The 57671-nt window shown below is 73.7% G+C and carries 42 protein-coding genes and 3 pseudogenes (1 of these 45 running past the window's edge); 22 read left to right on the top strand and 23 right to left on the bottom strand.

The genetic code is table 11. The features are described 5' to 3' along the window. Window positions 1-1779, bottom strand: partial view of an N-acetylmuramoyl-L-alanine amidase gene (locus ACZ4QV_RS33600; RefSeq protein ID WP_467763810.1) — the 5' portion only. It extends 222 nt beyond the left edge of the window; the window shows 1779 of its 2001 coding nt (coding positions 1-1779); it begins with the start codon at window positions 1777-1779; the stop codon falls past the left edge of the window. Between the two features lie 244 nt (window positions 1780-2023). Beyond that, window positions 2024-3157, bottom strand: a complete 1134-nt coding sequence (locus tag ACZ4QV_RS33595) for an aminoglycoside phosphotransferase family protein (protein ID WP_361585942.1) — start codon at window positions 3155-3157, stop codon at window positions 2024-2026. A gap of 260 nt (window positions 3158-3417) precedes the next feature. Here ACZ4QV_RS33595 and ACZ4QV_RS33590 point away from each other — a divergent pair, with 260 nt between their 5' ends. Next, window positions 3418-4926: a DNA-binding protein NsdB gene (locus ACZ4QV_RS33590; protein WP_361155182.1), complete on the top strand. Its 1509-nt coding sequence runs from the start codon at window positions 3418-3420 to the stop codon at window positions 4924-4926. A gap of 116 nt (window positions 4927-5042) precedes the next feature. On the opposite strand, the gene ACZ4QV_RS33585 is transcribed toward ACZ4QV_RS33590, so the two are convergent. Then, window positions 5043-6533, bottom strand: a complete 1491-nt coding sequence (locus tag ACZ4QV_RS33585) for a PP2C family protein-serine/threonine phosphatase (RefSeq protein ID WP_361585945.1) — start codon at window positions 6531-6533, stop codon at window positions 5043-5045. Window positions 6534-6856: 323 nt separating this feature from the next. On the opposite strand from ACZ4QV_RS33585, the gene ACZ4QV_RS33580 reads away from it, so the two are divergent. The 3 genes from ACZ4QV_RS33580 to ACZ4QV_RS33570 all read left to right on the top strand — a co-directional run bounded on the left by ACZ4QV_RS33580 (window position 6857) and on the right by ACZ4QV_RS33570 (window position 10744). Further along, window positions 6857-8281, top strand: coding sequence for a HEAT repeat domain-containing protein (locus ACZ4QV_RS33580; protein ID WP_361585948.1), 1425 nt, complete (start codon window positions 6857-6859; stop codon window positions 8279-8281). 148 nt (window positions 8282-8429) lie between these two features. After that, window positions 8430-9557: a glycosyltransferase family 4 protein gene (locus tag ACZ4QV_RS33575; protein WP_361155186.1), complete on the top strand. Its 1128-nt coding sequence runs from the start codon at window positions 8430-8432 to the stop codon at window positions 9555-9557. Then, complete coding sequence (locus ACZ4QV_RS33570; protein ID WP_361585951.1) at window positions 9554-10744, top strand: glycosyltransferase; 1191 nt, start codon at window positions 9554-9556, stop codon at window positions 10742-10744. The genes ACZ4QV_RS33575 and ACZ4QV_RS33570 overlap by 4 nt, the downstream gene beginning before the upstream one ends. Before the next feature lie 28 nt (window positions 10745-10772). Here the strand turns inward: ACZ4QV_RS33570 and ACZ4QV_RS33565 are convergent, their stop codons facing one another. The 3 genes from ACZ4QV_RS33565 to ACZ4QV_RS33555 are packed head-to-tail and all read right to left on the bottom strand — an operon-like array spanning window position 10773 to window position 13149. Beyond that, a complete protein-coding gene (locus ACZ4QV_RS33565; protein WP_361155189.1) occupies window positions 10773-11828 on the bottom strand; it encodes a bile acid:sodium symporter family protein in 1056 nt (351 codons plus the stop codon). Then, window positions 11821-12270: a hypothetical protein gene (locus ACZ4QV_RS33560; protein ID WP_361155191.1), complete on the bottom strand. Its 450-nt coding sequence runs from the start codon at window positions 12268-12270 to the stop codon at window positions 11821-11823. Before ACZ4QV_RS33560 ends, ACZ4QV_RS33565 begins: the two co-directional genes overlap by 8 nt. A 15-nt stretch (window positions 12271-12285) precedes the next feature. Further along, window positions 12286-13149: an isocitrate lyase/PEP mutase family protein gene (locus ACZ4QV_RS33555; protein ID WP_361155192.1), complete on the bottom strand. Its 864-nt coding sequence runs from the start codon at window positions 13147-13149 to the stop codon at window positions 12286-12288. Window positions 13150-13482: 333 nt separating this feature from the next. On the opposite strand from ACZ4QV_RS33555, the gene ACZ4QV_RS33550 reads away from it, so the two are divergent. Next, window positions 13483-17127, top strand: coding sequence for a hydantoinase B/oxoprolinase family protein (locus ACZ4QV_RS33550; RefSeq protein WP_361585957.1), 3645 nt, complete (start codon window positions 13483-13485; stop codon window positions 17125-17127). Here the strand turns inward: ACZ4QV_RS33550 and ACZ4QV_RS33545 are convergent. Genes ACZ4QV_RS33545 through ACZ4QV_RS33535 form a run of 3 tightly spaced genes read right to left on the bottom strand, consistent with a single transcriptional unit; the run spans window position 17110 to window position 19450 of the window. After that, window positions 17110-17991 carry a 5-oxoprolinase subunit C family protein gene (locus ACZ4QV_RS33545; protein ID WP_361586026.1) on the bottom strand — a complete coding sequence of 294 codons (882 nt, stop codon included), beginning with the start codon at window positions 17989-17991 and terminating at the stop codon, window positions 17110-17112. The genes ACZ4QV_RS33550 and ACZ4QV_RS33545 overlap by 18 nt on opposite strands. Beyond that, window positions 17991-18629, bottom strand: coding sequence for a 5-oxoprolinase subunit PxpB (gene pxpB, locus ACZ4QV_RS33540; protein WP_361155274.1), 639 nt, complete (start codon window positions 18627-18629; stop codon window positions 17991-17993). Before pxpB ends, ACZ4QV_RS33545 begins: the two co-directional genes overlap by 1 nt. A 44-nt stretch (window positions 18630-18673) precedes the next feature. After that, the gene (locus ACZ4QV_RS33535) at window positions 18674-19450 is read right to left on the bottom strand and encodes a LamB/YcsF family protein (RefSeq protein ID WP_361155195.1); all 777 of its coding nucleotides are present in this window, start codon (window positions 19448-19450) and stop codon (window positions 18674-18676) included. 251 nt (window positions 19451-19701) lie between these two features. Between ACZ4QV_RS33535 and ACZ4QV_RS33530 the strand changes: the two genes are divergently transcribed. The 7 genes from ACZ4QV_RS33530 to ACZ4QV_RS33500 all read left to right on the top strand — a co-directional run bounded on the left by ACZ4QV_RS33530 (window position 19702) and on the right by ACZ4QV_RS33500 (window position 30510). Next, window positions 19702-20436, top strand: a complete 735-nt coding sequence (locus ACZ4QV_RS33530; RefSeq protein ID WP_361585960.1) for a GntR family transcriptional regulator — start codon at window positions 19702-19704, stop codon at window positions 20434-20436. A 113-nt stretch (window positions 20437-20549) separates the two neighbouring features. Beyond that, window positions 20550-21257, top strand: coding sequence for a DUF969 domain-containing protein (locus tag ACZ4QV_RS33525; RefSeq protein WP_361155198.1), 708 nt, complete (start codon window positions 20550-20552; stop codon window positions 21255-21257). Continuing rightward, complete coding sequence (locus ACZ4QV_RS33520) at window positions 21254-22222, top strand: DUF979 domain-containing protein (RefSeq protein ID WP_361585963.1); 969 nt, start codon at window positions 21254-21256, stop codon at window positions 22220-22222. The genes ACZ4QV_RS33525 and ACZ4QV_RS33520 overlap by 4 nt, the downstream gene beginning before the upstream one ends. A gap of 142 nt (window positions 22223-22364) precedes the next feature. Beyond that, the gene (gene pcp / locus ACZ4QV_RS33515) at window positions 22365-23018 is read left to right on the top strand and encodes a pyroglutamyl-peptidase I (RefSeq protein ID WP_361585966.1); all 654 of its coding nucleotides are present in this window, start codon (window positions 22365-22367) and stop codon (window positions 23016-23018) included. 55 nt (window positions 23019-23073) lie between these two features. Continuing rightward, entirely contained in the window at window positions 23074-24615 is a 1542-nt protein-coding gene (locus tag ACZ4QV_RS33510; protein ID WP_361155203.1) for a hypothetical protein, read from the top strand. A 133-nt stretch (window positions 24616-24748) separates the two neighbouring features. Beyond that, window positions 24749-25645, top strand: coding sequence for a hypothetical protein (locus tag ACZ4QV_RS33505; protein ID WP_361155276.1), 897 nt, complete (start codon window positions 24749-24751; stop codon window positions 25643-25645). 89 nt (window positions 25646-25734) lie between these two features. After that, complete coding sequence (locus tag ACZ4QV_RS33500; RefSeq protein WP_467763809.1) at window positions 25735-30510, top strand: coiled-coil domain-containing protein; 4776 nt, start codon at window positions 25735-25737, stop codon at window positions 30508-30510. Here ACZ4QV_RS33500 and ACZ4QV_RS33495 read toward each other — a convergent pair. From ACZ4QV_RS33495 to ACZ4QV_RS33475, 5 genes and pseudogenes are all read right to left on the bottom strand, one after another. Further along, window positions 30488-31627, bottom strand: a pseudogene (locus tag ACZ4QV_RS33495) (aromatic ring-hydroxylating oxygenase subunit alpha); the annotation flags it as partial. The gene ACZ4QV_RS33500 and the pseudogene ACZ4QV_RS33495 overlap by 23 nt on opposite strands. Continuing rightward, window positions 31624-32826 carry an N-methyl-L-tryptophan oxidase gene (solA, locus tag ACZ4QV_RS33490; protein WP_361155207.1) on the bottom strand — a complete coding sequence of 401 codons (1203 nt, stop codon included), beginning with the start codon at window positions 32824-32826 and terminating at the stop codon, window positions 31624-31626. The pseudogene ACZ4QV_RS33495 and the gene solA, both read right to left, overlap by 4 nt. 79 nt (window positions 32827-32905) lie before the next feature. Further along, window positions 32906-35380, bottom strand: a complete 2475-nt coding sequence (locus ACZ4QV_RS33485) for a GcvT family protein (RefSeq protein ID WP_467763808.1) — start codon at window positions 35378-35380, stop codon at window positions 32906-32908. After that, entirely contained in the window at window positions 35377-36462 is a 1086-nt protein-coding gene (locus tag ACZ4QV_RS33480) for an S-(hydroxymethyl)mycothiol dehydrogenase (RefSeq protein WP_361585975.1), read from the bottom strand. The genes ACZ4QV_RS33485 and ACZ4QV_RS33480 overlap by 4 nt, the downstream gene beginning before the upstream one ends. Before the next feature lie 267 nt (window positions 36463-36729). After that, complete coding sequence (locus tag ACZ4QV_RS33475; protein ID WP_361155211.1) at window positions 36730-37536, bottom strand: IclR family transcriptional regulator; 807 nt, start codon at window positions 37534-37536, stop codon at window positions 36730-36732. A 173-nt stretch (window positions 37537-37709) separates the two neighbouring features. On the opposite strand from ACZ4QV_RS33475, the gene ACZ4QV_RS33470 reads away from it, so the two are divergent. From ACZ4QV_RS33470 to ACZ4QV_RS33455, 4 genes and pseudogenes are all read left to right on the top strand, one after another. After that, window positions 37710-38054 carry a bifunctional 3-phenylpropionate/cinnamic acid dioxygenase ferredoxin subunit gene (locus ACZ4QV_RS33470; protein ID WP_361155212.1) on the top strand — a complete coding sequence of 115 codons (345 nt, stop codon included), beginning with the start codon at window positions 37710-37712 and terminating at the stop codon, window positions 38052-38054. After that, window positions 38051-38455: an FAD-dependent oxidoreductase gene (locus ACZ4QV_RS33465; protein WP_467763807.1), complete on the top strand. Its 405-nt coding sequence runs from the start codon at window positions 38051-38053 to the stop codon at window positions 38453-38455. Before ACZ4QV_RS33470 ends, ACZ4QV_RS33465 begins: the two co-directional genes overlap by 4 nt. 14 nt (window positions 38456-38469) lie before the next feature. After that, the gene (locus tag ACZ4QV_RS33460) at window positions 38470-38883 is read left to right on the top strand and encodes an FAD-dependent oxidoreductase (RefSeq protein ID WP_467763806.1); all 414 of its coding nucleotides are present in this window, start codon (window positions 38470-38472) and stop codon (window positions 38881-38883) included. A gap of 94 nt (window positions 38884-38977) precedes the next feature. After that, a pseudogene (locus ACZ4QV_RS33455) lies at window positions 38978-39232 on the top strand (hypothetical protein); the annotation flags it as partial. A gap of 22 nt (window positions 39233-39254) precedes the next feature. Here ACZ4QV_RS33455 and ACZ4QV_RS33450 read toward each other — a convergent pair. Next, window positions 39255-39743: a hypothetical protein gene (locus ACZ4QV_RS33450; RefSeq protein WP_467763805.1), complete on the bottom strand. Its 489-nt coding sequence runs from the start codon at window positions 39741-39743 to the stop codon at window positions 39255-39257. Between the two features lie 299 nt (window positions 39744-40042). Between ACZ4QV_RS33450 and ACZ4QV_RS33445 the strand changes: the two genes are divergently transcribed. From ACZ4QV_RS33445 to ACZ4QV_RS33430, 4 genes are all read left to right on the top strand, one after another. Further along, on the top strand, window positions 40043-42787 hold the full coding sequence (locus ACZ4QV_RS33445; protein WP_361585978.1) for a sensor histidine kinase: 2745 nt from the start codon (window positions 40043-40045) through the stop codon (window positions 42785-42787). Further along, window positions 42784-43233 carry a roadblock/LC7 domain-containing protein gene (locus ACZ4QV_RS33440; protein ID WP_073767290.1) on the top strand — a complete coding sequence of 150 codons (450 nt, stop codon included), beginning with the start codon at window positions 42784-42786 and terminating at the stop codon, window positions 43231-43233. Before ACZ4QV_RS33445 ends, ACZ4QV_RS33440 begins: the two co-directional genes overlap by 4 nt. 26 nt (window positions 43234-43259) lie before the next feature. After that, window positions 43260-43670: a DUF742 domain-containing protein gene (locus tag ACZ4QV_RS33435; protein WP_361155216.1), complete on the top strand. Its 411-nt coding sequence runs from the start codon at window positions 43260-43262 to the stop codon at window positions 43668-43670. Between the two features lie 129 nt (window positions 43671-43799). Further along, window positions 43800-44411: a GTP-binding protein gene (locus tag ACZ4QV_RS33430; protein WP_361155218.1), complete on the top strand. Its 612-nt coding sequence runs from the start codon at window positions 43800-43802 to the stop codon at window positions 44409-44411. 147 nt (window positions 44412-44558) lie between these two features. Here ACZ4QV_RS33430 and ACZ4QV_RS33425 read toward each other — a convergent pair whose 3' ends face one another. From ACZ4QV_RS33425 to ACZ4QV_RS33400, 6 genes and pseudogenes are all read right to left on the bottom strand, one after another. Then, the gene (locus tag ACZ4QV_RS33425) at window positions 44559-45044 is read right to left on the bottom strand and encodes a hypothetical protein (protein ID WP_361585983.1); all 486 of its coding nucleotides are present in this window, start codon (window positions 45042-45044) and stop codon (window positions 44559-44561) included. Between the two features lie 149 nt (window positions 45045-45193). Next, complete coding sequence (glpK, locus tag ACZ4QV_RS33420) at window positions 45194-46723, bottom strand: glycerol kinase GlpK (protein WP_361155222.1); 1530 nt, start codon at window positions 46721-46723, stop codon at window positions 45194-45196. Window positions 46724-46776: 53 nt separating this feature from the next. Continuing rightward, the gene (locus ACZ4QV_RS33415) at window positions 46777-47544 is read right to left on the bottom strand and encodes an MIP/aquaporin family protein (protein ID WP_361155224.1); all 768 of its coding nucleotides are present in this window, start codon (window positions 47542-47544) and stop codon (window positions 46777-46779) included. A 249-nt stretch (window positions 47545-47793) separates the two neighbouring features. After that, window positions 47794-49503, bottom strand: a complete 1710-nt coding sequence (locus ACZ4QV_RS33410) for a GGDEF domain-containing protein (RefSeq protein WP_361155226.1) — start codon at window positions 49501-49503, stop codon at window positions 47794-47796. Window positions 49504-49720: 217 nt separating this feature from the next. Beyond that, window positions 49721-50926, bottom strand: coding sequence for a lipid-transfer protein (locus ACZ4QV_RS33405; protein WP_361585988.1), 1206 nt, complete (start codon window positions 50924-50926; stop codon window positions 49721-49723). A 112-nt stretch (window positions 50927-51038) separates the two neighbouring features. After that, a pseudogene (locus tag ACZ4QV_RS33400) lies at window positions 51039-51476 on the bottom strand (Zn-ribbon domain-containing OB-fold protein); the annotation flags it as partial. A gap of 621 nt (window positions 51477-52097) precedes the next feature. On the opposite strand from ACZ4QV_RS33400, the gene ACZ4QV_RS33395 reads away from it, so the two are divergent. Together ACZ4QV_RS33395 and ACZ4QV_RS33390 are read left to right on the top strand one after the other, a co-directional pair. After that, window positions 52098-53612, top strand: a complete 1515-nt coding sequence (locus tag ACZ4QV_RS33395) for an FG-GAP-like repeat-containing protein (RefSeq protein ID WP_361876169.1) — start codon at window positions 52098-52100, stop codon at window positions 53610-53612. Window positions 53613-53713: 101 nt separating this feature from the next. Further along, a complete protein-coding gene (locus tag ACZ4QV_RS33390) occupies window positions 53714-55798 on the top strand; it encodes an FG-GAP-like repeat-containing protein (protein WP_361619561.1) in 2085 nt (694 codons plus the stop codon). A 22-nt stretch (window positions 55799-55820) separates the two neighbouring features. Here the strand turns inward: ACZ4QV_RS33390 and ACZ4QV_RS33385 are convergent, their stop codons facing one another. Together ACZ4QV_RS33385 and ACZ4QV_RS33380 are read right to left on the bottom strand one after the other, a co-directional pair. Beyond that, entirely contained in the window at window positions 55821-56675 is an 855-nt protein-coding gene (locus ACZ4QV_RS33385; protein WP_361585997.1) for a M15 family metallopeptidase, read from the bottom strand. A gap of 67 nt (window positions 56676-56742) precedes the next feature. Then, a complete protein-coding gene (locus ACZ4QV_RS33380) occupies window positions 56743-57285 on the bottom strand; it encodes a bacteriocin fulvocin C-related protein (protein WP_361619559.1) in 543 nt (180 codons plus the stop codon). Between the last annotated feature and the right edge of the window lie 386 nt (window positions 57286-57671).

Here is a 57671-nt window from a genome sequence, read left to right as displayed (position 1 = left end):
GCCCGCCGGGTAGGCCGCCGCCTCCGGGTACGCCCGTCCGTAGACCGGGATGTCCGCCCGGCCCGCCTTCGGCGTGATCACCAGCCCCTTCGCGTCGACCGCGGTGGGCCGCTTCGGCGGGTTGTGGAACCACGCCTTCTGGCCCAGGTACCAGACGGCCGTCCACTCCCCCCGGCGCTCCGCGACCGCGTACCGCTGGCCGGTGGTGGCGCGGGCACCGGTGTCGTTGACCCCGGTCGTCGAGGGGCTGCCGTCCGGGCGCAGACCGATGTCACTGACCAGGGGCGCGCTCGCACTCGGTGCGGTGTGCAGGCGCACCGCGGCCGAGCCGTGCGGCGCGCACGGCTGCCCCGGCTTCTCGCAGTCGGTGTAGACGGGCCGGTGCCGGTCGTAGTCGGGGCGGATGGTGACCAGGCCGCCCCCGGGGCCCGCCGTGCGCACGAACGGCTTGCCCAGCAGCCGGAAGTAGTGCGCCCAGTCCCAGTACGGGCCCGGGTCGGTGTGCATGCCCTTGATCGTGTCGGGTGTCGTGCCCGGCACGTTGTCGTGGCCGATGATGTGCTGCCGGTCCAGCGGCAGGTCGTACTTGCGCGCCAGGTAGCGCACCAGGCGCGCCGAGGCCCGGTACATCGCCTCGGTGTACCAGGCGTCCGGAGCCGCGAGGAAACCTTCGTGCTCGATGCCCACGGAGTGCGCGTTGACGTACCAGTTCCCCGCGTGCCAGGCGACGTCCTTCGTCGGCACGTGCTGGGCGATCAGTCCGTCGGCCGACCGGATCGTGTAGTGCCAGGACACATAAGTCGGGTCCTTGATGAGCTTCAGCGTCGTCTCCCACGACCCCTCGGTGTCGTGCACGACGATGGCGTCGACCCGCTGGTCCCGGGGCCGGTCCGCCTTGTCGTGGTTGCCGTAGTCCCCGTCGCCGAACTCCTCGTACGGCGCGGGCACGGACACACAGGAGACCGTACGCGGGCATTCGAGGCGGGAGCCGTCCGCCGGCGCGGCGGCGGACCGCAGCCCCAGGCGCCCGAGCTGCGCCCGGTCCGGCGTCAGGCCCGGCGCGGCGGGAAGTGTCACCGCCTGGCCGGAGCCGGTCGTACGGGACCGGCCCTGCCGCAGGACGTCGTACACGTCGTCGGCGAAGCCCGCCGCCGTCCGGGCGTCGTCCGCGCCCGAATAGCGGGCGACGGCCCCGTACCAGCGGGCCGGATCGGCGGAGCGCAGCCCCAGGCGGCGCTGCTCCTCGGCCAGCAGCGCCGCACCGCCGCGGATGTTGGAAGCCGGGTCCCGGCGCAGCCGTTCGGCGGGCAGCCCGGTCAGCCGCGCCGCCCGCTCCAGGGTGCGCAGCCGGGCGGGCAGCTCCGTGGTGGCGGGGAGCCGCGCGTGGGCCCGCTTGCGGGCACGGGAGTCGTCGCCGCGCGGGTCCTCGTCACCGTGGCTGTGGTGCGGCCGCTCGGCCAGCGCCGTACGGGCGTCGGTCAGGTGCATCGGGCCGTAGCCGCCGGAGACACTGGGCGCGCCGCCGTGCCCGTCCCAGCGCGACTCCATGTACGCCACGGCCAGCAGCACGTCCCGGGGGACGCCGTAGCGCGCGGCGGCGTCCGCGAACGCCTGCTGGAGGGAGTCGGCGGCGGGCTGTGCCGCCGCGGCGCGGGGCTGCCCGTCCGGGCCGGACGGCGCGGCGGAGACCAGCGGCAGCAGCAGGGCCGCCGCCGCGACGGCGGTGGCGGCCCTGCGCGCTCTGGAGCGGGGGGTTCTCTTCTCGTCGGATCCTCGCAATGCAGCCTCCTGTGGCCGACCGGGACGAGCCGGGGCGTCTGGCGGATGGTGTGCATACGGCCGTGCGCGGAACGGGATCCTTACAGCTATCGCCTGGCCGACGATCCGTCAATCACCGTGCGCCCCACGGGCTTCGTATGTCAGCGCGCATTCCGCAATCCCGTACGAGAGCGAGGGCAGCCCCCGGCACACACGGGTGAGCGGCACGCCCCTACGGCGTGCCGCTCACGTGCCCCTCGGCGGATCAGCGGGTGCCGACCGCCGCCCGTACCGCACGGCGCGCCATCTGGCAGTCGTCGTGCAGCCGACGCAGCAGCAGCCGCTGTTCCTCACCCGCCGCAAGCGCACCGGGGTGACCCGGCCCCGGCGTGCCCGTCGGCGTGGGCTCGCGCATGGTGCGCTGCACGGCGGTTTCGTAACGCCGTATTTCGCGGGTGAGCACCAGCATCAGATTGACCAGGAAGGCGTCCCGTGCGGCGGGTCCCGCGGCCTGCGCGAGCTGGCTGATCTGGCGGCGCGCCACCGGGGCGTCACCGAGCACCGACCACAGGGTCGCGAGGTCGTAGCCCGGCAGGTACCAGCCGGCGTGGTCCCAGTCGAGCAGCACCGGCCCGGCGGGGGAGAGCAGGACGTTGTTCAGCAGCGCGTCGCCGTGGCAGAACTGACCCTGGGTGTGGGCCAGGCCGTGCAGCAGCTTCTGCAGGTCGCCCAGGTCCCGGTCGGTCAGCAGACCGAAGTCGTGGAAGCGCCCGATGCGGCCCGCGTAGTCCAGCGGCGCGTCGAACATCCCGGCCGGCGGTCGCCAGAGGTTGACCCGGCAGATCGCGCCGAGCGCGGCCCGTACGTCGGCGCGCGGCGGTGCTTCGGTGGGATGCCGTTGAAGGGAGGCGACCCGGCCGGGCATCCGCTCGACGACCAGGGTGCAGTTGTCAGGATCCGCGGCGACCAGCCTCGGTACGCGCACCGGCGGGCGGTGGCGTACGAAGGACCGATACGCAGCTATTTCGTGCCGGAACCGCTCGGCCCACGCGGGGGAGTGGTCCAGTAAGCACTTGGCGACCGCGGTCGTACGGCCGGCGGTGCCCACCAGGAGGACGGACTTGCCGCTCCGGCGCAGCACCTGGACCGGATGGAACTCGGGGCAGATGCGGTGCACCGAGGCGACCGCGGCGCGCAGCTGAGCACCCTGGGGGCCGGACAAGTCGAGTCTCCCGCTGAGCGGTTGGGTGCCTCCCCCCTGCACCCGCCGGTTGCGGCCGCCGGTGAGGCCGGAAACCGCCCCCTGGGACTGGGAGGGGTCGAGATACGGCCCGCTTCCCGGAGGCTGCGGACGGTACGGCCGGTTCGGGGCGCTCACGGCGGACGATGCTGCGTACATGGGTGAGACAGATCCCTTCGTGCGCCGACGAGTTGCAGTGCGGCTCCCGGCCCGGCGACCCGGGGCCCGAAGGCCCCGGATCCGGTGTCCGCACCCTGGGGAATGCGGTACCGACACCGGGCCGGGGGCTGCACTTCTACAGAACACGCGGGCGCGGGTGGCAGACCATCTGGCGGACCCTGGCGAACCCTGGCGAATGCTCGCGGGCGTCGTCGGCGGCCCGTTACTGTCAAGTCAGTCGAGGAACCTGGGGGCTTGACGTGGACAGGGAGCCGAACACCCGTCTCGCGGACCTTTTCGGCCTGGCCGGCTGGTCCAAGGGCGAGCTGGCGAGACTGGTCAACCGGCAGGCGGCCGCCATGGGGCATCCGCAGCTGGCGACCGACACCTCGCGGGTACGGCGCTGGATCGACACGGGGGAGACCCCGCGCGACCCGGTGCCCAAGGTGCTCGCCGCCCTGTTCACCGAGCGTCTCGGCCGTGTCGTAACCATCGAGGACCTCGGGTTCGGTCGTTCCGGGCGCGCGGGGAGGAAACAGGCCACGGACGGTCTCCCGTGGCCGCCCGAGCGAACGGCGGCGGTCCTCACGGAATTCACGGGAATGGACCTCATGCTCAACCGACGCGGCTTGGTGGGCGCGGGCGCGGCGCTCGCCGCGGGCTCCGCACTCAGCAGCGCCATGCACGACTGGCTGCACACCGATCCGGCGCTGGCAGCCGACGCCCCCCGATTCGACGACCCGTTCGACTACAACACCATCGACCAGATCGGCTACGACCGTTACGAGGCGGCTCCCGTGGGGTCGCAGGAGATCGACGCACTGGAGCGGTCGGTCGAGGTCTTCCGCGCCTGGGACGCGGCCCGCGGCGGCGGGCTGCAGCGCAAGGCCGTGGTGGGCCAGCTCAACGAGGTGGGCGGGATGCTCGCCTACCACCACCCCGACCATCTCCAGCGCAGGCTGTGGGGGGTGGCGGCCAACCTTGCCGTCCTGGCGGGCTGGATGTCCCACGACGTGGGGCTGGAGCCCACCGCCCAGAAGTACTTCGTCATCGCCGCCCACGCGGCGCGCGAGGGTGGCGACCGCCCGCGCGCGGGCGAGGCGCTCTCCCGGGCGGCCCGCCAGATGGTGCACCTGGGCCGTCCCGACGACGCCCTGGACCTGATGAAGCTGGCCAAGTCCGGCTCCGGCGCCGAGAACCTGCCGCGGACCCGCGCGATGCTCTGCACCATCGAGGCGTGGGCCCAGGCCAGCAAGGGACAGGGCCAGGCCATGCGGCGCACCCTGGGCGAGGCGGAGGAACTCTTCGTCGCCGACCGGGGCGATGTGCCGCCGCCGAGCTGGATGCAGATGTTCGACGAGGCGGACATGCACGGTATGCAGGCGCTGGCCTTCCGTACACTGGCCGAACACGACCCGCGGGCGGCGAAGATCGCCCAGGCGCACGCCAAGCAGGCGCTGCGGCTGCGCGACAACGGCCGGCAGCGGTCGCAGATCTTCGACTACCTCTCGCTGGCCTCCGCCTGCTTCATCGGCAACGACCCCGAACAGGCCGACCGCTACGCCCGGCTGGCCCTGGTGTCCATCAAGGAGAACTCCTCCCACCGCACCTGGGACCGGCTGCGGGAGATGTACCGGCTCACCGGCCGGTACGCGAACTACGCCAAGATCCAGGACCTGCGGGAGGAGATCCAGCGGGTGATGCCGAAGGCCAAGAACAAGGGGCTGGGCCCGGGAATCGGTCCGGTGGGCAGCAACCTGCGGGTCTGACGCCGACGGCTACCGGCGGGGCCTGAAACGGACAAGAGCAAGACGAGCCAAGACCCGTGACCCCGGTCCTGGCCGTACGGACATCGCGTCATACGGACACCGCGCAAGGGTTTACGCTACCCGCTCACCCTGGCGATCAGCACACACGCGTCGTCCTCGCGCTCGGCGCCGCCGAACTCCTCGGCGATGACGCGGACACAGTCCTGCGCGTTGCGCGCCGCGGCGAACCGCGGTGCCAGCGACAGGAGGCGCTCGGCACCCTCGTGGGGCGCGAGCGCGCCGTGCGACCGGCGCGGCACCAGGCCGTCCGTGTGCAGCACCAGAAGGTCGCCGGGCTCCAACTGCTCGCACCGTTGCGTGTAGGCGGCTCCGGTGGTGGCACCGAGCAGCACGCCCTCCGGGGGGCTCAGCGGGCTTCCCGTGCCGTCGCGGAACAGCAGCGGGGCGGGGTGGCCGGCCTGGGCCCAGACGAGCTGACGGGAGGCGGGGTCGAAACGGCAGCAGACCGCGCTGCCCAGGGCGGGCTGTGCGGAGGTGTCGAGGAGCTGGTTCAGATAGCCCATCAGCGGGCCCGGCTCCTGACCGGACACCGCCATGCCGCGCAGCGCGCCCAGCACCATCGCCATGCCGGACGTGGCGGTGGCGCCGTGGCCGGTCAGGTCGCCGACGCTCAGCAGGGTCCGGCCGTCCGGAAGCTGCAGCGCGTCGTACCAGTCCCCGCCGATCAGAGCGCTGGTGCCGGAAGGGAGGTAACGGGCGGCGAGGTCGAGTGCGACGGGCCCGCCCTGCGGGAACCGCAGGGAGCCGCGCCACGGCGGCAGCACGGCTTCCTGCAGCTCGACCGCAAGCCGGTGCTCCGTCTGCGCCATGTGCCGTTGACGCTGCAGCGAGTCACGGGTCTCGCGCACCGCCCGCTGGCTGCGACGCAGCTCGCTGACGTCGCGCAGCACGGCCCACATGCACGCCGTACTGCCGTCGGCTTCGAGCACCGGCTCGCCCACCATGTGCACCGTACGGACGCTCTGGTCGCTCCGTACGATGCGGAACTCGTCGTCGATCGGGCGGCCGTCCACCAGGCAGTCGGTGACCATCGTGGTCAGTAGCTGCTGGTCCTCGCAGAAGACCAGGGACGGCAGCTCGTCCAAGGTCAGGGGCCCTTCGGCCGGGTCCCGGCCGAAGATCCCGAACAGCTCCTCGGACCAGCTCACCTCGTCGGTGAGGAGGTTCCACTCGGCGCTGCCGACCCGGCTGAGCAGTGAGCCGCGCGGATGCCCCGCGGGCTCGGGCGGCGCCACCGGCAGCCGGTCGTCGTCGGCCGCGTCGGCCGCGTCCGCCGTGTCCTGGGCCGTCCCGGGGTCGGCGGGCAGGCCCTCCCGGAGCTGGTCCAGGTGTCCGCCGAGGTCGTCGAGGTGATGGACGGCGAGGTCGCACAGCGCCCGCTGCCAGCGCAGCCGGGGGTCGTCGGGCTCGTCGCCGCCCGCCGCGGTCTCCCGGCGTACGGCGTCCAGGCCGCCCCGCAACCGGCGTGCCTGGGTGATCAGGGCCTCGACCACGTCGCGCTCGGGCGGCTGGGCGGCTGGTCGGTCCGCGAACAGATGGGACGGCATGACGTTCTCCGATATCAGGCGGCGCCGGGGCCTGGTCTGACGGAAGGGCCGGTAACGACTGTTGCACAGGCTGCGACCGCCCGTAAGGGATTTGGCATTACCCGATACGGTGGTGCACTTGGCATATGCCCCCGGCCTCCCTGGGGCAATCTTCGGCCGAATCAGCGGAACGGAGCGTTCCAGGCTAGGCTTCGGCCGCCGTAGCGCGCTCGGTCCCACCGATCCATGGTGGGAACGACGCATACGACCCGTGGTCACCGGCAAGAATGCCGGTCAGCGGAAATCCCGTTGCCAGCCTGCCCCCCGCACCGGATGCTGACCTCATGTTCGATCCAGACATAGCGCCCAGTGGCACCCTGCTCGGCCTCCTGCAGCGAGGCCGCGGCGACGGGACCCTGCACGCCCTCGCGGCGCCGCGGGCCGAGGCGCTCGCGGCACTGAACGACAGCGTGCTGCGCGACCCCCGCCGCGACTGGCAGGTAGAGAACCGCTCCCTGTACTACGCGCGCCTCTACATGCAGCTCGACGGCGGACTCGAAGAGATCGAACGGCATCTTTTCCACCCCGACGACCTCACCGACCCCGGCGAGGAGCGCACGGGCCTCGCCCTCGCCGTGCTCGGCCACCTCGCCGCGTACGGCCGGGACGCCGCCCTCCTCCTCCTGCGCAGCTACGCCGCCGCCGGCACGAACTGGCGCTGGGCCCTGGACGAGCTCGCGCTGCGGGACGACGACGCGGGACTGGCGACCCTCGCCCCCGCGGTCCTCGCCCGCTTCCCGCACACCGCCGAGGGCGACGCCGAGCTGGCCGCCGCCGTCCGCGACGCCTTCGAGCCCCGCCCGTGGCGGCTGTGGGCCGAGGACCCCCGCTACGGCGAACGCGTCCGCGCCGCCCAGGAACAGGGCTGCTTCGACCGCTGGCAGCGCCAGCTCAGGCCCAGCGGCCCCCGCCCCGGCTGGAGCGTCACCGAAGTACTGGACTGGGCCCAGCAGGGCCTGGAGCTGCATCCCGAGGAGTGGCGCCAGGTCGCGGCGGCGCGCTGCCTGGCGGCCGTCGCGGGCCCCGAGGACCGCCCCGAGCTGCTGCGCGCCGCGCGCACCGGCCCGGACGCCGCCCGCGCCGCCGCCCTGCGCCACCTCGCCGAGCGCGGCGACCCGGAGGCCCTCGACCTCATCGAGGCCGCGGCCGCCGACCCCTTCTCCAGCCGTCCGCTCGCCGAGGCCGCGCTCGCCGCCTTCGAGCGGATGCGCGCCGTGGCCGCCGTCGAGCGGGCCCGCCGGTGGGCCCCCCGCCCCGACGCCCTCGGCGCGGCCGGCGCCACGATGCTGGCCCGCCGCGGCAGCCGTGGCGACGCCGACCTGGTGCTGGCGGCCCTACGCCGTACGGTACGGACCGAGGGACCGGACGCGGACGGACTGTGGGAGCTGGTCGACGGGGCGGGACGCCTGGGCGTGGCCTGCGCGGCGCCGGTGCTGCGCCACATCTACCGCGAGACCTCCTCCTCCCACCTCAGAGGCCGCGCCGCGGGCGCGCTGGCCGTCACCGACCCCGGGTTCCCGGCGGGCTTCGCCGTCGAGTGCCTGTGGGACTGCGAGGAGAGCACCCGCGAGCTGGCCGCCCGGCACGCGGCGACCGGCGACGACCGGGTCGTGGAGCAACTGCGCAGGCTGGCCGCCGATCCGGCCGAGGAGGCCGAGGTGCAGACGGCGGTACGCAGCCGCTTCGGGCCGGACGCGCCGGCGCTCTGAGCCGCGGGGGCGCAGGGGCCGCGGGAGCGCACGGGCCGTCCGCGCCGGGCGCCCGTGCTCCGGCGCGGGCGTCAACGCTCACGGGACGTTCCCCGGCAGGAAAGATCCCCGTGGCCGGTTCCACGCCCGGTGGGCCGACAACAGCCGTATGCGTGTTGCCATCGTCAGCGAGTCCTTCCCGCCCGACGTCAACGGCGTCGCCCACTGCGCCCTCGAAACCGCCCGGCACCTGGTCCGGCGCGGGCACGACGTGCTCGTCGTCGCCCCGACGGGCGCCGACGGGACACCGGACGGCGGACCGGGCGCCCCCTGCTCCGTCGTCCGGGTGCCCTCGGTGCCGCTCCCGGGTCACCCGCAGGTCAGGGTGGCGCTGCCCGGCCGCCGGCTGGCCGCCGCGCTGGACGGGCACCGGCCGGACGTGGTGCACCTGGCCGGGCCCTTCGTCCTGGGGGCCCGCGCGATGGCCGTCGCCGCGCGGCGAGGCGTGCCCGCCGTCGCCGTCTACCAGACCGACCTGGGCGGCTACGCCCGTGCCTACCTGCGCACCGGCGGCGCCGCGGCCTGGCGGCGCCTGCGGACGGTGCACGCCGCGGCCGACCGGACCCTCGCGCCGTCCTCCTCCGCCCTGCACGACCTGGCCGCGCACGGGGTGCCCCGGCTGCGGCTGTGGCCGCGCGGCGTGGACTCCGCGCGGTTCCACCCCGCTCGCCGCGACACGGTGCTGCGCAGCTCGCTCGCCGCGGGCCGGACCCTGCTGGTCGGGTACGTCGGGCGGCTCGCGCCCGAGAAGGAGGTACGGCTGCTGGCCCGGGCCTCGCGGCTGCCCGGCGTACGGACCGTGGTGATCGGGGACGGGCCGAGCGCCCCCGGCCTGCGCGCCGCCCTGCCCGGCGTGCGTTTCCTGGGCCGCCGCACGGGCGACGAACTGGCGCGGCTCGTCGCCTCCCTGGACGTGTTCGTGCACACCGGCCGCTACGACACCTTCTGCCAGACCGTCCAGGAAGCGATGGCGGGCGGCGTACCCGTGGTGGCGCCCGCCGCCGGCGGCCCGCTGGACCTCGTGGAGCACGGGCGTACGGGGCTGCTGGTGCCGCCGGGTGACGGGGAGGCGCTGCGCGACGCGGTCCGGCTGCTGGCCGGCGACCCGGCCGCGCGCGCACGGCTGGGCGCCGCGGGCCGCGCGGCGGTCGAACACCGCACCTGGGAGGTGGTCGGCGACGAACTGCTGGGCCATTACGAGGACGTGCTCGCCGACCGGACGGCGGTGGCCGCATGACGGCGCGGACGGGCACGTCCGCGCGGTTCGTCCTCGACGAGACCCGGTACGTCGGAGCCGGACTGCGCATCGTACGGCTCGCGAACTTCGTGACGCCGGAGTCGGGCGGGCTGCGTACCGCTCTGCGGGCCCTGGGCGCCGGATACCGCGCCGCCGGGCACGATCCGGTCCTGATCGTGCCCGGCCCGGCCGCGGGCGACGAGGACACCGGCCAGGGACGGGTGATCACCCTGCCCGGCCCGGTCCTGCCCGGCACGGGCGGCTACCGGGTGCTGGCCGACCGGCGCCGGGTCCGGCGCGTCCTGGAGGAGCTGGCCCCCGACCGCCTGGAGGTCTCCGACCGCACGACGCTGCGGTGGACCGGGGAGTGGGCGCGGCGGGCCCGCGTCCCGGCGGTGGCGGTGTCGCACGAGAGTGTGGACGGCGTGCTCCGCACCTGGGGCGTGCCGCGCGGACCGGCACGCGCCGCCGCCGACCGGATCAACGCCCGGACCGCGCACGCCTACAGCCGGGTGGTGTGCACGACGGAATGGGCGGCGGCCGAGTTCACCCGGGTCGGCGCGCGCAACGTCGTACGGGCGCCGCTGGGCGTCGACCTGACGGCCCGGCACCCCGCCCTGCACAGCCCGGAGCTGCGGCGCCGGTGCGCGGGTGGCGCCGACGTGCTCCTGCTCCTGTGCTCGCGGCTGTCGGTGGAGAAGCGGCCGGGACGCGCCCTGGACGCGCTGGCGGAGCTGCGGTGGCGTGGTGTCGACGCGGCCCTGGTGGTCGCGGGCGAGGGGCCGCTGCGGTCCCGCCTGGCGGCCCGGGCCCGTACCGAGCGGCTGCCCGTGGCGTTCCTCGGGCAGGTCGCCGACCCGGGTGAGCTGGCCGCCCTCCAGGCCGGCGCGGACGTGGCCCTGGCGCCGGGCCCGGCGGAGACGTTCGGGCCGGCGGCCCTGGAGGCGCTCGCCTGCGGTACGCCGGTCGTGGCGAGCGCCGCGTCGGCCCTGGCCGGTCTCGTCGGCCCCGGCGGTGACACCGCCCTGGACGACGGCCCCTCCTTCGCGGACGCGGTCCTGCGGGTCCTCGGGCGCCCCGAGGCGCAGCGCCGTGCGGCGGCCCGGCAGCGCGCGGAGGGCTACGGCTGGAAGCCGGCCGTGGCCGCCTTCCTCGCGGCCCACGACGCCGCCGTACCGCCGCTGTGACGCCGCCGTGCCGCCCGTACGGCAGGGGTCAGGCCGACGGTTCCCCCTCGACGGTCCGGGGCCCCAGCCGCAGCGACGGCTCCGGCGTGACCGGGGTGTCCTCCGGCTGACGGGCCCACCGGGCGGCGATGACCGCGCAGACCATCAACTGGAGCTGGTGGTAGAGCATCAGCGGCAGGATGACCAGGCCGGCCGCGCCGCCGAAGAGCACCGCCGCCATCGGCAGCCCGGTGGCGAGGCTCTTGTTCGAACCGCAGAACACGATGGTGATGCGGTCCGCCCGGCAGAAGCCCAGCCGCCGGGCGGCCAGCGAGGTCGTGACCAGGGCGGTGGCCAGCAGGCCCGCGGCCAGGAGCAGCAGGGCGAGCAGCCGGGCCGGGGTGATCTGGTGCCAGATGCCCTGCTCCATGCCCTTGCTGAAGGCGGTGTAGACGACGAGGAGGATGGAGCAGCGGTCCAGGAGGCCGAGGGATTTCTTGTGCCGGGTGAGCAGGCCGCCGATCCAGCGGCGCAGCACCTGCCCGGCGAGGAAGGGCAGCAGCAGATGGGTGGCGATGGAGAGCAGGCCCGCCGCCGAGAAGCTGAGGGCGGAGCCGATCAGCCAGGCCGCGAGCAGCGGGGTGGCGGCCATGCCGAACAGACTGGAGTACGTGCCGGCGCAGATGGCGGCCGGGACGTTGCCGCGGGCCGTGGAGGTCAGGGCGATCGAGGACTGGACGGTCGAGGGGACGACGCACAGGAACAGCAGCCCCGTGTACAGCCGGTCGGAGAGCAGGAACGGGACGAGGCCGCCGGCCGCCAGGCCCAGCAGCGGGAAGAGGACGAAGGTGCCGGCCCCGGTCAGCAGGTGAAGCTTCCACTGCCGTAGCCCGTGCAGTGCCTCACGGGTGGAGAGCCGCGCACCGTAGAGGAAGAAGAGCAGACCGATGGCGAGGTCGGCGGCGGTGTCCGCGGCCACGGCCCCCGCTCCGGTCGCGGGCAGTACGGTGGCGAACAGGACGGTGCCGAGGAGGGCTGCCACATAGGGGTCGACCGCTCGTGCCAGGCGGCGCGGCGTGCGGGCGGCCGGTGCCGGGTCACTCATCGTCGCCGGTCTGCCAGGGCGGGTGTCCGACGCGGGACGGGTCGGCGCCGGGGCCGTTGGCGTCCCGGGTCCGTACGTCGATGGCGCCGCCGCCTCCGTCGTGGTCGCTGCCCGCCGTCCCCTTGCCGGCGAGCAGGGTGTTGAGCGTCCGGTCGACCTCCAGCCAGGAGTCCGCCGAGGAGTTGTCGACGACGAGCAGGCCGACGGCCGTTCCCGCGCGGGGCGGCGGCGGGGTCTCGTCCTCGTCGTCCTGGGAGTCGCACGGCGGAGCCGGCGGCGGGACCGGCGGCCCCGGTGCCGCGGCCTGGGCGGCGCCGCCGCCCCACAGCACGCTCAGCACCGTCGCGACGGCGAGGGACAGCGTGGAGGGGCGCACGGCCCGGGACCGCGTGCCGCGGTCCCGGAGCCGCCCGGCGCCGCCCCGGAAGGGGTTCGGTGCCATACGGTCAGCCTCTTCTCAGACGGGGGCCGGGGCGCGGTGGGCGTGATGCCTGCTGATGTTCTTCTCCAACAGCTCGGTGGCGCAGCGCAGTTCGACGCTGCCGGTCTGGCCCGTGACGGGCAGCCTGCCGTCGGCGTTCTTCAGGTCGGCCAGCGCTCCGTCGATGGCGCCGTGCGCGGCGAACAGGCAGGGGGTGCTGTAGATCGCCACGTCCACGCCGAGTTCGGTGAGTTCGGTCAGTGACAGGCGGGGCGACTTGCCGCCCGCGATCTGGTTGAACAGCAGCGGTTTGCTGCCCACCACGGACCGGATGCGTTCGATCCACTCCACGCTGCGCACCCCGTCCACCAGGACGACGTCCGCGTCCGTCTCGGCGAGCGCCGCCGCCCGCCGGACGATCTCCGCCTCCTCCGTGGCGTCCGTACGGGCCACCACGACCAGGTCCTTGCGGCTGCTCAGCACCAGGTTGAGCTTGTCCAGGTACTCCTCCAGCGGGAGGATCAGCTTGCCGTCCGCGTGTCCGCACCGGCGCGGTCTCTTCTGGTCCTCCAGGATCACGCCCGAGGCCCCGGCGCGCTCCAGGCTCTGGACGACGTGGCAGGCGACCTCGGGGTCCACATAGCCGTCGTCGATGTCCACCAGCAGGTGGTGGGACGGAAAGGCCAGGCGCAGCCGTTCGGTGAACTGCACCATGTCCGGCCAGGCGATGAATCCGATGTCGGGCAGGCCGTAATAGGATGCCGCGAAACCGAATCCGGAGACGAACATGCCGTCGTAGTGCTGGGCCGCGATGGACGCCGAATACATGTCGTAGATACCGATGAGCGGTGTGGTGCGAGGCGACCCGACCGCCTCGCGCAGGGCGCTGCCGTACTGCATGGTTCTCCTGCCTCTCGGGCCCGCGGAGCGCGGGTCCTTGGGGTGTTCTTGACCCGACGGTCCCAGGAAACAAAGAGCTAGTAAAAGGATTCCGGGAAGCAACACCCGTTTGAGGAAACGCCGCAGGCCACGGGGGTTGTTCGGAAATTATTATGAGGTGATGGGCGGACTGCGGAAGTGACGTTTCCGCGGGGGGATCGCGGGAGCGTAAACGTGATGAGCTGAAATGCGCCGGAGGCCGCCCGGGTGTTTTCGGGCGGCCTCCGGCGTCCGTCCGGGCGCGCCGGAGGCCGAGCACGCCGGCGCCGCCGGGCCCGCTGCCACAATGGCGGCATGACGGGACGCTGGGAGTTCTGGATCGACCGGGGCGGCACGTTCACGGACGTGGTGGGGCGGCGGCCGGACGGGCGGCTGGTCACCGGCAAGCTGCTCTCGCACCGCCCCGGGAGCGCCGAGGACGCCGCCGTCGCCGGCATCCGGGCGATGCTGGGGCTCGCCCCCGGCGCACCGGTGCCCGCCGAGCGGATCGCCGTCGTCAAGATGGGCACGACCGTGGCGACCAACGCCCTGCTGGAGCGCGCGGGCGAGCCGACCGTCCTGGTCACCACCGAGGGCTTCCGGGACGCGCTGCGCATCGCCTACCAGAACCGGCCGCGGATCTTCGACCGGCGGATCGTGCTGCCCGAGGCGCTGTACGAGCGGGTGATCGAGGTCCCGGAGCGGGTGGACGCGCGGGGCGAGGTCGTCCGGCCTCTGGAGACGGAGGTGGTGCGGGCGGAGCTGGCGCGGGCGTACGAGGACGGGCTGCGCAGCGCGGCGGTCGTCCTGCTGCACGGCTACCGCTGCCCGGACCACGAGCAGGCTGTCGCCGCCCTGGCGAAGGAGGCCGGGTTCACGCAGGTGAGCTGCTCGCACGAGGTCAGCCCGCTGATGAAGCTGGTGCCGCGCGGCGACACCACCGTCGTGGACGCCTATCTGTCGCCGATCCTCGGGCGGTACGTGGCCGAGGTGGCCCGCCAACTGCCGGGCGTACGGCTGATGTTCATGCAGTCCAACGGCGGTCTGCGGGAGGCCGCGCACTTCCGCGGCAAGGACGCGGTGCTCTCCGGCCCGGCGGGCGGCGTCGTCGGGATGGCCCGCTCCTCGGCCGAGGCGGGCGACGGGTACGACCGGGTGATCGGCTTCGACATGGGTGGCACCTCCACCGACGTGTCGCACTACGCGGGCTCCTTCGAGCGGATCTTCGGCAGCGAGGTCGCGGGCGTACGGATGCGGGCGCCCATGATGAACATCCACACCGTCGCGGCGGGCGGTGGCTCGGTGTTGCACTTCGACGGGCGGCGCTACCGCGTCGGCCCGGACTCGGCCGGTGCCGTCCCAGGCCCGGCCTGCTACCGGCGCGGCGGCCCGCTGACCGTCACGGACGCCAACGTCATGCTGGGGCGCGTCCAGCCGGCGTACTTTCCCGCGGTGTTCGGGCCCGACGGCGACCGGCCGCTGGACGACGCGACGGTACGGGAGCGTTTCGTCCGGCTGGCCGAGGAGGCGGCCGAGGCCACCGGCGACCGGCGCGGCCCCGAGGAGGTCGCGGCCGGGTTCCTGGACATCGCCGTGCTGAACATGGCCAACGCGGTCAAGAAGATCTCCGTCCAGCGCGGTTACGACGTCACGCGCTACGCGCTCACCAGCTTCGGCGGCGCGGGCGGCCAGCACGCCTGCGCGGTCGCCGACGCGCTCGGCATCGGCACGGTCGTCGTACCGCCGCTGGCCGGGGTGCTGTCCGCGTACGGCATCGGGGTCGCCGACGCGACGGCCATGCGGGAACAGGCCGTCGAGGTGGGGATCGACCCGGAGTCGGACGCCACGGACCTCGCCGAGGTGCACGGTGTCTGCGACCGGCTGGCCGCCCGTACCCGTCGCGAACTGCTCGACGACGGCGTCCCGGAGGAGAGCGTCACCACCCGGGGGCGGGTGATGCTCCGCTACGCCGGGACGGACTCCGCGATCGGCGTGGCGCTGGACACGCCGCGGGCGATGGCCGCCGCGTTCGTCCGGGCGCACCGGGCTCGGTACGGGTTCACGATGGACAAGCCGCTGATCGCCGAGGCCGTGTCGGTGGAAGCGGTGGGCGCCGCGGGCGGCACGGCCGGGCACGAGGTGCCGACGGGGGAGCGGGCGGGGGCGCTGCGGCCGGTCGCGACGGTGCGGATGTTCGCGCAGGGGCGCTGGCAGGACACGGACCTGTTCGCCCGGGGCGACCTGCGCCCCGGCGACATGCTCACCGGTCCCGCGATCGTCGCCGAGGACGACGCGACGACGGTCCTGGACCCGGGCTGGCAGGCCCGCGCGGGGGAGCGCGGCCATCTGCTGCTGACCCGGGCGCGGCCCCGCGCGAGCGGTCCCGCGGTCGGCACGGACGCCGATCCGGTGATGCTGGAGGTGTTCAACAGTCTCTTCATGGCGATCGCCGAGCAGATGGGCGTCCGTCTGGAGAACACCGCCCACTCGGTCAACATCAAGGAGCGGCTGGACTTCTCCTGTGCCCTCTTCGATCACGAAGGCAACCTCATCGCCAACGCCCCGCACATTCCCGTGCATCTCGGGTCGATGGGGGAGTCCATCAAGGAGGTGCTCCGGCGTCGGCGCGGCACGGACGGAGAGCTGCGGCCGGGTGATGTGTACGCGGTCAACGATCCGTACCACGGGGGTACGCACCTGCCGGACGTCACCGTCGTCACCCCCGTCTTCGACGACGCGGGCGAGGAACTGCTGTTCCTGGTGGCCTCGCGCGGCCACCACGCCGAGATCGGCGGCATCACCCCGGGCTCGATGCCCGCCTTCAGCCGCACCATCCAGGAGGAGGGTGTCCTCTTCGACAACTGGCTGCTGGTACGGGACGGCAGGCTGCGCGAGGACGAGACGCGCGACCTGCTCGCCGCCGGGCCGTATCCGTCACGGGCACCGGACGCCAACATCGCCGACCTGCGGGCCCAGATCGCCGCCAACGAGAAGGGCATCCGCGAACTGCGCAAGATGATCGAGCAGTTCGGCCTGGACGTGGTGCGGGCCTACATGGGGCACGTCCAGGACAACGCCGAGGAATCGGTACGCCGGATCATCGCGCGGCTGGCGGACGGCTCGTACCGTTACGAGACCGACGGCGGCGCGGTGATCCAGGTCGCGCTGACCGTGGACCGCGCGGCCCGCAGCGCCGTACTGGACTTCGCCGGGACCTCGGAGCAACTGCCCGGTAACGCCAACGCGCCCAGCTCGGTGGTGATGGCGGCGGTGCTCTACGTCTTCCGTACGCTCGTCGCCGAGGACATCCCCCTCAACAGCGGCTGCCTCAAGCCGGTCGAGGTGCGTGTCCCGCCCGGTTCCATGCTCGCGCCGGAGTTCCCCGCCGCCACCGTCGCGGGCAACGTGGAGACCTCGCAGGCCGTCACCGGCGCGCTCTACGCCGCGCTCGGCGTGCAGGCCGAGGGCTCGGGCACGATGAACAACCTCACCTTCGGCAACGACCGGGTGCAGTACTACGAGACCGTCGCCAGCGGCTCGGGCGCGGGCGACGGCTTCGACGGCGCGGACGCCGTGCAGACCCACATGACCAACTCCCGGCTGACCGACCCCGAGGTCCTGGAGTGGCGCTATCCCGTACGGGTGGAGAGTTTCTCCGTACGCGAGGACAGCGGCGGCGACGGCCGGTGGCGGGGCGGCCGGGGCGTCGAACGCCGCCTGCGCTTCCTGGAACCGGTGACGGTGGCGCTGCTCACCGGGCACCGCCGGGTGCCGCCCTACGGGATGGCGGGTGGCGGACCCGGCGCGACGGGCGCCAATCTGGTCCGCCGCGCGGACGGCACGGAGGAAGCCCTGGAGGGCTGCGACGTGGCGGAGATCGGCGCCGGGGACGTACTGGTGATCCGTACGCCGGGGGGCGGCGGTTACGGCAAGCCGGACGGATCAGCCGGAGACGCGTGAGCGCCGGGGGACGAAACGGACGGTCGTGCCCGGTGCGGCCTGGGCCGCCGCGGCGAGGAAGCGTTCCGGCACGACGCCGACGACCGGGTAGCCGCCCGTCGTCGGGTGGTCGTTGAGGAAGAGCACGGGCAGGCCGTCCGGGGGGACCTGAAGCGCTCCCAGCGGCATGCCCTCGCTGGGCAGCTCGCCGTCCTTGCGGCGTTCCAGGGACGGCCCTTCGGTGCGCAGGCCGATGCGGTTGCTCGCCGAGGAGACGCGGAAACGGCCGGTGGCGAGCGTCCGCAGGCCCGCTCCGGTGAACCAGTCGTCGCGCGGCCCCAGTACGCAGGGCAGCACCAGTTCCGCGACCGGCGGTGCCGGGAGCGGGACGACGTCCACGGAGGCGGGCGGGCCGTGCGGGGTGCCGAGCGGCAGCACGCCGCCGTCGGACAGCGGCGCGGGCCCGAGGCCGGAGAGCAGGTCGGCGGCGCGGCTGCCGAGCACCGGCTCCGCGTCGACGCCGCCGGCGAAGGCGAGGTACGAGCGGAGTCCGGCGGTGGCCGGCCCGGCGTCCAGCACCGCGCCCGCCGGGACGCGTACCGGCGCGCCCCAGGGGGCGGGGCGGCCGTCCACCGTGACCGGACAGGGCGCGCCGGTCACCGCGGCCACGGTGTCCGTGCGGACCCGTACGGCGCAGCCGGTGAGGGTCGTCTCCAAGGTGGCGGACGTCTCCGGATTGCCCACGAGGCGGTTGGCGACCCGGTGGGCGGGCTCGTCCAGGGCGCCCGCACGCGGCACGCCGAGGTGGGCGTGGCCCGCGCGGCCGAGGTCCTGGACGGTGGTCAGGGCTCCGGCGCGTACGACACAGAAGGCGCGGTCGGTCATCATGCCTCCTGGGATTCAGTAGAAACCGGGATGAAGCGGACGCGGGTGCCGGGGGAGAACAGGGCCGCCGGGTCGCGGTCCGGGTCCCACAGGTCGACGTCACTGGTGCCGATGAGCTGCCAGCCGCCGGGCGAAGAGCGCGGATAGACGCCGGTGTACGGGCCCGCCAGGGCGACCGAGCCGACCGGCACCTTGGTGCGCGGCGTGGCGCGGCGCGGTACGTGGTGGCGCTCCGGCAGGCCCGTCAGATAGCCGAAGCCGGGCGCGAACCCGCAGAAGGCGACGTGGAACTCGGTGCCGGAGTGGATACGGACCACGTCCTCGGGCGTGGTGCCCCACAGGGCTGCCACGTCGGCGAGGTCGGGGCCGTCGTAGCGCACCGGGATCTCGATGGCGGGCCGGTCGCCGGCGGTGGCCGGGGGGACGTCCCAGCCGGACAGCTCGGCGGCCAGCCGTCCCGGGTCGGCCAGCCCGTCGAGCAGGACCGTACGGGCGGCCGGGACGATCTCGCGGACCGCGGGCAGGGTGCCGGCGGCGGCGCGGCGCAGCAGCTCGGCGTGGAACGCCTCGACGGCCGCGGCGTCGTCCAGCTCGACCAGCAGCCCGTGGTCGCCGACCGGCAGCGGGCGCAGGGACAGCCGCGACCGGCCGGCCGGGGTGCGGCCGCCGGGGGTACCGGTGCTCACGCGAAGCTGCCGATCCGTACGCCGGCCGCGGTCAGCTCGTCGCGCACCCGCCGTGCGAGGTCCGCGGCGCCGGGGGTGTCGCCGTGCAGGCACAGCGAGCGCGCTTCGGTCTTCACGGTGCTGCCGTCGACGGCGGTGACGGTGCCTTCCGTCGCCATGCCCAGCGCGCGCTTGACGACCTCGTCGGGGTCGTGGATGACGGCGCCCGGCTCGCGGCGGGAGACCAGGGTGCCTTCGGGGGTGTAGGCGCGGTCGGCGAACGCCTCGCCGACGACGGGCAGGCCGACGCGGCGGGCCGCCTCGTGGAGCTGGGAGCCGGGCAGGCCGAGGATGGGCAGCGGGGTGCCGGCGGTCCGTACGCCTTCCAGGACGGCGGCGGACTGCGCCTCGTCGTGGACGCAGCGGTTGTAGAGCGCGCCGTGCGGCTTGACGTAGCCGACCCGGGTGCCGGCGGCGCGGGCGAAGACCTCCAGCGCGCCGATCTGGTACGCGATCTCGTCGGCCAGCTCGCGCGGCGGTACGTCCATGGCGCGGCGCCCGAAGCCCGCGAGGTCGCGGTAGGAGACCTGGGCGCCGACGACCACGCCGCGCTCGGCGGCCAGCTCGCAGACCCGGCGCATGGTGCTGGGGTCCCCGGCGTGGAAACCGCAGGCCACGTTGGCGCTGGTGACGACGGAGAGCAGGGCCTCGTCGTCGGTGAGCTCCCAGCGTCCGAAGCCTTCCCCGAGGTCGGCGTTGAGATCGACGAGGGGGGTGGTCACCGGGTCGCTCATAGAAGTCGCAAGTCCGTTCCGGAGGTGGCCGCCACGCGGGCGGGTGCACAGGCCGCAGAGGTTTCGGGACCGGCCGGCCCGTATCCGTAGTGGCTCTCCCCCTGAGGGCACTCGGGCCGGCCGGTGGTCAGGCCAACGTAAGCGATCGTTCAACGATCCGACAAGAGGTGTGTTGTCTCGTTCTGCCATCTGGGATTGACTGCCGCTCACAGCACAAGGGGTGCACGTACGGGGCGAAAGCGGGGACGACGATGGCGGGCGGGATGACACGGGGCGACCGGCACAGGCTCGCCGAGGTCTCCGAGCTGGCGGGCGACCGGGTACTGCTGGGGCGTTCCAGCACCGCGGAGCGGGTGGCCGACATTCTCCGGGACCGCATCACCGAGGGCTACTTCCCACCCGGCGCGCGACTGTCCGAGGAGAGCATCGGCGGGGCCCTGGGGGTCTCGCGCAACACCCTGCGGGAGGCGTTCCGCCTGCTCACACACGAGCGCCTGCTGGTGCATCAGCTCAACCGCGGGGTTTTCGTACGCATCGTGACGGTGGCGGACCTGGACGACATCTACCGGGTCCGTACGCTCGTGGAGTGCGCCGCCGTACGCAGCCTGGGTGAGCCGCCGCACCCGGTGGGGGCGATGGAGGCGGCCGTGGTGGCCGGCGAGACCGCCTTCGAGGAGCGTGCCTGGCGGGACCTGGGCACCGCGAACCTCCGGTTCCACCAAGCGGTGGTGGGCCTGGCGGGCAGTCCGCGCACCGACGAGCTGATGCGCGGGGTGCTCGCGGAACTGCGGCTGGTCTTTCACGTGATGGACGATCCGCGCCGGTTCCACGCGCCGTACCTGACCCGCAACCGGCAGATCCTCGAAGAGCTCCAGGCCGGGAACGGGGCCGCCGCCGAGCTGCTGCTGGAGTCCTATCTGGAGGACTCCAGAGTGCAGCTTTCCGGGGCGTACGCCCAGCGCATGGCGGCGCGGGAGGGCGTGTAGGAGTACCGGAGTTTCGCTCCCGTCAACCCCTTGTCGGATCGTTGAACAATCGCCTAACCTCCTCGCATCCTCCTCACGGTCCGCGTGGGGTCCCGTATGCGGAAGGCGGACCCATGATCGTGCTTCTCGGCGTGCTCGTGGTCGTGGTCGGCTTCGCCACCAAACGCAATGCCCTGCTGGTCGTGGGGGTGGCGGGCATCGTCACCGGTCTGCTCGGCGGCCTGTCGCCGCAGGAGGTCCTGGCGGCCTTCGGCACCGGCTTCGCCAGCAGCCGGGCGGTGACGATCTTCGCGATCACCCTCCCGGTGATCGGCCTGCTGGAGCGCTACGGCCTCCAGGAGCAGGCCCGCCGGCTGATCGCCCGCTTCGGCAAACTGACCACCGGCCGTTTCCTCGCCCTCTACCTGGGCATGCGGCAGATCGGCGCGGCCGTCGGGCTGACGCACGTCTTCGGGCACGCGCAGACCGTGCGCCCGCTGGCCGTGCCGATGGCCGAGGGCGCCGCCGAGCGCAAGCACGGGCGGCTGACCGAGAAGGGCCGGGAGAAGGTCCGCTCGTTCTCCGCGAGCGCCGACAACGTGGGGCTGTTCTTCGGTGAGGACGTCTTCCTCGCGGTCGGCTCGATCCTGCTGATCACCAGCTTCGTCAACACCACGTACAACACCCACCTGGAGCCGCTGCACCTGGCACTGTGGGCGATCCCCTCCGCGCTGTGCGCCTTCGCCGTGCACGGCTGGCGGCTGCTGCGCCTGGACCGGTACCTGGAACGCGAACTGGTCGCCGCCAACATCGAGCCCGTCGCCGAGGGAGCAGCCAAGTGATCAAAGCGGAGTGGTTCTACTGGCTCGTCGGCCTGAGCTTCCTGGTGATGGCCTCCCAGATGCTCACCGACCGCAGCAACCCCAAGCGGCTGGGCACCACCGCCTTCTGGGGCCTGCTCGGCGTCGGCTTCGTCTACAGCAGTTGGGTCGTCGAGAAGAAGGCCCCGGCCGAGCCGCTGGGCGCGGCCGTCCTGATCATGGTCCTGCTGGCCGGCTTCGGCTTCACCGGGCGCGGTACGCCGCGCACCACCACGCCCGAACAGCGCGAGGCCAGCGCCCTGAAGCTGGGCAACAAGCTGTTCGTGCCCGCGCTGGCCATCCCGGTCGTCGCGCTGCTGTGCGCGGTCCTCGTCAAGAAGCTCTCGATCGGTGGTGAACCGATCCTCCAGGAGGGCAGCGAGACCATCCTGGGGCTCGGCATCGGCGCCGTCGTCGCCCTCGTCGTCGGCATGATCATGCTGCGCGAGAAGCGGATAGCGGTCCCCGTGCAGGCCGGGCGCTCCATGCTGGAGTCGATGGGCTGGGCGATGCTGCTGCCGCAGCTTCTCGCCACCCTGGGCACCATCTTCCAGCTCTCCGGCGTCGGCACCCAGGTCGGCAAGCTCGCCACCTCGGTCCTGCCGGAGGACTCCCTGTACGTCGCGGTCGTCGTCTACTGCGTCGGCATGGCCCTGTTCACCGTGATCATGGGCAACGCGTTCGCCGCCTTCCCCGTGATGACCGCGGCGGTCGGCTGGCCGGTGCTCATCGAGCACTTCCACGGCGACGCGCCCGCCGTCCTGGCCATCGGCATGCTCGCCGGGTTCTGCGGGACGCTGGTGACCCCGATGGCGGCCAACTTCAACATCGTCCCGTCGGCGCTGCTGGAGCTGAAGGACCAGTACGGACCGATCAAGGCCCAACTGCCCACGGCCGGCGTGCTGCTCGGCTGCAACATCGTGGTCATGGCCCTGTTCGCCTTCTGACCCCGCCCACCGCCCCACGCACCACCGCACGACACGAACCGCACCGCACCGCACGACACGAACCGCACCGCACCGCACCGCACGACACGAACCGCACACGGACCGGGGGGCACCGCGCGGCTCACGAACCACAGGGAACGCCATGACGCGGACGACCCGCATCCTGCTCACCGGATTCGAGCCCTTCGGCGGCGAGAGCTCCAACCCCTCCTGGGAGGCGGTGCGGGCCGCCGCCGCGGAGCCGCCCACCGGGCTGGAGATCACCGCCGTCGAACTGCCCTGCGTCTACGGACGCTCGAGCACCGCCCTGCGCGAGGCCGTCGCGGCGCACGACCCCGACATCGTGCTCTGCGTGGGTCAGGCGGGCGGCCGGCCCGACCTGACGGTGGAGCGGGTCGCCGTCAACATCGACGACGCCCGCATCCCCGACGTGGCGGGCGCCCAGCCCATCGACGAGACCATCGTCCCCGGCGGCCCCGCGGCGTACTTCGCCGCGCTCCCCGTCAAGGCGTGCGTGGCCGCCGTACGGGAGGCGGGGGTGCCGGCCTCCGTCTCCAACACCGCGGGCACCTTCGTCTGCAACCACGTCTTCTACGACCTGATGCACCTGATCGCGACCGAGCGGCCCGCGCTGCGCGGCGGCTTCGTGCACGTACCGTACGCCCCCGGACAGGTCGCCGGCCGGTCGCTGCCCTCACTCGCGGTGAGCGCCGTCGCCGAGGGACTGCGTGTGATCGCCGCCACCGCCGCGCGTACAAATACGGACATCAAGGCCGTCGGAGGCGCCACACACTGACCTGGGCCCCGTGCCGTTTCGTCCGTTGTCAGTGCGAGCGCCTACGCTGTGCGACGTGACTTTTCCTGCCCCCGGGACCGCTGCGTCCCAGCTCAACGGCGTGGCCCGGCCCGAAGGACCCTCCCGGCCCGCGCCGGGCCCGGCCGCCGACGAGGGCCTGGCCCGCCGGCTGCGCGCCCTCGCGTGCACCGCGCCGCTGCACGACCTGGACGCGCGCAAGGCCAACCTCGCCGGTGAGTACGGGGTGTACGCGATGGCGGAGGTGGCGCTCGCCGCCATCGACCTGGTCACCCTCCACATGGACTTCGACACCGGGGCCGACCACGAGGAGATAGTGGCCAAGCTGCTCCCGCGCATCGCCGCGCAGACCCCGCGCCGCCCCGCGGCCGAGCACGAGCGCGTCGCCCGCTGGGTGCTGGAGAACCTGATCAACGTCGGCAGCGTCGACCGCGGCTTCCGCGCCGTGTACGGCACCTTCGGCCCCGAGGGCGAGTACGTCCGCCGGGACTACGACTTCAAGCTCATCGAGGAGGTCCCGGGGCCGGGCGGCGGGGTCTACCTCCGTACCACCGACGAAGCCGTCAACGTCCTGGTCGGCGCCCTCGACACGGACGTGACGAGCGCCCAGATCGCCGCCGAGGTCAAGCTGGAGGTGCTCATCAGCCGCGGCCGGCTGGCGGACGCCCAGCTCGCCGCCGAGCAGGCCCGCTACCGCACCGTGCAGTACGCCGAGACGCTGCGCCGCACCCTGGACGCCACCCGCCGCAACGTCCGCGCGGTGGACTGGCTGCGCGCCGTCCCCGACATGATCGCCGAAGCCCTCGACCACGTCGCCGAGCGCTACCGCCACGAGAACGCGATCCTCACCAACATCCGCAAGGCCCGCGACGAGACCGAGGACCAGGAGCACAAGCGGCGCGCCGCCGAGCTGGTCGACATCGTCAAGGACTGCATCCGCCGCCACACCCAGCTCCAGTCCCGGCTGCTGGAGGCGGGCCCCCTCTTCCGAGCCGAGCAGGACCGCCAGGCGTTCGCGCCGCCCGCCGGACGCTCCGGCCTCGACCTGTACGGCCAGCTGGTCGCCCCGGTCCTGCCGCTGCCCGTGGAGCAGGCGATCCGGGTCACCGACGCCTTCTTCGCGCACGGCACGGGCTTCCGTACGGGCACGTCCGTACGGCTCGGCGACCTGGTCGGTCTGCTGTTCCAGCCGCCCGTCGAGCGCGAGCACCTCGGTGCCGAGATGCCCGAGCCGGACCTGATCGCCACCCCGGACGACAGCCGCTTCTCCGAGGAGCAGCTCGAAGCCGCCCAGGCTCTGCTCGACCTGCCCGCCGACGCGCCCCGCCGGCTGTCCGGACTGCTCGCCGAGGCCCGCCGCAGCGACCCGGACCTGCCGTATCTCGTCGCCCTGCTGGCGGTGCACGCGGCCAGCCCGCCGGTCGGCACGGCCTACCGCCAGGGCGAACAGCAGCTGCTCTTCGCCGTCGACGACGGCACCGTGCTGGAGGACGAGGAGTTCGGCGGCGCCGACCTCATCGTCGGCAAGGCCCTGCTGGACGCGGCGGGCATGGCGGCCGACCGCTCGGAGGTGGCGTGATGCCGGCGGCCGGACAGGACGCGCGAAGGTCGCCGGCAGCACGGTGGCAGAAGGAAGTTCGCATGGAGGTACGGGCGTGAGTGAGTACGGAACGGGCGTCGAGGACGGCACCGAGGACCCGGCGCAGGGCGACCTGACAGCCGCGGCGGAGCACCCCGGGTGGTCCGCGCCCGGCCCCACCGCCGCGCCTTCGGGCGGCTCCGCGCCCGTGACGCCCGCCGACGCCGCGGACGCCGCGCGCCTCGTCTCCTTCGGGCTCCAGCCCAAGCTGCTGCCCGCCCGGGACGCCGAGTACGGCGAACTGCTCCGCCGCTACCGTGACGAGCCCGCCTTCGCGCGCCTGGCCGACGCCGTCGCCACCGGCCTCGGCCTGGTCGTCCTGGAGGTCTCCCCGCGCGCCGGCATGGCCGTCACCGCCGACGAGGACTCCGTCTTCGCCGTACGGATGGGGGACTACGCCCGCCGCGCCTCCGCCGACTCCGCCGACCGCTTCCTGCACGGCCTGGCCCACCTCGCCGTCGCCGCCATGGCCTTCCCCCGCCCCGAGGACCTCGCCGACGACGGCTACATCGGCCGCATCACCGTCAACGGCGTGGACGCGTTCGTCCGGCAGGCGTGCCGCCGCCTGGAGGAGCGCGCCGAGGAACAGGGCGAGAACACCGACCCCGCCACCGACGCGCCCGGCCTCGAAGCCGCCTGGCGGACCTACGCGCGGCGCAGCGCCACCGGCGCCACCAAGGACGCGCGGCGGCTCGCCGGTTCGACCACCGGCATCATCGCCAAGGCCGTCGCCTTCCTCGTCGACTCCGGCTTCCTCCAGCGCACCGGCGACGACTCCGGCGGCGCCTACCGCACCACGGCCCGCTACCAGCTCCAGGTGCGTGACATGGCGGGCAGCGCCGCCATGGCCGAACTGCTGGAGCTGGGCGTCGTCCCGGTCGGCGACGGCAGCGCCAGCCTGCTGCCCGCCGAGGACACCGACGACCTCGACCTGGTCTCCGACGCGGGACTGCCCTTCCACTCCGCCTGACGCCCGGGGCCGGGCACCACCCGGCCCCCGGACACACCGACCGCCGGTCCACCGACCACTGTCCGCCCACACAACGAGAGTCCGCCGCCATGTACGAGCTGTCCCGGGTCCGCCTCTACTCCATCGGGCCCGCCGGTGCGCGCTACGCCGACACCGTGCTGGACCTGCGCGGAGTCGGTGCGCCCGTGCCCGACCCGGCGCCGGCGCAGGCGGACTTCTTCGAGGACGAACCGGTCGGCCCGCCGCGCCGCCCCGCCCCCGCCGGCGTCCTCTTCCTGGAGAACGGCGGCGGCAAGTCCGTCCTGCTCAAGCTGATCTTCTCGGTGATGCTGCCCGGCCACCGCAACACCCTGGGCGGCGCCAGCTCCGGTGTGCTGCGCAAGTTCCTGCTCGCCGACGACTGCGGCCACGTCGCCCTGGAGTGGCAGCACACCCTCACCGGCGAGTCCATCGTCGTCGGCAAGGTCAGCGAGTGGCGCGGCCGGCAGGTCTCCAACGACCCGCGCAAGTTCGCCGAGGCGTGGTACAGCTTCCGCCCCGGGCCCGGCATGAGCCTGGACTCGCTGCCGGTCGCCGAGGCCACCGTCGTCCGCCCGCGCGGCGAGCCGGCCGAGGGCTTCTCCGGGGCCAGGGGCCGCCGCCGTACGATGAAGGGCTTCCGCGACGCCCTGGTCGAGGCCGGCAAGAACTACCCCAACCTGGACGTCTCCTGGGTCGAGATCCACGAGCGGTGGAACGAGCACCTCGGCGAACTGGGCCTGGACCCCGAACTCTTCCGCTACCAGCGGGAGATGAACGCCGACGAGGGCGAGGCCGCCGGCCTCTTCGCGGTGAAGAACGACGCCGACTTCACCGACCTGCTGCTGCGCGCGGTCACCGACACCCGCGACACCGACGGCCTCGCCGACCTCGTGCACGGCTTCGCGCACAAGCTCGGCCGCCGCGCCGAACTGACCGCCGAACGCGACTTCACCGCCGGTTCGCTGGACCTCCTGTCGCGCATCGCGGACGCCGCCGAGCAGCGCGAGACCGCCCGTGACGTGCACGCCGGCGCCGAACGCCGCACCCGTACCCTCGCCCGGCGGCTGCACGCCCGCGGCACCGAGGAGCGCGGCCGCGCCGCCGAGTTCGCCGAGCAGGTCGCCACCGCCGCGCACGCGGTCACCGACGCCGAGCGGGTCCGCGAGCGCCGCGCGCTGATCTCCGCCGAGATCGCCTACCGACACGCGTCGCTGGCGCTCGCCGCCGCCGAGAAGGGCGCCGCCGCCCAGCGCCGCGAGCTGAACGACGCCCGTACGCTGCACTCCGCCTGGCAGGCCGCCGAGACCGTGCTGCGCCACCGCGCCGCCGCCGACCGGGCCACTCGCGTCGCCGCCGCGATCCGCGAGGCCGAACGGGACGCCGCGCCCGCGCTCGCCGCCCGGACGAAGGCCGCCACCGAGCTGGTGCGTGCCCTCCAGGGCGCCGCCGACGTCAGCGAGGGCATCGCCAACGAGCAGGAGGAGCGCTCCGCCGCCCTCCAGGACACCAGCGACACCGCACACCGCGACGCCACCGCCGCCGCCACCCACGCCCAGCGCGCCCGCAGCGAGGCCGAACACCTCAAGCAGCGCCTCGCCGAGGTCGAACAGGAGACCGCCGAGGCCGTACGGGCCGGCTGGCTCGACGACTCCGCGCCGGACGCCGACCCGGCCCGCGCCGCGCTCGCCGCCTCGGACGCGGAGAAGTCCACGGTCGAGGGCTGGGACGCGGCCCGCGAGGCCGCCACCCGCTCCGCCGACCGGGCCCGCGAGGCCGCCACCCGCCTGGCCGCCGCCGAACTGGCCGCGGCCCGCGCCGAGGACGCCGCCCAGGCGGCGGAGCGCGCGTACGACGCCGAGCGGCAGGCCGCCGAGTCGATCGGCACCGAACAGCGGCTCGCCGACCTGCTCGGACTGCCACAGGCGGTGCCCAAGGCAGGCGTGCCCGGACCGCGTACGGGGCAGCCCGACGCGGACTCCCCGGAGGACGCAGGCCCGCGCCGCGCCCGCCGCCCCGCCTCCGACGGCCCCCTGAGCGCCGAGGAGCTGGACCGCAACGCCGACGACCTGCGAGAACTCCTCGACGAGAGCGTCGCCTCCGCCGAACGCCAGCTCTTCGACCTGCGCACCGCCGCCGCCGATGACGCCCGCATCCTCGGCGCGCTGGGCGACGGCGGTCTGCTGCCGCCGGGCCCCGACGTGCTCGCCGCCGTCGAGTACCTGGGCGAGCACGGCGTGCCCGCACTGCCCGGCTGGCGCTACCTCGCCCAGTCCGTCGACCCCGCCGACCACACCCGGGTGCTGGCCGCCCGCCCCGAACTGGTCGACGGCGTCATCATCACCGACCCGGAGACCCACGCCCGCGCCCGCGACGTCCTCGCGCAGGCCGCGCTGCTGCCGCGCTCCACCGTCGCCGTCGGCACCGCCGCCGCCCTGCTCGCGCCCACCCCCGCGCCCGACGCCCAGGACAGCGGCGTCTTCCTCGTCCCGCCGAACCCGGCCATGCACGACGAGTCCGCCGCCGACGAGGAGCGCCAGGCGCTGCGGGCCCGCGCCATAGAGCGGGACGACGAGATCCGCGTGCTGGCGGCCCGGCTGGCCGGCGACCGCGCGCTGGCCGCCCGCCTCTCCTCCTGGCGTACGGGCTGCCCGCCCGGCCGCCTCGCCGAACTGGCCACCGCCGCCGAGGAAGCCCGTACGGCCGCCGACGCCGCCGCCGGGGAACTGGCCGAGGTCCGCACGGTACGGGCCGAGGCCGACGAGGAGGCCGCCGAGACCGCCCGGGTGCGCGACGAGCGGCAGGAGGCCGCGCAGCGCGCCCGCCGGGTCGCCGACGCCCTCGCCGGGCTCGCCCACCGGCTGCGCGAGCGCGCCTCCTGGCAGGCCCGGTTGCGTGAACTGGCCGACGAAGTCGCCGAGTTGGAGGCCCGCGCCGAAGAGTGCGTGGACCGGGCGCGCGCCGCCGACGAGGACCGCCGCACCGCCCAGCGCGCCGCCGACGACGCCCGGCGCACCGCTCACGCGCTGCGCGCCGAGCGCGCCGAGATCGCGGGCGTGCCGGACGACATGGGCGAGGAAGGCGAAGCGCCCGCGGCCGGCTCGCTGCCCGCCCTGCGCGAGGCGTACCGCGCCGCCTCCCAGCTCTACGAGAAGGTGGGCGTCGGCGCCGACCTGCGCGCCGAACAGGCCCGCGCCGAAGGTGACGAGAGCGCCGCGCTCGCCGAGCTGAACCGCCTCACCAACAAGGTCCGCACCCGCGCCGAACAGCTCCTGGAAAGCCCCGACGCCGCCGACGGCCCGTCCCGGCAGGCCGCGTCCGCCCGCGCCGAGGCCCTGGTCGCCCGGCTGGAGGCGCGCGCCTCCGCCGCCAGCGAGCAGCTCGGCCGGCTGCGCGGCGAGGCCGAACGGCTCGCCCCGGCCGACGGCGAGGCCCACACCGAGCTGCCCGAGGACCTGATCCCCGCCGACGCGGACCGCGCGAAGGAACTCCTGCGCACCGCCAACGCCGAACTGACCACCGCCGACGACGCGCTGGAGACCGCCCGCGCCACCCACACCGAGCTGCTGCGCGCCCACCGCGCCGCCGAGGACGCCGCCGCCGGCTTCGACGAGACCGCCGCCATGCTGCGCGACCTGCTGCGCGACACCCAGGAGGACGAGGGCGAGCGCCCCGAGGCGTACGCGGGCCGCCTGGAGGACGCGCGGCAGGCCGCCGCCGAGTCCCGCCGTTCGCTGCGCGGCTGCGCCGCCGACCTGTCGGCGGCCGAGTCCGCGGTCCGCGAGGCCAGCGACGTCCTCGTCCGGCACGCCAACTCCACCAAGTACGAGCAGGTCCGCACGCCCGCCCGGCAGCAGATCCGCGAACTGCCCGCGGCGGCGCTGCCCGACCACGCCGCCAAGTGGGCCGACGCCTTCGCGCCCCGCCTGCGGGTGCTCACCGACGAGCTGGCCCAGCTCGAACGCAACCGCGACAGCATCGTGGACCGGCTGCGCGGCCTGGTCGACTCGTCGCTGACGACGCTGCGTTCCGCCCAGCGGCTGTCCCGGCTCCCCGAGGGGCTGGGGGAGTGGTCGGGTCAGGAGTTCCTGCGCATCCGCTTCGACGACCCGGACCAGGCCACGCTCACCGAGCGGCTGGGCGAGGTGATCGACGAGGCGACGCGCTCGGCGGTCAAGAAGAACAGCGACCTGCGGCGGGACGGCATGTCCCTGCTGCTGCGCGGCGTCAGCGCGGCGCTCCAGCCGCGCGGCGTGGCGGTGGAGATCCTCAAGCCGGACGCGGTGCTGCGCGCCGAGCGCGTCCCGGTCGGGCAGATGGGCGACGTGTTCTCCGGCGGCCAGCTGCTCACCGCGGCGATCGCCCTGTACTGCACGATGGCCGCGCTGCGCAGCAACGACCGCGGCCGCGACAAGCAGCGGCACGCCGGCACGCTGTTCCTGGACAACCCCATCGGCCGCGCCAACGCGACGTACCTGCTGGAGCTCCAGCGTGCCGTCGCCGACGCGCTGGGCGTGCAGCTCCTGTACACCACCGGCCTCTTCGACACCACGGCACTCGCCGAGTTCCCGCTGGTCATCCGGCTGCGCAATGACGCGGACCTGCGGGCCGGGCTGAAGTACATCAGCGTCGAGGAGCATCTGCGGCCCGGCCTGCCGCAGCAGGACCCCGGGTCGGAGCCGGTGCACGGGCAGATCACGGCGACGCGGATGTACCGCCGTCCGGAGGACGAGCAGCCGCGGAGCCAGTCGGAGCCTCAGGCGTCTCAGCAGCCCCAGAAGTCTCAGGAGGTTCAGGACCCTCAGGAGATTCAGGATCCCCAGGACTCCCCGGCAGCAGCCGAGTGACCCACCGATGGAAGTCGCCGATGTGGTGCTCGCTGGGAACGAGCACCCCGCCGGCCCGGTAGGCCCGCGAGTCCATCGCGGGCTGGGTCCGCTCGCAGGCGGCGAAGTCCTGCGCGTTGACCCGGTGGAACAGCTCCACCGACCGGGACAGGTCGGCCCCCGAGGCCACCACCTCGGGGGCGTACAGCCAGTCGCACTCCACCACGGTGCGGTCCGCGGCCAGCGGGAACATCCGGTGCACGATGACGTGGTCGGGCACGAGGTTGAGGAAGACCTGCGGGCGGACGGTGATGGCGTAGTAGCGGCGGTCCTGGCTCTCCTCGATGCCCGCGATCCGGGCGAAGCCGCCACTGCCGTCGACGGTGAACCCCTCGGCCTCCGCCGCGAACGCCGCGCCGTGCCCGACGTAGTACTGCGCTGCGTACCCTTCCGCGAACTCCGGGAGCACATCGGTCAGTTCGGGGTGGATGGTGGCGCAGTGGTAGCACTCCATGAAGTTCTCGACGATCAGCTTCCAGTTGGCGCGTACGTCGTAGGTGATGCGCCGCCCGAGGTCCAGCCCGGCCATCCCGTACCGCTCGATCGCCTCCGTGCCGCCCAGCCGTTCGCCGACCGTGCCGGTCACCGTCTCCTCGAACGACGGCGGGTCGTCGGCCAGGCACACCCACACATAGCCCAGCCACTCGCGCAGCCGGACCGGCAGCAGCCCGCGTTCGGAGCGGTCCACGTCCGGCATCTGCCGGAGGTTGGGCGCGGCCACCAGCCGCCCGTCCAGGTCGTACGTCCAGGCGTGGTACGGGCACTGGAGGTTGCGCCGTACCTCGCCGGACTCGTCGGTGCACAGCCGGGCGCCCCGGTGACGGCACACGTTGAGGTAGGCGCCGAAGCCGCCGCGCCGGTTGCGGACGATCAGCACGCTCTCCCGGCCGACCTGCACCGTACGGAAGGCACCCGGCCGTGGCAGGTCGGCGGCGCGCACCGCGCAGCACCACAGCGACTCGAAGATGTGCTGCTGCTCCTGGCGGAAGACGGCGGGGTCGGTGTAGAGGGAGCCGGGAAGGGTGCTGGTGAGGCTGGCGCCCGTGGTGGTCCCGGCGGTCTCGGGAGCGAGGGTCATCGGACGCCTCCTGGGGCGGACGGGGCAGGCAGGGCAGCCGAGGCGGTGGCCACGAGCAGGCGGCCCGGCGCGAACAGCTCGACGGGGTGCGCGGTCCGGCCGGTCAGCGCCAGGTCGGCGAGGATCTCGCCCACCACCGGTACGAACTTGAAGCCGTGCCCGGAGAAGCCGCAGGCCACGGTCACGGCGTCGGGGTGTGCCGGATGCCGCGCGAGGACGAAGTGCTCGTCGGGGGTGTTGGTGTACATGCAGGTGACGGACGTCAGATGGCGGCCGGGCAGGGACGGCAGCAACCGGGCCGCCTGCCCGGCCATGGCCCGTACCTCGTCCTCGTGCACCGTCCGGTCGACGGTCTCCGGCGTGCACACGGCGCCCCGGCGGAAGAACGCCACCTTCGCGCCGCCGCCCGGTCCGTCGATCGCGGGGAAGCCGTAGATCTGGACGCCGCCGGCGTCCTCCCAGATGTAGACGGGGTGCCGCTCCGGGACGTACGGGCCGGTGCCGCCGGCGGGCTCGAACCAGTGCATGATCTGGCGTTCGACGGTGAACGCCACCCCCAGGTCGGACAGCAGCGCGGGCGCCCACGCACCGGGACAGATCACCAGTTGCCCGGCGGTGTAGGTGTCCTCGGGTGTGTGGACCCGCACGCCGCGGCCGCCCGGCAGCGCTTCCCACCGGGTGACCGGCTCCTGGAAGTGGAGGTCGGCGCCGCCCTGGGTGGCGAGCTGGAGCTGCGCGGCGACGGTGTTCTCCGGGCGCAGGAACCCGGCCCTGGCCTCGTACAGGGCGATCTCGTCGGCAGCCGGGGCGAGTGTCGGGAAGCGGCGGCGGACCTCCCGCGCGTCGAGCATCTCGTGCGGCAGGTCCCAGGTACGGGCCGAGCGCAGCGACCCCGCGACGGTACGGCTCTCCGGCCGGCCGAGCATCACCCCGCCGCACAGCGTGGCGATCCGCCGCCCGGTGGCACGTTCCAGCTCCTCGTACAGCTCGTAGGCGCGCAGCAGCAGCGGTACGTACGCCGGGTCCTCGAAGTACGACTGGCGGGTGACGCGCGAACCGCCGTGGCTGGAGCCGTGGCGGTGCACCGGGCCGAACTTCTCCAGCCCCAGCACGCGGGCGCCGCGCGCTGCCAGGCGGTGGGCCGCGGCGCTGCCCATGCCGCCGAGGCCGATCACGATCACGTCATGGGTGGGGGACAAGCGGACCTCCCGGTTCGGCGGGACAGGGGACACCCGACGGGCTGCGGGCTGCCCTGTCCGTGGCCAGGGTCTGCGCGGACTATCTGCGGACACGTTCCCTCGCGGGATCGAACAGCGGCTCGGCGGCGACGGTCGCCGCGGCCTTCTCCCCGAAGTACTCGACGTGCACGGCGGTCCCGGGCACCGCGGCACGCGACGGCAGCCACGCGTACGCCACCGTCCGCCCGACGGAACAGCCGTACGCCGCGCTGGTCACGTAGCCCGCGGGCGCGCCGTCCACGTACACCGGCTCCTTGCCCAGGACGACCGCCGCCGGATCGTCGAGCGTCAGGCACACCAGCCTGCGCCGCGCGCTGCCGGCCGACCGCCCCGCCAGCGCCGCACGCCCCACGAAGTCGCCCTTGTCCATCCGGACGGCCCAGCCCAGGCCCGCCTCGTACGGGTCGTGCTCGGTGGTCATGTCCTGTCCCCAGGCGCGGTACCCCTTCTCCAGGCGGAGGCTGGTGAACGCACCGCGCCCGGCCGCGATCACGCCGTACGGCTGTCCGGCCGCCCAGAGCGTGTCCCACAGGCGCAGCCCCAGGTCGGCGCTCGTGTAGAGCTCCCAGCCCAGCTCGCCGACGTACGACAGGCGCAGCGCGGTCACCGGCACCTCGCCGATGTACGCCTGCCTCGCCTTGAAGTAGCCGAACGCGCGGTGCCCGAAGTCGGTGCGGGTCAGCGGCTGTACGAGGTCCCGGGCGCGCGGGCCCCAGACACCGACGCAGCAGGTGCCGGGGGTGATGTCGCGGACCTGCACACCGGCGGGCGCGTGCCGGGACAGGTGGTCGAGGTCCATGCCGCTGTTGACGCCGATCTGGAAGCGGTCGGCCGCCAGGCGGGCCACGGTCAGGTCGCTGCGGATGCCGCCCGCGTCGTCCAGCAGCAGCGTGTACGTCACCGAGCCCGGCTTCTTCGCGAGCTGGTTGGTGGTCAGGTACTGGAGGAAGGCCGGCGCGCCCGGCCCGCTGACCTCCAGACGCCTGAGCGGTGTCATGTCGTACAGCGCGACCCGCTCCCGGGTGGCGCGTGCCTCGGCCGCGGCGACCGGTGACCAGTGGCGGGCGGACCAGGCGTCCCGCTCCGGCAGCGCGATGCCGTCGGCCAGCGGGGCGTTGGCCTCGTACCAGTGCGGGCGCTCCCAGCCGGTGCCTTCGAGGAAGTACGCGCCGAGAGCCCGCTGCCGCTCGTGGAAGGGGCTGACGCGCAGCGGGCGCGGGCGGCGCGGCGGCTGGAGCGGGTGGATGACGTCGTACACCTCGGCGAACTGCTGCCGCCCGCGCTCGGCCACGTAGGCGGGGGAGAGCTGGACCTCCTCGAAGCGGGAGATCGCGCACTCGTGCACATCGGTGGCGGGGCGCCCCTCGGTGAGCCACTCGGCGACCGCCTTGGCGACGCCCGCCGCGTGCGTCACCCACACCGCCTCGGCCAGCCAGAAGCCGCGCAGTCCGGGCGTCTCGCCGAGCAGCGGCATGCCGTCGGGGGTGAAGGAGAAGACGCCGTTGAAGCCTTCCTCGACCCGGGTGCCGTCCAGGGCGGGCAGCAGCCGGCGGCTGTCGTCCCAGCTCGGGGCGAAGTCGTCGGCGGTGAAGGGGAGCGCGGAGGGCATCACGGACGCGTCGTCGAAGGCGGGCACGGCGGCCGGGTCGACGGGCATCGGGCGGTGCGCGTACGAGCCGATGCCGATCCGGCCCGTACCGGACCCTTCGGCGCCCGCTTCGACGTGCTCGCGGAAGTACAGGTCGCGTTCCTGGAAACGCAGGATCGGCCGCCGGCCGTCCGGTCCGGCGAACGCCGACGTCTTCACGTACTGGTGCGCCAGCGGCAGCAGCGGTACGGACACGCCCGCCATGGCCCCGATCACCGGCCCCCAGAAGCCCGCCGCCGACACCACGACGTCCGCGGGGACGGTGCCCCGGTCGGTGAGGACGGCCGTGACCCGGCCCGCGTCCTGCTCGATGCCCGTGACGGTGTGCCGCTCCAGGAAGCGGGCGCCCCGGGCCCGCGCCCGTGCGGTCTGCGTGCGGGCGGCGGGCAGGGCCCTGGCCAGCCCGTCACCGGGCGTGTGGAAGCCGCCCAGCACCTTCGCGGCGTCCAGCAGCGGCCACAGCCGGGCACACCGACGGGCGTCGACGATCTCCCCCTCGATGCCCCAGGAGGCGGCGAGCCCGGCCTTGCGGTGCAGTTCGGCCCACTGCTCCTCGGTGGTGGCGATCTCCAGTCCGCCGACGGCGTCGAAGCACGGCCGCCCGTCCTCGGTCAGGGCGGAGAACTTCTCGACGGTGTACTTGGCGAAGTCGCTCAGCGTCTTGGAGACGTTGGTACGGAAGACGAGTCCGGGCGCGTGCGAGGTGGAGCCGCCGGGCGCGTGCAGCGGGCCCTGCTCCAGCACGGTGACATCGCGCGCGCCGCGTGCCGTCAGCTCGTCGGCCAGGGAGCAGCCCACGATGCCCGCGCCGATCACCACGATGCGGGCCGGGGCCGGACCGCCGCCCGTACCGGGCCGGGCGTTCACAGGACCACCACCGAACGCAGCACCTCACCGCGCCGCATCCGCGTGAAGGCCGCCTCCACGTCCGCGAGGCCGACCGTCTCCGAGACGAACGCCTCCAGGTCCAGCTTGCCGCTCAGATGCAGGTCGATAAGGACCGGGAAGTCCCGGCTGGGCAGACAGTCGCCGTACCAGGACGACTTCAGGGAGCCGCCGCGCGCGAACACGTCCAGCAGCGGCAGCTCGATGCGCGTGTCCGGCTCCGGGACGCCGACCTGCACCAGCGTGCCGGCGAGATCCCGCATGTAGAAGCCCTGCCGGAACGTTTCGGGGCGGCCCACCGCGTCGATCACGACATCGGCGCCGTGTCCGCCGGTCAGGGCCCGCACCGCCTCGACGGGGTCGGTGCCGCGGGAGTTGACGGTGTCGGTGGCGCCGAAGCGCTCGGCGGCGTCCAGCTTGCCGTCGTCGATGTCCACGGCGATGACCCGGCGCGCACCGGCCCGCGAGGCCCCGGCGATGGCGGCGTTGCCCACGCCGCCGCAGCCGATCACCGCCACCGTGTCGCCGTTGCCCACACCCCCGGTGTGCACCGCGGCCCCGTACCCGGCCATCACCCCGCAGCCGATCAGCCCGGCCGCCTCGGGGCGGGCCGCCGGGTCGGCGCGCACCGCCTGACCGGCGGCGACCAGCGTCTTCTCGGCGAAGGCACCGATGCCCACGGCCGCGGTCAGCGGGGTGCCGTCCAGCAGGGTCATGGGCCGGTCCGCGTGACGGGAGTCGAAGCAGTACCAGGGGCGGCCGCGGCGGCAGGACCGGCACCGCCCGCAGGGGGCGCGCCAGGCGAGCACCACGTAGTCGCCCGGCGCCAGCCCGGTGACGTCCGGGCCGATGGCCTCGACGACACCGGCGGCCTCGTGGCCGAGCAGGTAGGGGAAGGCGTCGCCGACCGCGCCCTCGCGGTGGTTCAGGTCGGTGTGGCACACCCCGCACGCCTGCACGGTGACGAGGACTTCGCCCGGCCCGGGATCGGGGACGAGGATCGGCAGCACCTCGACGGGGGCGCCCTTCTTGACGGCGACGACGGCGCGGGCTTCGTGCGGCATGATCACTCCTAAACAGCGCCTGCGGGGCAGGAGCGGGTGCGTGGAGCCGGCACGGATGCCGTTATGGGGTTGCTGGGGCGTACGGGGTCCACGGGACGCGGCGGACGCACGGGTATCGGGGGAACCGGAGGAGGCGCAGGGAACCGCGGAGACGAAGGAACGCCCGGTGGACTCCCTTGCGTTGCTCATGACGCGCAATGTTGCGCCATGAGAGACATGCTGGAAGTCCGTGAGCGATCCGTCAAGGGGTGACCGGGTGGCCGTCCGTCAGCCCGCGAAACCCATCCGCCGGGACAGTTCGGCGGCTGCCTTCACCGCCTGCCCGGCCAGCTCCGCGAGCAGCGGCTCCGCCATCCGGTACGCCGGTCCCGAGACGCCGATCGCGCCGATCACGGCACCGTCGTGGGCCCGCACCGGCGCCGCCACCGCGTTCAGCCCGATCTCCAGCTCCTCGCAGGAGCAGGCGTACCCCTGCGCGGCCGCGGCGGTGAGCTGCCGCCGGAACTCGCCGGCCGCGGTGAGGGTGTTGGCCGTGAACCGGGCCAGCTTGCGCTCCAGCAGGCGCTCGCGCCGCTCCCGGGGCAGGTGCGCCAGCAGCACCTTGCCGCTCGCGGTCGCGTGCAACGGCGTGCGCCGGCCCAGCCAGTTGTACGCGGTGACCGCCGCGGCGCCGCGCGCCTGCATGATGTTGACCGCCGCGTCCCCGTCCAGCACGGCGATGTTGGCGGTCTCCCCGGTCTCGTCGGCGAGCGCCCGGCACACCGGCTGGCCCTCCTGCGAGATGTCCAGCCGGATGGCGGCGGCCCCGGCCAGCCGCAACACCCCTGCGCCCAGGTAGTACTTGCCGCGCTCGTGCTCCTGCTCCACGAGCCCGCGGTGCTCCAGGACGCCCAGGATGCGGAAGGCGGTGGACTTGTGCACCCCCAGCTCCTCGGCGATCTCGGTGACCCCGGCCTCGCCGAGCCGGGCCAGGATCTCCAGCACACTCACCGCGCGGTCCACGGACTGGACGGAACCGGCCGCGCTCCGCTTCTCCTCGGACCGGTCTCCGGCCGCATCGGTCGTCTTCGCCATGGGGTCTGACGTCACCACCCGTCGGCCCCGGCGGGGCACGTCGAAAGGGGCCCGGCCAAGAAGCGTCGGCAGCCCCTTGACGGCACACCCACCGGACTGGATTCTGTTGCGCGATGCGCTACGCGATGCGTTATGCAGAACGCCATGATACCGATCAGCGCTGAGGGGGCCAGATGATTCCCGTCTGCCGCACCGAGGACCTGCCCGAAGGCGGGGCCGTACGGATCGAGATCGACGCCACCACACCCGCCATCGCCGTCTTCCGCAGCGAAGGCGCGCTCTACGCCCTCGACGACCGGTGCAGCCACCAGGACGCCTCGCTCTCCGAAGGCTGGGTGGAGGGCTGCCAGGTCGAATGCCCGCTGCACGCCGCGCTGTTCGACCTGCGTACCGGAATGCCGAGCTGCCTCCCGGCCCGCCGCCCCGTCCGTACGCACGAGGTCACCGAGGCGGACGGCATGATCCATGTCCGGCCCACCGCCCGGGAGTCGACCGTACGGGAAGACGCCTACGCATGAGGACCGTCACCGTCGTCGGCGCCTCACTGGCAGGACTGTACGCGGCGCGGGCCCTGCGCGCCGAAGGGTTCGACGGGCGGCCGGTGACCGTCGGCGCCGAACACCACCGCCCGTACGGCCGGCCGCCGCTGTCCAAGGCGTTCCTCAACCAACGCGCGCCGTTGTCCATGGAGTTGGCGGGCCCCAGGTTGCCCGACCGGGAAGAGGCGGACAGGCTGGCCGCCGAACGGCACCTCGGCATCGGGCCCCGCGCTGGACACTGTAGGACGCACGGTGACCCTCGACGACGGCCGCACGGCCCGCCCCCTGCGCACCGACGGCGTCGTCATCACCACCGGAGCCACCCGTCCCTGTGCGCCGTGCGCCGAGGGCGCGTGCCTGGGCGTACCTCCCAGCGGTAGCCGGGGGAGCCGCGATGCCGCGGAGATCCGTCAGAAGTGCCCTGACCGGAGTGCACGTCCTGCGCACTTACGACGACGCCCGCGCGCCACGGACCGCCCTCCACGACGGAACACCGCGTGTGGTCGTCATCGGCGGCGGCTTCATCGGCGCCGCGGCCGCCTCCTCCTGTGCCGCACTCGGGCTTCCGGTGACGGTCGTGGAGGCCGCGCCGCTGCCGCTGGCGCCTCAGCTCGGCCCGGACCTGGCGAGGATCTGCGCGGAACTGTACGCGGATCACGGGGTGCGGCTGCTGTGCGGCACGGGCTTCAAAGGGCTGAGCGACGACGGGGCGGGCCGGGTGCGGGCGGTGGAGCTCGCCGGCGGGCGGCTGCTGGACGCGGACCTCGTGATCGTCGGGGTCGGGGTGCGCCCCGTCGCAGGCCGCTGACCGGCTCCGGACTGCGCCTGGGCGACGGGGTGGTGTGCGACGCGGGCGGTGTGACGTCCGTGCCGCAGGTCGTCGTCGCGGGTGACGTGGCCCGCTGCGCGGGGGTGCGCACCGAACACCGGACCAGCGCCACCGAGCAGCCCGGCACGGCCGTGCGCAACCTGCTCGCCGGCACCGCCGTCGCACGGCACACCGCACTGCCCTGCTTCTGGTCGGGCCGGTACGGAACACGCATCCAACTGGCCGGCCGACGCGGGCCGCAGGACGCCGTACGCGCCGTCGAGGGCGACCCCGGCGACGCAGCTTCCTGGCCGTCCACGAACGCGACGGACGGATCACCGCGGTCCTCGCCATCGGCCGCCCCCGGCCGGTCATGCGGCTGCGCCGCCGACTCGTGGCGGACGCCGCCGCGCCTTGCGGGCCTCCCGCCGCGCCTGCCGCCGCTCCCGGCGCAGGCGCCTGGCCGTACTGCTCGGCTGCGAGCGCACCCCGTTGCGCTGCACCCAGACCTGCCGCGTCACCCAGACGTCCAGCACCGCCCAGGTCGCGACCACCGTGCTCGCGACCGTACTGAGCACCGCGGGAAACGCGAACCAGGCACCCGCCATCGTGCAGAAGAACGCCACCATGGCCTGGACGAGGGTCAGCGCCGCGATGATGACGGCGCGCACCGCGGCCGTCCGCACCGGATCGGCCATCCGCGGCCTGGCCGCCGGCTCCTCCTGCCACAAGGCGCGCCTGCCGCCGCTCAGGCCGATGCCACCGTCGTCGTGAACCATCTCCGGCATCACTCTCCCCGTACCCGCGTGGACCCGCCTGCCCCGCCACCCGGGTCCCTGCCCGGCTTCACCCCGTCGCATGTCCCTGCCCGGACACACCACCGCCCACCATGGTCACGAACGGGACGGCCGACGGGTTCCCGGCGGATGTGATTTTCGGCCAGCCGCTCCGGCACACAGGCGGGCGCGGAAGGGGTGTTCGAGGCCACATGGGTGGGCGGGTTGTCCGGCAATCATCCGACAACTGCGGATGATCCGCCCCTGACCTGCGGGTCCGATGCGCGCGCGTGACTTCGGTCAGGTCCCTCGTCAGTAGTAGGCTCGCGCCGTTTGTTGACGGAACACCACCCCCGTGCGCCGGGGTCGACGTAGGGGAGGCCATGCGCTTTCGAGGGAAGACGATCACTCGGAAGATCGCAGCGCTGCTGCTGGTGCCACTGGTGTCCCTCACGGCCATGTGGGCGTTCGCCACGTACATCACCGGTCGCGAGGCCAACCAGCTGCTCGGCGTCGGCAACGTCGTCGCCAAACTCGGCTATCCCGCCGAGGACGCCGTCCAGGCGCTCCAGCAGGAACGGCGGCAGAGCCTGCTCTTCCTGGCCGACCGGCGCGGCGCCGATTCCCTGGCCGAGCTGCGTGACCGCACCCGCGAGACCGACAAGATCGTCAACAAGCTGCGCGACAACGCCGCCGACCCCGCCGTGCGCGACGACCTCAACGGCGTCGCCGGCGAACGCATGGAGGACATCCTCAAGAGCCTCGGCCGGCTGACCTCGCTGCGCACCCAGGTCGAGGACAACACCATCTCCCGCGACGCGGCCTTCGAGGCGTACAACGACCTCGTCGACCCCAACTACGAGTTCCTCGCGGCGCTGCACGCGCTGGAGAACGTCGAGATGGACAAGCAGGGCCGCGCCCTGGTCAACGTCACCCGCGCCCGCGAGGCCGTCTCCCGCGAGGACGCGCTGATGTCCGCGGCGATCGTCTCCGGCACCATGACCAAGCGCGACCTGCGCGACTTCGCCGACCGCGTCGCCGAGCGCCGCGTCCTGTACGCGACCAGCCTGCCCGTACTGCCGGGCGACGACCGCGCCGTCTTCACCGACTACTGGCGCTCCGCACCCGCCCGCGAACTGACCGCCTTCGAGGACCGCATCATCGAGGGCGGCCCCGCGGCGGCCCCCCGCGCCGTCAACGCCGAACGCTGGAACGCCGCCGCCGGGAAGATCCTCGGCGACCTCCAGCGGATGGGCCGGGAAGCCGGCGACCGCTACAAGGAACGCGTCGAGCCGGTCGCCGTGGCCGTCCTCCTCAAGGCCGGCGTCGCGGGCGTCCTCGGCTTCGTCGCCCTGCTGGTCTCGGTCATCGTCTCCGTCCGCATCGGCAGCAAGCACGTCAGGGACCTGATCCGGCTGCGCAAGGACGCCCACGAGGTCTCCGGCGTCCGGCTGCCCAGCGTCATGCGGCGGCTGGCCGCGGGCGAGCAGGTCGACGTGGAGACCGAGGCGCCCCGCCTGGACTTCGGCCAGAGCGAGACCGAGCAGGTCGGGCAGGCGCTGAACACCCTCCAGCGGGCCGCCGTCGAAGCCGCCGTCAAACAGGCCGACATGCGCCGCGGAGTCTCCGAGGTCTTCGTCAACCTCGCCCGCCGCAGCCAGGTCCTGCTGCACCGCCAGCTGACCCTCCTGGACGCGATGGAACGGCGCACCGAGAACGCCGACGAACTCGCCGACCTCTTCCGTCTGGACCACCTCACCACCCGCATGCGCCGGCACGCCGAGGGCCTGGTGATCCTCTCCGGCGCGGCCCCCTCCCGGCAGTGGCGCAAGCCCATCCAGTTGATGGACGTGGTGCGCGCCGCGGTCGCCGAGGTCGAGGACTACGAACGCATCGAGGTGCGCCGGCTGCCGCGGCTGGCCGTCCAGGGCCCCGCGGTCTCCGACCTCACCCACCTGATCGCCGAACTCCTGGAGAACGCCACCGTCTTCTCGCCCCCGCACACCGCGGTGCAGGTGGTCGGTGAGCGGGTCTCCAACGGCTTCACCCTGGAGATCCACGACCGGGGCCTGGGCATGGCCCCCGACGTCCTCCTCGACGCCAACCTGCGGCTCGCCGAGACCCCCGAGTTCGAGCTGTCCGACACCGACCGGCTCGGCCTGTTCGTGGTCAGCCGCCTCGCCCAGCGCCAGGGCGTCCGGGTCTCGCTCCAGCCGTCCCCGTACGGCGGCACCACCGCCGTCGTCTTCCTGCCCGCCGCGCTCCTCACCGAGGACACCGGCCGCGACGACGACACCGGCAGCCGGCGGATCGAGGGGCCGCGGACGGGGGAGCAGGCAGCTCCCGGCGGCAAGCTGGCCGCCCTGGCCCAGGTGCCCGTACCGCTGCCCGAGCAGCGGGACCGCACCCCGGACGTCATCGACGGGCCGGTCGAACTGGAGCCCCCGCTGACCCGCGCGGAACTCGCCCAACGGGCGGAAACGGACGACGAGGGAAGCCTCTTCCGCGGCCGGGCCGCACACCGCGCCCCGCGGGAGGCCGCGCGCGGCACCGAGCGGGAGCCGGGCACCCTGCACCGCGCACGGACCCGCCGCGACGGCAGCACCCCGTCCGTCGCCCCCGTACGGCCCGCCGGCGGCACCGAGCAGCACCGGCAGACCCGCGACCAGGCACCGGCCGGCGACGGCCCCGCGCCGCTGCCGCGCCGCCACCGGCCGCCCGTCCTGGTCTCCGACCACGGCAGGCCGGTCGACGGAGCGGCCCGCGCCGACGTACGCTCCGACGCGGAAACCGACGGCGACACGGATGCGGACATGGACACCGGTACGACGACGGACACGGGCCCTGCCCCGTCCGGCCGGCCCGCCACGACGGCAGGAGGGCTGCCCCGCCGCGTACGGCAGGCCAGCCTCGCCCCTCAGCTCAAGGCGGAGCCCGCCGCACAGGACGAGCCGGACGGCGCACCCGTTGGCGCCGCGGACGACCGCGACGCCGAAGAGGTCCGCGCCCGGATGGCCTCGCTCCAGCGCGGCTGGCAGCGCGGCCGCCGGGACAACGGCGAGGACGACGGGCGGGACCGCAGCCCGGACACAGCACCAGGAACCACATCGGGAGGGGACGGTCGATGACCGCACCGAAGGCAGCAGCGGCCAGTGCCGAGTCGAAGGGCCCGCAGGGGTCGGGCGAGCTGAGCTGGCTCCTCGACGAGCTCGTCGACCGGGTGGGCAGCATCCGCAAGGCACTCATCCTCTCCAGCGACGGACTGGCCACCGGCGCGTCCGCCGACCTCACACGGGAGGACAGCGAGCACCTCGCGGCGGTCGCCTCCGGCTTCCACAGCCTCGCCAAGGGCGTCGGCCGGCACTTCGAGGCGGGCCGGGTCCGGCAGACCCTGGTCGAGCTGGACGAAGCGTTTCTCTTCGTCAGCGCCGCGGGTGACGGTAGCTGCCTCGCCGTCTTGGCCGACGCCGACTCCGACGTGGGACTGGTCGCGTACGAGATGACGCTGCTCGTCAAGCGGGTGGGCGCCCACCTGGGCACCGCGCCCAGGGCCGGGCAGCCCGCCGGCGGCTGACCGGAGGATGACGGCACGGTGACGCCATGACCACAGACGGCCCGACCAGGCCCGGCCAGGGGGACGCCAGTTGGTACGACGACGAGGCGGGCCCCGTGGTGCGCCCCTACGCGATGACCCGCGGCCGGACCAGCACCGAGGCCGAACCGCGACTCGACCTGATCGCCCTGGTGATCGCCGAGGACCGGCACGGCGAACCGCTCGACGACCAGACCCTGTCGCCGGAGCACGTGGACATCGTCGGCCTGTGCCGCGACGCGCCGCTGTCCGTCGCGGAACTGGCCGCCGAACTGGACCTGCCGCTCGGCGTCGTACGGGTCCTGATCGGTGACCTGCTGGACGCGGAGCTGGTCCATGTGAGCCGTCCCGTGCCCCCGGCGGAACTGCCCGACGAGCAGATCCTGCGCGAGGTGATCGACGGGCTCCGGGCGCTGTGACCGGCGCGCGGGGCCGTACGGCGGTGACACCCCGCCGGCGCACCGCCCCGCCGGGCCGCACCCCCACGAACTGCGAGGACCGAGGAATGCGAGAGAACAGCACCAGCGGCGAACCGGGAGAAGACGGCCATGGTCTTCGGGCGCTCTGAACGACGCCGCAAGCCGGACGCCCCCGACCCCGTCACCCTCAAGATCCTGGTGGCGGGCGGCTTCGGGGTGGGCAAGACGACCCTGGTGGGCGCGGTCAGCGAGATCAAGCCGCTGCGCACCGAGGAACGGCTGACCGAGGCGGGCCGGCCGGTCGACGACCTCGCCGGGGTGGAGGGCAAGAGGACCACCACCGTCGCCATGGACTTCGGGCGCATCACGCTCCGCGAGGACCTGGTGCTCTACCTCTTCGGCACACCCGGCCAGGACCGCTTCTGGTTCCTGTGGGACGAGCTGGCCCGCGGCGCGCTCGGCTCGGTCGTGCTGGCCGACACCCGGCGCCTGGAGGACTCCTTCGCCGCCATCGACTACTTCGAGCGCCGCGGCATCCCGTTCATGGTGGCCGTCAACTGCTTCGACGGCGCGGAACGCTACCCCGCGGAAACGGTTCGCGACGCACTGGACCTGGATCCCGAGGTACCGGTGATGCTCTGCGACGCCCGCGAGAAGGACTCCGCCAAGGACGTACTGATCGCGGTCGTGGAACACGCGATGCACGTCAGCGCCCGGCGGCGCGAGCCGGCCCTCCCGTAGCGGAGCCGTCCCCCCCCCGCGAGCACGGGCCGTGCCCCATCGTCCGGGGCACGGGCCGTGCCCCATCGTCCGGGGCACGGGCCGTGCTCCTCCGTGGCTGCGCGGCGCCAGTGCCTGCTGAGAGCCGGATTCTCCAGGGGCTCACGCTCAACGGGGGGAGCGGAGAACGGTGGTGTAGTTCTCACCGCCGTACAGGGATTCGTACCGAATCGTGAGCGTGAGCCGCCGGGTGATCAAGTCCTCGACTTCGGCGTGCTCGTTCCGGTCGAAGCCGGCGACACTCAACAGGTACTGGTCGAAGTCGGTGGCGATGACCTGCCCGTGGTCGAACGTCACCGCGTGCGGGCGCACCGACAGGTGCTCGCGGACCCGGTCCGCGTTGGGCTTGTCCCAGGCTCCGATCACCGTGCCGTCGACGGTCAGCGTGCTGTCGACGACGGCCGGGCCGAGCCCGGAATTGACTAGCCGGATGCCCGCTGTCCGCCCTTCGTACCAACTGTGGCGCAGTTGGAGCACCGGGCGTACCGAGTGACGGTTGTGCCGGCGCATCGCATGCGTCTGGTAGGCGGTCACGATCAGCGACGCCACAGCAATGACGACAGCACATACCGCGGTGATGGAATCCGCGCTCATCACACCCCCTGGTGATGTCCCCCGGACACCGCGCGCCTGCCTCGTCGGCCCGCTCCGGGCCGACGAGGCAGGTCGCGCACCGCCTCCGGGGCTCCTTCGCCGCGCCTCTTCCGGTGGAACGGCGAACCGGTCCGGCGGGAGCAGGACCGCTACACGCCCTCCGCACCCGCCTCGTGCCACCCGAAGCTCCGCTCCACCGCCCGGCGCCAGTTGCCGTACTCACGCTCCCGCGTCGGCCCGTCCATCCGCGGCGTCCACTCGGTGTCCCGCTTCCAGTGCGCCGCCAGCTCGTCCAGGTCCTGCCACACCCCCGTCGCCAGCCCGGCCGCGTACGCCGCGCCCAGGCAGGTCGTCTCCGCGACCACCGGCCGGATCACCGGTACGCCCAGCACGTCCGCCTGGTGCTGCATCAGCAGGTTGTTGGCGGTCATGCCGCCGTCCACCTTCAGCGCGGTGATCTGCACGCCGGAGTCCTGGTACATGGCGTCCACCACCTCGCGCGTCTGCCAACTGGTGGCCTCCAGCACCGCACGCGCCAGGTGCGCCTTGGTGACGTAACCCGTCAGTCCCGTGATCACACCGCGCGCGTCCGACCGCCAGTACGGCGCGAACAGCCCGGAGAACGCCGGGACGATGTACGCCCCGCCGTTGTCCGGCACCCGCGCCGCCAGGTCCTCGATCTCGGCGGCCGAGTCGATGATCCCCAACTGGTCCCGGAACCACTGCACCAGCGCACCGGTGACCGCGATCGAGCCCTCCAGGCAGTAGACCGGCGCCTCACCGCCGAGCTGGTACCCCGGCGTCGTCAGCAGCCCGCTCTTGGAGGGCACCGGCCGCTGCCCGGTGTTCAGCAGCAGGAACGAGCCCGTGCCGTACGTGTTCTTGGCCTCGCCGACCCGGTAGCAGGTCTGCCCGAACACCGCCGCCTGCTGGTCGCCCAGCGCCGCCGCCACCGGCACGCCCCGCAACTGGCCCACCGCCGTCCCGTACACCTCCGCCGAGGACCGGATCTCCGGCAGCACCGCCTCCGGCACCCGCATCGCGGACAGCACCGAGGTGTCCCACTGGAGCGTGTGCAGGTTCATCAGCATCGTGCGCCCGGCGTTGGTGACGTCCGTGACGTGCACCCCGCCGTCCGTGCCGCCCGTCAGCTTCCAGATCAGCCACGAGTCGACCGTCCCGAAGGCGATCTCCCCGGCCTCGGCCCGCGCCCGCAGCCCCGGCACGTTGTCCAGCAGCCAGGTCACCTTGGGCCCGGAGAAGTAACTGGCCAGCGGCAGCCCGGTGGCCTCGCGGAAGCGGTCCTGGCCGTCCGAGCCGCCCAGCTCGTGGCAGAGCCCCGCCGTACGGGTGTCCTGCCACACGACCGCGTTGTGCACCGGCTTGCCCGTGGAGCGGTCCCACAGCACCGTGGTCTCGCGCTGGTTGGTGATGCCCAGCGCGGCGAGCTGGTCGGCGCGCAGCCCCGCCTTGGCGAGCGCGCCCGCCACCACTGCCTGCACCTTGGCCCAGATCTCCTCGGCGTCGTGCTCCACCCAGCCCGGCTTGGGGAAGATCTGCCGGTGCTCGCGCTGGTCCACGGCGACGGTCGCGCCGTCCTGGTTGAAGATGATGCAGCGGCTGGACGTGGTGCCCTGGTCGATCGCGGCGACGTACCTGTCCGTGATGCCGTCCGTCATGACGTCTCCTGATTCCTCGTAGCGGGTCGGGCCGGGCGCCGTGCGCGGACGGTTCAGAAGACCGCGGTGAACACCAGGCCGGAGAGCACCGCCCCGATCAGCGGGCCGGCCACCGGAATCCAGGCGTAGGACCAGTCCGAGGTGCCCTTGTTGGGGATGGGAAGCAGTGCGTGGGCGATCCGCGGCCCCAGGTCACGGGCCGGGTTGATGGCGTAGCCGGTGGGTCCGCCGAGGGACAGGCCGATGCCCACCACCAGCAGGGCGACGAGCAGGACGTTGATCCCGGACCCGTAGACACCGGCGTCCGCACCGGGCACCTGCCCGATGCCGATGCCCTCGTTCTTGCCGAAGAACAGCAGCGGCAGCACCAGCGCCACGGTCGCGATGATCTCGGTGACGAGGTTGGCGGCCGGATTGCGGACCTCGGGGGCGGTGGAGAAGATCCCCAGCGTCGGCTGCGCCTTGTCCGCCTCCCGGTTGGCCGCGAACTGCGCGGAGTACAGCGCCCAGGCCAGTACGGCGCCGAGCAGCGCCCCCACCAGTTGGGCGGCGACGTACAACGGCACCTTCGACCACGGCGTACCGTCCGCGACCGCCGACCCCAGCGTCACCGCCGGATTCAGGTGCCCGCCGGACAGCGGAGCGGCGGTGTAGGCCCCGGCGAGCACGCCGAGACCCCAGCCGAACGCGATGGCGACCCAGCCCGCGCCCTTCGCCTTGGAGCGGTGCAGGGTGACGGCGGCGCACACGCCGGCACCGAAGAGGATCAGTAAGGCGGTGCCGATGACCTCACCGACGAAAATGTCCCCGTTGGCATACATGGCGGCTCCTTGTCCCTGGCCCGGGGCCGTGGCCCCGGTCCTCCGTGCAGGGTGCGTACTTCCCGGGCCACGGGGAGGGTGGCGGGCGCTGGGCCGCCGCGCCCCGCGCGGCGTCCGCGTCGAGCGTGCCGGTGCGCCGGGACCGCCCCTGGGGAGTCGGGCAGCGCCTGTCGCTGCCACGCGGCCGGGTCACCCGGCTGTGGCGGTGCCGACGGACACCCGGAAGTGTTCACCGCAGGTGACGGGGCGTCAAGGGACCGGGTGGGGCGGCGTCCCGTCCCCGCGCCGGCGGCCCCGGCGCACCTCGTGCCCCTGCGCACCGGGCCACCCCAGCACCCAACTGCCGACTCCGCTCAGGGACTTCGCGGCCTTCTTCAGCGGCGCCAGCGCCGCCGCGGCCTGCGCATGACCGGTCACACTGCCGGGCGCGCACACCACCGTCGCCAGCGACAGCGTCACCGGCAGCCCGCCCGCCGACCACGGTACGTCCACCACGGCCGCCGCGAACGGTTCCAGGTCGTCCGGCGCGGCCAGCACCAGGAAGTCGTCCCCGCCGATGTGCCCCACCCGGGCCGAGGGCAGCTTTGCCGCCGTACGGGCCAGCGCCTGCCCCACGGCCCGGATCAGCGCGTCCCCCGCCGCGAACCCGGCCCCGTCGTTGACCTGCTTGAACCGGTCCACGTCCAGCCAGCTCAGCGCGAACGCCCGGCCGTCCGCGATCCGCCGGTCCACCTCCGCGTTCACCGCGTCCGAACCGGGCAGCCGGGTCAGCGGATTGAGCCGCGCCGCCTCCTCCACCCGGCTCTCCGCGAGCGCCCGCAGGATGTCGGCCAGATGCACCACGCCCATGCAGCGGCCCTGCTCGTCCACCACCGCCACGTCGTCCCCGGCCCGGTCGCGGTCGCCGTCCGCCGCCACGTCCAGCACCTCCCAGGCGGTGGCGTCGGCGCCGACCGTCCGCGGCCGGTCGGCCAGCCGCAGCGCCGGGCGGTCGGCGTACAGCGCGTGCCCGTAGCGGCCGGACAGCGACAGCAGGAAGCGGTCCCGGTCGATGGCCCGTACGGGTACGCCGTCGGGGTCCACCAGCAGTACGCCCGAGACCCCCGGGAAACCCGTCAGATGACTGCGCACCGCGCCCGCCGAGGCGGACATCGGCAGCAGCGCGGCGGGCTGCAGGAACTGCGTCACCGGCGGCCCGGCCGGCGGCGGGGCCGCCCCGGACGCGGCGCCCCCGGCGTACCCGCTGGCCACCGGCCCGTACCCGTCGCGCAGCTCCGGCACATACACATCGGCCGCCGGACGCCGCGCGGGCGGCGCGAACAGGAACCCCTGAGCGAGCTGCGCGCCCGCCGCGCGCACCGCCGCGTACTGCCGCTCCGTCTCCACCCCCTCCACCGCCAGCACGCTGCCCAGCACCTCGCACAGTTGCCGCATCGCGGCCACGGCGGCCCGCCCGCCCCGGTCACCGTCCAGCTCCGCGCAGAGCGACGCGTCCAGCTTCACCAGGTCGGGGGCGAGATCGCCGAGCAGCCGCAGCGGCAGGTCACCGTCGCCGACCCCGTCGGCGCCGACGCGGTACCCGTCCTGCCGCAGCCCCGCCACCCCCTCCAGCAGCGCCCGCCGCGGTACGTGCGTGAACGGCCCGCCGACATCGATGGTGATCTCCCACGGCCGGCGGCCCACGTCGTGCACGGCCTTGCGCAGCGCGGTCAGCCCCGGCAGCTCGGCGAGGGTCGCCGCGAACACGTTGACGTGCAGCGGCAGCAGGGTCTCCTGCCGCGCGGCGGACCGTACGGCGAGCCCGGCCAGCTCGGCGTCCAGGCCGGCGGAGCGCCGCGCCGCCGTCAGCACGTCGCCGCGTTCGGGCCGGGCGAGTATCTCCAGGGCGGCGACCGAACCGGTCGACAGGTTCACGACGGGCTGGAAGGCGAATCGGAGCTGGTCCGTCCAGGCAGGCACGGCAGCAGAATGCCCATCGGGAACGCGAACGGTGCGTGATTCACGCACTGTTCACGCATCCTTCCGGCGCACTCGAACGGGTGCCCGCGCGAGCCTCGCGGATCTCGTGGGCCTCGCGGACCGCACGGAGCTCGCAGGTGTCGCGGGCCTGGCGGGTCCCACACGGTCGCACGGACCCCGGGCGGCCCGTGCTTCCCCGGCTCCCCTCCCCGAAGCGTCACCGCACCACGACCACCGCCGAACCGTGCCCGAACAATCCCTGGTTCACCGCGATCCCGGCCCGTGCGCCCGGTACCTGCCGCGCCCCGGCCCACCCGCGCAACTGCCAGGTCAGCTCGCAGACCTGCGCGATAGCCTGCGCGGGCACCGCCTCCCCGAACGACGCCAGACCGCCACCGGGATTCACCGGCAGCCGCCCGCCGAGCGCCGTCGCCCCGTCCCGCAGCAGCTTCGCGCCCCCGCCCTCGGCACACAGGCCGAGATCCTCGTACCACTGGAGCTCCAGCGCGGTGGACAGGTCGTACACCTCCGCCAGCGACAGGTCGTCCGGCCCGAGCCCCGCCTCCTCGTAGGCGGCCTCGGCGAGGGACGGCCGGAAAGCGGCCGGCCGTTCCGGTTCCGGGACGTCCCGGACGGGCGCCGCCGAGTCGGTCGCGATGTCCGGCAGGTCCAGCTCCGTACGGGGATGGTGAGGCGTCGCCGTGGAGACGGCCCGGATGCGGACGGGGTCCGGCACGCCCCGCCGCCGTGCGTAGTCCAGCCCGCACAGGACCAGCGCCGCGGCGCCGTCCGACGTGGCGCAGATGTCCAGCAGCCGCAGCGGGTCGGCGACCACCGGCGACGCGGCGACCTCCGCCGCCGTCACCGGCTTGCGGTACCGCGCGTACGGATTGAGCGCGCCCGCCGCCGCGTTCTTCACCTTCACCTGCGCGAAGTCGTCGGCCGTGTCCCCGTACAGGGCCATCCGGCGCCGGGCGTACAGCCCGAAGTAGGCGGGGTTGGTCGCGCCCAGCAGCCGGAAGCGCAGCCAGTCAGGATCGTCGGGCCGGTCGCCGCCCGCCGGGGCGAAGAAGCCTTTCGGGGCCGCGTCCGCGCCCACCACCAGCACCACGTCCGCCAGGCCCGCGAGAATCTGCGCCCGCGCGGCGGCGACGGCCTGCGCCCCGGAGGCACAGGCCGCGTAGACGCTCGACACCCGCGCGCCCTGCCAGCCCAGCGCCCGCGCGAACGTCGCGCCCGCCACGTACCCCGGATAGCCGCCGCGCACGGTGTCCGCACCGACCACCGACTGCACATCGGCCCATTCCAGGCCCGCGTCGGCCAGGGCCGCCCGCGCCGCCACCGTTCCGTACTCGACGAAACTGCGGCCCCACTTGCCCCAGGCGTGCATGCCCGCCCCGAGGACGGCGATGTCACCGGGCATGGCCGCCTCCCGCCCCGACCGCTCCGTCAGCTCGGCCCGTCCCGCCGGCTCCGTCTGCCCCGCCGGCTCCGTCGGTTTCGCCCGCCCGGCCGGACTCGCCCGTACCGTCCGCCTCGTGGGCCTCCACAGGCCGCCACCACCACGTCGTCCACACGGTCTCCGCGTCCTCGCCCAGCACCCCGGGCACCAGCTCGGCCTCCATGCCGACCCGCAGGGCGGCCACGGACACCCCCGGCACGGCCTGCCCCAGCACCACCATCCGCTCCGCCGCCAGCTCCACCGCGATCAGGGTGCGCGGCTGCCACGGCACCTCGGGGTCCGAGACGTAGGGTGGCGGCGGCCGGTAGCGGCCGTCCGTGTACGACCAGACCGTGCCACGCCGGGACAACGGCACTTCGGTGAACTCGGTCCCGTCGCAGCGGGGCGCACGGCAGAAGAAGTCCTCGCGCGGGAAGAACACGGCACCGCAGGCATCGCAGCGCGTTCCCAGCAGCCGGAAGCCCGCCGGGTCCTGCCCGTGGCCGACGTCGGTGAACCACCCCGGCACCACCGGCTTGCGTACACGTGCCACGCATCCTCCCGTCACCGACAACGGATGGGCCCGGTTGATAAACTGACGAGCCGTCAGGAGTTTGCCACGCGACGGGCGGCCGACGGAACCCCGCCGCCGCCCGTCCGCTCCCGCCGGGCGAAGGGATCATGTCGTTCTCCGCTGAACCGGCTGAACCGGACACCCCCGCACGGCGTCCACCAAGGCGGGGCCGGGGTGCGGGATCCACGGGGGTGGTTCCGCGCCCCGGCCGACTTGCCAAGATCTCCCCGCCTTGCCGGTGAGGCCGCCCGCCCGCGGGGTGCGACGCCGGCTCGGCGTCGGTTCCGTTTGCCGGCTCACCACCACGGGTTCCTCAGAGGGCACCGGCTTCATGCCCACTGATCACCGAATGTCCCTCTGTTCCGCTTACCGGAAACCCTGGGCGCTTACCGTCGGGCTTGCACCTCTTCCGTTGCTACATTCCGACGGCCGAGGATCGCCGGACGCGCGCAGAGCATGCGACGGCGCCGCACACGCACGGGGATGCCCGGCGGTGCGGTGCCGGTGCGAGCCGGTGGCCGGAGCGCCGGGGAACCTCCGTTCCCCGGCCCGCACCGTGAGGAACAGGAGAGCGACACCGTGCCCAGCGGACGCCCCCGCACATCTTGGTCGACCGGATTGGTCGCCGTCGCCGCCGCGACCGTCACCCTGACAGCCGCCCTGCCGGCCCACGCTGTCGCAGGCGAACCGGTCCTGGACGGCGCCTACTCCTTCGCCGCCAAGCTGGACATCGGCGACGGCCGGCGCAGTTGTTCCGCCGCTCTCGTGGACCGGCAGTGGCTGGTCACCGCCGCCAGTTGCTTCGCGGACGACCCCGCGGCCGGCACCGGCGTCGGCGCGGGCGCGCCGAAGTGGCCCACCACGGCCACCGTCGGCCGCACCGCCCTGTCCGGTTCGGGCGGCAGTGTGGCGAAGGTCGTCGATCTGGTGCCGTACCAGGGCCGCGATCTGGTGATGGCCAAGCTCGACAAGCCGGTCGGCGGCATCGCCCCGGTGCGGGTCGCCACGTCCGGCCCCGCCCAGGGCGAGACACTGACGGTCGCCGGATACGGGCGCACCCGGACCGAGTGGGTCCCCGACCGCCTGCACGCCGCACCTTTCACGGTGGACAGCGTCACCGCCACTTCGGCCGGTGTCACCGGCGCGGATGCGAACGCCGCCGTCTGCAAGGGTGACACCGGTGGGCCGGCCCTCCGGGTGACCGATGGCGCTGCCGAGCTGGTCGCCGTCAACAGCCGTTCTTGGCAGGGCGGTTGCTTCGGTTCCGAGGAGACCCGCCGGAACGCCGTCGAGGCCCGCGTCGACGGTCTTGCGGACTGGATCGCGGCGGTCGCCGACCTGCCCCGCCAGGAGCTGGTGGCCGGCGACTACGACGGCGACGGCACCGCCGACCTGTTCACCGTGGACGCCGCGCGGAACCTGTCGGTGTGGAAGAGCCGCAAGGGCGGTGCTTTCGACCTGCCGAAGAAGCTGACGGGTGACTGGAACTTCACCCGGACCGCCGCGGCCGACTTCACGGGTGACGGCGTCACCGACCTCGTCGCCCGTCAGGAGCGCAAGGAGGCGAGGCCGGACCAGCCGGCGGGGACGTTCCTGCGCATGTGGGCCGGCACCAAGAAAGGCGTCTTCGCGCGTCCGGTGGATGTCACCGGCGGCTGGTTCGTCACCGAGGTGGTGGCCGGCGACTTCACGGGTGACGGGAAGGCGGACCTCATAGGCAAGGTCGGAAACGACCTGAAACTGTGGGCGGGCCGCGGTGACGGCACGTTCGCGGGGCCGGTGCCGGTCACCATGAACTGGGCTTACACCCAGACCACCGCGGGCGATTTCAACGGCGACGGCATCACGGACCTCGTCGCCTGTGACGACAGCAAGAACCTCTGGCTGTTCCCCGGCAGGAAGGGGGGCACCTTCGCCGAGAAGGTCCTCCTGACGGGCGGCTGGAAGTACACCCAGACCGTTGCCGGTGACTTCACCGGCAACGGGAAGGTCGACCTCGTCGCCCGTGACGACGACACCGGCACCGTCCTGCGCTGGGCCGGCCGCGGCAACGGCACCTTCGCCGCCCGCGTCCCGGTCACCGGCAGCTATTGACCGGCAGCTATTGACCGGCGGCGGCCGGGTGGTGGGCCGGCCGGCCCACCACCCGGCCGCCACGCATCCCTTACACGACACGACGGTTGGGAAGAAACCCCATGACGAGGACGGCGCGGCTGTTCCGCGGAGCCACGCGAACGGCCACGGTGGCGCTCACCTCCTGCGCGACGGTCGCCGCGCTGAGCCATGTCACATGGGCACGGTCCGCCGACGCCCGGGACCCGGCGGCGTCGCACGCCGCGCCCCGGGCAGGACAGGGCACCGGAGCGGACCCGGGCTGGACCCGTACCTGGGGAACCGCGCTGGGCACGGCGGCCCCCGCCGCCAAGTCCGGGGTGACCGGTCGGCAGACGCTGCGGATGGTCGTCCACACCAGCACCGGCGGCGACACCGCGCGCATCCAGCTCGCCAACACCTTCGCCACGGCACCCGTGCTCATCGGACACGCCACCATCGCCCGTCGGTCAGCGGGAGCCGGTGCCACCGGCACGCCGGTCACCCTGACCTTCGGCGGCAGCCGGCGCACCGTCATCGGACCAGGGGAGACGGTACGCAGCGACCAGGCGGCCTTCCCCGTCAAGGCCGACGAGAACCTGCTGGTCAGCGTCTATCTGCCCGAGCCCGTGGCCGAAGCTCCGTACCACGACTACACGCTGACCACCTCCTACACCTCGGCACCGGGCGACGGCGCCGACCGGGCGGGGGAGCCGGCGGGCAGCCGCTTCCCGGCCCGCTTCGCGCACTGGGCCTACCTCAACGGGGTGGACGTCACGGTGTCCGGCGGCGACGGCACCGTCATCGCCCTCGGCGACTCACAGACCGACGGCGGGCACACCACCCCCGACACCCACCGCCGCTGGCCCGACCACTACGGCCGCGCCCTCCAGGCGTCGGGACGGCACACGGGAGTCGTCAACGCCGGAATCTCGGGCAACCGGCTGCTCACCGACTCCACCGGGACACGCGCCGCCTACGGCCCGAGCGCCCTGAACCGCTTCACCCGCGACGTCGTCGAACAGCCCGGCGCCCGGTCCGTGATCCTCTACGAGGGCATCAACGACATCGCGCTGGACGGCGCCGACAGCACCTCCCTCATCGAGGCGATCCGGCACCTCGCCGGCCGTGCCCACACCGCCGGCCTCACCTTCACCGCAGCCACCATCCCGCCCTTCGCGGGATACCCCTCGTACACCCCCGCCAAGGAACAGACCTGGCAGGAGGTCAACCGCTACATCCGGACCAGCCGGGACCTGGACTCCTACGTCGACTTCGACCGGGCGACGCGGGACCCGCAGGACGGCGCCCGGCTCTTCGCCGGGTACTACGACCGCGGTGACGACCGGCTGCACTTCAACGACAACGGCAGCCTCGTCCTCGCCGGCACCGTCACCGCCGCACCGCCCACCCACCCCGCTCCGCACTTCTCCCGGACCGCCGCGGCCGACTTCACCGGCGACGGCATCGTGGACCTCGTCGCCCGTAATGCCGACGGGGATCTGATGCTGTGGCCCGGTAACCAGGACACCGACCGGCCGGGACGAGGCGACGGCACGTTCGCGCGGCCGGTACGGGCCTTCCGCGACTGGGGGGACATCACGCAGGCGGTGGCCGGCGACTTCACGGGTGACGGGAAGGCGGACCTCATCGGTAAGGACGGGAAGGACCCCGAGAACGCCCTCAAGCTCTGGGCGGGGAACGGCGACGGCACGTTCGCGCCTCCGGCGCGGGTCACCCGGGGCTGGGTCTTCACCCGGACCGCCGCGGCCGACTTCACCGGCGACGGGATCCTGGACCTCGTCGCCCGTGACGGCGAAGGGAATCTCCTGCTGTGGCCCGGCCGAGGAGACGGCACGTTCGCGGTACGGGTGACGGCCGTCCGTGGCTGGGGGGACGCCGCGCAGGCGGTGGCCGGCGATTTCACGGGCGACGGTAAGGCGGACCTCGTGGCGAGGGACGCCACGAACGCACTGCGGCTCCGGCCCGGGAAGGGAGACGGTACCTTCGGCCCGCCCACGGTCCTGAAGAGCGACTGGCCCTGCACGGAGACCGCCGCCGGCGATTTCACCGGCGACGGCATCGCCGACCTCGTCGCCAGGGACGCCACGACCGGTGACCTCAACCTGTGGGTCAACACCGGGGGCGCCGTCCCCGACCGGCCGCTACGGCTGACCGGAGGCTGGTGATCCGCTGCTCAGTGCCGGCTGCTCAGTGCCGGCCGCTCAGTGACCGCCGCGAGACAGGGAAGTCGAAATACGTGTCGGGGAACGTCTCCGGCGTGAAGGTGTAGTGCCACCACTCCTTGTCGTAGTTGCGGAACCCTGCGCGCTCCAGCCCTTGCTTCAGCAGCAGCCGGTTCGCCCGCTGCCGGCCTTGCACCCGGGGGTCGAGGGTGTGCGCCAGGGTGTCGAAGCAGTCGAATCCGGTGCCCATGTCGAGCGAGTTGTCGGGGAAGCGTTCCTTCTGGGGCGCGTAGCACCGCGTCAGCGGCTCGCCGGGGATGTACGGCCGGGTGGGCGGGCCGGGCAGCCGGACCAGCGTCAGGTCGACGGTGCTGCCCCGGCTGTGCCCCGACTTCTCGGCGATGTAGCCGTCACGGAAGAGGGCCGACTTGTCGACCCGCGGATAGAACTCGCCCTTCATCCGCTGGTCGCCCAGGTCCTTCGCCCAGTCCACGAAGTGGTTCACGGCGCGCTGCGGCCGGTAGCAGTCGTACACCTTGAGCGTGTAGCCCTGCCGCACGAAGGAGCGCTGGGCCCGGTGCAGCGCCCGCGCCGCGTCCCGGGTCAGGATGCACAGGGGCTGCCGGTAGCCGGTCACCGGTACGCCCATGAAGTTGTGCGGCGTGAAGTACCGCATCTCCTGGCGGATCGTCGGGTCCACGTCGCGCAGAGCGACGAATTCCCTGGGCGCGGGGGCGGACACGGTCGTACCTGGTGCGAGCGCGGTGCCGCCCGAAGGCCGCGGCTGGGTGGCCGCTCCTGGTGACACGGCCGCAGAGGTAAGAGCGAAGGCCGTGGCGGCCACGGTGAGGCCGCGCAGCGCGGCAGCGAGTCTCGGCATGGCACCCGTCTACCACCGGCACCGCGCCCCACGGAAGACACCCGGCGCCGCCTGCCGGAACAGAGGCTCAGCAGGAACTGCAAGCGCGGAAGCCGTCGCAGGGATAGCGCCAGAGACAACCGCAGGAGCGCTGGTAGACGCGGCAGTCGCACCGGCCTTTCATGCACTGGTTGTCGTGACAGGCACTGCTGGAACAGTAGTTGGACTCGACGCTGCAATTGCAGTTCAGAGCCTTTGCGCCGCGCCGCCCGGAAGTCTCGGCGGGGCCGATTGCCGCGAACAGCGGATTCGCCTCAGCGCGCCCGAAATGCCGGTCGGCGGACTCCCGGAGGGCCCGCTCGGCCGGGCCGGGATCGGCCACCCGGTCGAAAGCGAAAGTGCTCTCCTGTGCGGCGATGTGGTGCACTTCTTCGAGTACGTCGCTCTGTTCCGGGGAAGGGCCGGGGTGCGCCCGGCGGTAGCGCGCGAGTTGTTCCACCCAGAGCCGGCTGCGGGCCGCGGGTGGCAGGGCGGCCCAGACGGCCTGGCGGTGGGGCAGAGGCTGGGCGGTCAGCCGTACGGGGCGGCCGGCGCAGGTCGTCGAGGGTGCCGACCGTACGGATGGTCGCACGCGGCCCCAGCCTCCGGACGAGTGCCACGGCCATTCCCGGACCGGCCCAGGCACGTACCCGGTCCGGCTCCACCCGGTTTCCAGGGGGCGCGTTCGCCGAAACTCTCCGCGCGCGACCGGCGCTCGTCCTGATGCATGAGCGACAACAGTTCGACTTTCCCTTCGCAGGCGCGCTCGACCGCTTCGGAGGCTTTCCTGCGCTGCTCGCACGAGGCGTCGAAGGCCAACACCCACTGCGTCGCCGGATCGCTCATGCCGTCCCTCATCCGTTTTTGCGGAAGGGTTCTCCGGCAAGAGTGACGCACCGGGAAAATAGGCGGCAATAGAGCAGAAAGAGAAGGCCGCACCAGCTTTCCGTCTGCGGTATCCCGGGGTGTCCTGAGCCG

Source organism: Streptomyces sp. NPDC026394 (assembly GCF_055567735.1).
The sequence above is the reverse complement of the archived record's forward strand: the minus strand, read 5'-3'. Positions and strand labels throughout refer to the sequence as shown.

Excerpts from the sequence above, each read along its gene's own strand:
- ACZ4QV_RS33595 (WP_361585942.1), bottom strand. The coding sequence starts at position 3,157 with ATGTACGCAGCATCGTCCGCCGTGAGCGCCCCGAACCGGCCGTACCGT.
- ACZ4QV_RS33585 (WP_361585945.1), bottom strand. The coding sequence starts at position 6,533 with ATGCCGTCCCATCTGTTCGCGGACCGACCAGCCGCCCAGCCGCCCGAG.
- ACZ4QV_RS33580 (WP_361585948.1), top strand. The coding sequence starts at position 6,857 with ATGTTCGATCCAGACATAGCGCCCAGTGGCACCCTGCTCGGCCTCCTG.
- ACZ4QV_RS33575 (WP_361155186.1), top strand. The coding sequence starts at position 8,430 with ATGCGTGTTGCCATCGTCAGCGAGTCCTTCCCGCCCGACGTCAACGGC.
- ACZ4QV_RS33570 (WP_361585951.1), top strand. The coding sequence starts at position 9,554 with ATGACGGCGCGGACGGGCACGTCCGCGCGGTTCGTCCTCGACGAGACC.
- ACZ4QV_RS33565 (WP_361155189.1), bottom strand. The coding sequence starts at position 11,828 with ATGAGTGACCCGGCACCGGCCGCCCGCACGCCGCGCCGCCTGGCACGA.
- ACZ4QV_RS33560 (WP_361155191.1), bottom strand. The coding sequence starts at position 12,270 with ATGGCACCGAACCCCTTCCGGGGCGGCGCCGGGCGGCTCCGGGACCGC.
- ACZ4QV_RS33555 (WP_361155192.1), bottom strand. The coding sequence starts at position 13,149 with ATGCAGTACGGCAGCGCCCTGCGCGAGGCGGTCGGGTCGCCTCGCACC.
- ACZ4QV_RS33550 (WP_361585957.1), top strand. The coding sequence starts at position 13,483 with ATGACGGGACGCTGGGAGTTCTGGATCGACCGGGGCGGCACGTTCACG.
- ACZ4QV_RS33545 (WP_361586026.1), bottom strand. The coding sequence starts at position 17,991 with ATGACCGACCGCGCCTTCTGTGTCGTACGCGCCGGAGCCCTGACCACC.
- ACZ4QV_RS33535 (WP_361155195.1), bottom strand. The coding sequence starts at position 19,450 with ATGAGCGACCCGGTGACCACCCCCCTCGTCGATCTCAACGCCGACCTC.
- ACZ4QV_RS33530 (WP_361585960.1), top strand. The coding sequence starts at position 19,702 with ATGGCGGGCGGGATGACACGGGGCGACCGGCACAGGCTCGCCGAGGTC.
- ACZ4QV_RS33525 (WP_361155198.1), top strand. The coding sequence starts at position 20,550 with ATGATCGTGCTTCTCGGCGTGCTCGTGGTCGTGGTCGGCTTCGCCACC.
- pcp (WP_361585966.1), top strand. The coding sequence starts at position 22,365 with ATGACGCGGACGACCCGCATCCTGCTCACCGGATTCGAGCCCTTCGGC.
- ACZ4QV_RS33500 (WP_467763809.1), top strand. The coding sequence starts at position 25,735 with ATGTACGAGCTGTCCCGGGTCCGCCTCTACTCCATCGGGCCCGCCGGT.
- ACZ4QV_RS33480 (WP_361585975.1), bottom strand. The coding sequence starts at position 36,462 with ATGCCGCACGAAGCCCGCGCCGTCGTCGCCGTCAAGAAGGGCGCCCCC.
- ACZ4QV_RS33475 (WP_361155211.1), bottom strand. The coding sequence starts at position 37,536 with ATGGCGAAGACGACCGATGCGGCCGGAGACCGGTCCGAGGAGAAGCGG.
- ACZ4QV_RS33470 (WP_361155212.1), top strand. The coding sequence starts at position 37,710 with ATGATTCCCGTCTGCCGCACCGAGGACCTGCCCGAAGGCGGGGCCGTA.
- ACZ4QV_RS33465 (WP_467763807.1), top strand. The coding sequence starts at position 38,051 with ATGAGGACCGTCACCGTCGTCGGCGCCTCACTGGCAGGACTGTACGCG.
- ACZ4QV_RS33460 (WP_467763806.1), top strand. The coding sequence starts at position 38,470 with ATGCCGCGGAGATCCGTCAGAAGTGCCCTGACCGGAGTGCACGTCCTG.
- ACZ4QV_RS33450 (WP_467763805.1), bottom strand. The coding sequence starts at position 39,743 with ATGCGACGGGGTGAAGCCGGGCAGGGACCCGGGTGGCGGGGCAGGCGG.
- ACZ4QV_RS33445 (WP_361585978.1), top strand. The coding sequence starts at position 40,043 with ATGCGCTTTCGAGGGAAGACGATCACTCGGAAGATCGCAGCGCTGCTG.
- ACZ4QV_RS33440 (WP_073767290.1), top strand. The coding sequence starts at position 42,784 with ATGACCGCACCGAAGGCAGCAGCGGCCAGTGCCGAGTCGAAGGGCCCG.
- ACZ4QV_RS33435 (WP_361155216.1), top strand. The coding sequence starts at position 43,260 with ATGACCACAGACGGCCCGACCAGGCCCGGCCAGGGGGACGCCAGTTGG.
- ACZ4QV_RS33430 (WP_361155218.1), top strand. The coding sequence starts at position 43,800 with ATGGTCTTCGGGCGCTCTGAACGACGCCGCAAGCCGGACGCCCCCGAC.
- ACZ4QV_RS33425 (WP_361585983.1), bottom strand. The coding sequence starts at position 45,044 with ATGAGCGCGGATTCCATCACCGCGGTATGTGCTGTCGTCATTGCTGTG.
- glpK (WP_361155222.1), bottom strand. The coding sequence starts at position 46,723 with ATGACGGACGGCATCACGGACAGGTACGTCGCCGCGATCGACCAGGGC.
- ACZ4QV_RS33415 (WP_361155224.1), bottom strand. The coding sequence starts at position 47,544 with ATGTATGCCAACGGGGACATTTTCGTCGGTGAGGTCATCGGCACCGCC.
- ACZ4QV_RS33405 (WP_361585988.1), bottom strand. The coding sequence starts at position 50,926 with ATGCCCGGTGACATCGCCGTCCTCGGGGCGGGCATGCACGCCTGGGGC.
- ACZ4QV_RS33390 (WP_361619561.1), top strand. The coding sequence starts at position 53,714 with ATGACGAGGACGGCGCGGCTGTTCCGCGGAGCCACGCGAACGGCCACG.
- ACZ4QV_RS33385 (WP_361585997.1), bottom strand. The coding sequence starts at position 56,675 with ATGCCGAGACTCGCTGCCGCGCTGCGCGGCCTCACCGTGGCCGCCACG.